Raw genomic sequence first — 56,927 nt, 5'->3', positions numbered from 1 at the left:
TTCGGATTGGCGAACTTGCGAAGGCTGCCGGAATCAGTGAAAGAACCATCGATTATTATACGAAGCTCGGTCTGATTGCACCGGAGAAGCGAACCATGAAGAACTACCGGCTGTATAGCACTGAAACGTTAGATACGCTCAAACGTATTAATCAATTGAAGCAGGAGAAATATACATTAGATGAGATCAAGGAGAGGCTAGAGCAGTGGCGATCACTCGGCGGAGATCAGGATATGACCGACAAGCTCACTCAACTTGAAATTCATCTAAAGCAGCTCGAACGCGAAGTGAAGGAGCTAAGCCCGATCCTGCGTGAAATGAAGCCTAGTCAGAAGCGTCAGGCACTGGCCAGCATTCTTCCCAAAGGGGCTGCTTGCATCCAATCTTTGCAGATCCTGATCAATCAGTTCACGTCCATGTCATGAAATGCCAGTCTCACAATATACTGAATATGGGGGTATGATAAATGTACTTTGACGGCATGTTCGTTTTGATTATTATCGCTTTTATCTTCTCGATGTGGGCTCAATTCCGCGTCAAGGGCACCTTTAAGAAATGGGCTGAAGTCGGAACAAGCACCGGGATGACAGGCTACGACGCCGCCAGACGTTTGCTGGACGCCAACGGCCTGCATGATGTTCCTGTCGAGCCGGTTCCAGGCACGTTGTCTGACCACTATGATCCGATCAACCGGGTTGTCCGCCTGTCTGAACCGGTATACTACGAGCGCTCCATCTCCGCCGTAGCGGTTGCCTGTCACGAGGTTGGCCATGCCATCCAGCACCAGGAACATTACCCGATGCTGGTTGCCCGCCACAAAATGTTCCCGGTCGTGAACATTGCCTCTGGTATTGCACCGTTCCTGCTCATTGCTGGCTTCCTGTTTGGCGCCATGAATCTCATCGGCCTCGGGATCATCTTCTTCTCCGCTGCCGTGGCTTTCCAGCTCGTGACACTGCCGGTCGAATTTAACGCCAGCAACCGTGCTCGCCAGTTGATGATCCAAGAAGGATACATCGCCAATGACGAAGAGCGCGGCGTAGCGAAAGTGCTGAACGCAGCTGCCCTGACGTATGTGGCTGCAGCGCTGATCTCCTTGCTTGAGCTGATTCGTTACATTATGATCTTCACCAGCAATCGCGAATAAGGATCTAACTGCAACAATGATTCCGGTCATTGCATATACGAAAGAGGGAAGCGATTCTCGCAGCGCAAGCTGCAGGATCGCTTCCCTTCTTTTTTCATGCATCTATGATGGACTTTTCGGTTTTTTCTGAGTCTCCTTGGAAGTCGCATCCAGGCCAAAGTATTGAAGCAGAAACTTCCGAAATGCCTGGGCTACGGGAGGGAGCTTTTCATCAGCCCGGTGAATAAGACCGATTGAGCGCGTCACCTTCGGCTCTGAGATGCGAACCCTCGCAGGCTGGAGCGGGTTCGTCTGAAAGAGCGCCATCTCCGGCAGCAGGCTTACACCCATGCCCGCCGCAACCAGGCCGCGTATCGTATCGGTTTCCTCGCCTTCAAAGGCGATTTTCGGCGTGAATCCCGCTTCAAGGCAGGCATGCCATACAATCGGCCGCAACGAATAGCCCTTGCTGAAGAGCACAAAGCGCTCTTCCTTCAATTGCTCCAGCTTGATCGACTCCTCACCCGCAAGCGGATGGTTGGGCGGCAGAATCGCGAACAGCTCCTCTGTCAGCACCACATCCCCATCCACCTGATCATGGCGGTCCGGAAATGGCGATACGAAAGCAAGATCCACCTCAGCCGAGATGACATCGCGTATCAATGTTGGAAACATCCCCTGCTTGAACCGAAATTTCACATTCGGGTACTTCTTCCGAAATTCGGCTACGATGGACGGTATAAGATGAATGCCCAGACTGTGGGGAAATCCAATCCGAACCTCCCCTTGTTCAGGGTCCAGAAACTCATGAATTTCCATCACAGCCCGGTCCAGATCCTTCATGATGCCTTCCACCCGTTTGCAAAATAGCTGGCCTACCGGAGTTAACTGCAAGTTCCGTCCCTTCTGCATGAACAGATTCACACCCAGCTCTTCTTCCAGCTGATGAATCTGCCTGCTGACTGCCGACTGGGCCACATGCAGCTCCTCTGCCGCTTGGGTAACGTGTTCCTTTTGCGCAACCTTTACAAAGTATTGCAACTGTCTTAATTCCACGATCTTGATCGCTCCATTCTCATTTCCCTAGAAAACTTAGTATATCCTGCAACTTTTCCAACCAATTGCGGCACTACGGCATATCTGAAGTTCGCGTCTTGAACAGACGAATCATCAGCCCGTATATAAAGAATCCGCCGATCAATCCACCGATATGACCTGCCATGCTGATTCCCGGGGCAAAAGAGAAAACAACCCCGATAATAAGCAGCGTGTACAGCATTTTGCGCGACGCCTCATCCATCACATGACGCTGGAACAGCGCGATATACAGATAGGCGCCATATACGCCATAGATCGCGCCTGAGGCCCCGACGAGGAAGGTGTACCGGTCCAACTGCTGGGTGTAGTAAGCAAGCCCGATCGCATTGCCCAGCACGCCGCTCGCCAGGTAAAGCAATACGTATTTCCAGCTGCCCATGATCCGCTCCAGAGGCGGTGCGAATACAAGCAGTGCAAAACTGTTGAACAGCAGATGGTCAAATCCGTTATGGAGGAACATCGCGGTGAATAAGCGCCACAGCTCCCCGCTAACCTGCGGCAAATCCGATGCGGCGCCATACTTCAGCAGCGTTACATAATTTCTTGATCCGCCATCAAAAGACGTAATGATGAACATGACGAGATTGGCAATTAACAGAAGAGTGGTTACCGGATAGTAACGCAGATAACTCTTCCAATTTTCATAACGAATAAATATCATAGCATCCTCCCATCCAAGCCGGCCTTGGATCATCCTTGTGGACATTCCCTTTTTAAAAAGATTATAATGTACCATGAACCCAATTACCAAATTTCAAAGAAACAAGGAGGAGATATTCATGGCTCAAGAACGTTCGGGAGCTGCCACATTCAAAGGTAATCCCATCACACTGATCGGCCCGGAGCTTAAGGTCGGTGATACAGCACCTGATTTTACGGTGAGCAAAAATCTGCTGGAGGACGCATCCCTGAAAGATTTTGCCGGAAAAATCAAACTGATCAGCGTTGTGCCTTCTCTGGATACCGGCGTTTGTGATGCGCAAACACGCCGATTCAACGAAGAAGCTGCCGGACTTGGAGATGATGTCGTTGTCATTACCATCAGCGTCGATCTTCCATTCGCCCAAGCCCGCTGGTGCGGTGCGGCCGGCATTGATCGTGTCGTAACGCTGTCCGATTACAAAACGCGTTCCTTCGGAGAAGCATACGGCGTCCTGATCAAGGAATTCCAGCTCGACATGCGCTCGATCTTTGTTCTGGATCAGAACGACAAAATCGCTTATGTGGAATACCTGAGCGAAATGACCGAGCATCCGAATTATGAAGCTGCAGTGGAAGCCGTGAAGGCGCTTCGTTAAGCCGCTGGCGGTTTACATAAATACGTGCACTTGATTAAAAAGCGGGAGAAGCTCTCCCGCTTTTTAATCTTTATACCGAAAGCAGCCTGTTGCCCGATTGATGTATATATACTCAGCTACGCTTCCACTTTATACTTGCTCAGCTTTTTATCCAGAACGGAGAACAGATTTAAAATTACACGGTAGTTCGCTCCGAGATCCCCCAGGGAACCGCGGGAAGCCGAATACATATCCACCGCACTGCGCACCGGATTGATCCCAAGCACAGAGACCGTGATATCCAGCGTACGGCCAAACGACGTTTTTTTCTCTAGTGTAATTTCTCCGACCGACTTGACTTCATGGAGCACTTTGTAGCCTGGAATTTTTTTAAGGGTCGAGGAAACCTCTTCAAAACACTTTTCTTTTGAAAGATTGTAATACCGCGTTTTCAGCTTTGGATCTTTAGCACGGTCGCTTGTGCCGTCATAGCTGCGCACGATACCGATTAGAACTCGTTTTAATGACAAAGACCGTTCCTCCTTTATAAATGACCGTTCCTTTCCATACTCTAGTTTAACATTGTTTATGCTTTCAGCAAACCTTTATATACAGCAAAAAGGCACCTCTTTATTTCGAAATTCCGAAATAAGAGATGCCCATTCATTCGTTGTACGAAACCCGCCTATGCCGTCCGGTATCATTGTCTTCGAACCTGCTATAGCAGGTGGGTGACCGCAGAAACGCTTATGAATTCCCCTTGTCTTGAGTGACAGGGCTGTTCAGCCACGATTCAATATGAGTCTCCCTAGACATCGTCATTGGTTCAAAACAACGGAAAACCGAAACGAACATCGCAGGATGTAGTCTTATTATAGGGGGTTTTTTAGAAAAAGTAAACTAAGTGTTCTAGGATTTCGACTCTTTCCGGTCTTTCTTGACGGAATCTGCGCTGTCCAGCAGCTCCTGCTCCGTCTCAGTGTTCTCTTCTTCTGCGAGTCTCATCTTCTCCTGCTGCTCCTGCATTTTCATAAATGTGGCATAGAAGTTAAAGAAGGCGAGCAGTGCGATCAGACAGAACAGGAAGAACATAAAGAGCACCGGCATCTGAAAACCTATATAGATCAGAACCGCACTTCCCGCCAGCGTCGAGAACACCCGAAACGGACGAATCAGTGTCAGCAAAATCGAATTTTTCAGAATCTGTGTAATCTTCATCTCATAATGAACCGTCATCGAGAAGAAATTAAACAGCGATACAAACACCACCAGAAGCAGCACGAGCATCACGATGCCGACAAGCTGGAAGCCTTCCAGCTGAGTCATGTAGACGGTATAGTCAACATACATAATAACGAATAGAAGCGTATACACAATACCGCCAATCATACTGTGCTTGTAGTTCTCTTTGTACCCTTTAAAGAACGTTTTGAATACGGATACATCCGGATTGCCCATAACCCACTTGCGGACAACCGTAAACAGGGCCGCGGTGGCAGGAAACAGTACAAAAGGCGACAAAATGGCCAAAATCCAGTTCGATAGAAGCTGCTCATTATGGGCTTCCGGCGTCTGAACCGCCATCAAGTACTTGGTCAATAGAATAAACAGGAAAGGCGATGTGCAAAGAACCCACAGCACATTTGAAAAAGCGATACGGGTAATCCATTCGGTGAGCCTGTATAAGCCACCCATGGCTCCTTTCATTTCCAAGTCTTTTTCCTCCTCACTAAACATGCATGTATCTATAAATATACCTTATTTGCCCTGCCCGTGACCAGTGCCTAATTTATAGCGTCTGGGTACACGTCCAAACCGGATTCCGCAGCTTCTCATAATATGAACCATAACCAAGCAGCAATCCTTAAAGATGAAGGAGGAGTTTCAATGTCTTGTGTTGGTGGATATGGAGCAGGAGCTGGACTGTATGGAACGACTGGCATCGTTCTTGTTCTCTTCATTCTTCTGGTTATCATTCTGCGTGCTTTCTGGGTATAACGAATCCTATCAATTATAAACGTTACTAGGGTTTGGATATATGATTTCAAGGGCAAGCATGTGGCGAAGACGGTCTTGACGGACCGGGCTTCGTCTTTTTTCTGTGTTCGTACCATTGGCGGCTGACGAACAAGCCTTGCAGCAACCGGTTAGACTATAACTATGTAAAAAAAAAGGCGCCGAAGCCATCGCTCTGTTGCAGAGCCTGACTTCGGCGCCTCTCGTGTTCATGCGCCTTCTACTGATTCGTTCAGCGCGGCTTATTCGTCTCCGCTGCGGTTGCTGCTGCGGCGATCTCCACCGCTATAGCTGCGCTCTCTGCGGTCGCTGCTGTTGCGGTTGCCGTCGCGGCTGCCGTAGCTGCGGTTGCCATCACGGTTGTAACCGCCCTTGGAGTATCCTCCGCGGTTGCCGCCGCCTTCGCGGTTCTGGCGATATCCGCCGCTGTTGCTGCGTCCGCCATAGCCGCCGCTCGGCTTGCGTCCGCTGCGAATGTCCGGCTTGCGGCGCTTCGCGCGAATCGGATCTTCCGGTGTCAGATGGATATCCACCGATTCCTTCTTGTCACCGGTGAGCAGTTTCATCGCAGCTGCCAGCAGCTGTACGGAATCATACTGCTCAAGCAGTTGAATCGCAAGACCTTTGTATTCGGTCAATTCTCCCTGCTCGATAATTTCAAGCACACGCTCGGCGATGACGCGCTGCTTGCCTTCAATCGCTTCAGCCATCGTAGGCAGCGGCTTGCGCGGAATGCGCTGACGCGTCACGCGCTCGATGAAATACAGATGATCCATCTCGCGTGGTGTAACAAACGACCAGGCCGTTCCTTCCTTGCCCGCGCGCCCTGTACGGCCGATACGGTGTACATAGCTTTCCGGATCCTGCGGAAGGTCGAAGTTCACAACATGGGTTACGCCGGATACATCAAGTCCGCGCGCAGCTACGTCGGTTGCAACCAGAACGTCAATGCTGCCGTCACGGAACTTGCGCATTACGGTATCCCGCTGATGCTGGGACAGGTCACCGTGAAGTCCGTCTGCAGAATAACCGCGCTTCTGGAGCGCTTCTGCCAGCTCATCCACCCGGCGCTTGGTACGGCCAAATACGATCGCGAGCTCCGGAGACTCCATATCCAGCAGCCGGCTCAGCGCCTCGAATTTCTGGCGTTCAGGAACCTCGATATAAGCCTGATCAATCAGCGGCGCGCTAACATGCTTCGGAATCACCGATACATGCTCCGGATCCTTCAGAAACTGGGAAGCGAGCTTCTGAATGTTCGCCGGCATCGTGGCCGAGAAGAGCAGCGTTTGACGTTCCTCCGGCACGAGCTTGAGGATCGACTGGATGTCGTCCATGAAGCCCATATCCAGCATTTCATCCGCTTCATCCAGAACAACCGTCTGCACGTCGTCAAGACGAATCGTTTTTCTGTTGATATGGTCAAGTAAACGACCCGGCGTGCCGATAATAATTTGAGGCTTCTTTTTCAAAGCCCGGATCTGACGGCCGATATCCTGACCGCCATAAATTGCTAATGAACGAATGCCTTTGAAACGGGACAGTTTGCCGATTTCTTCCGCAACCTGAATGGCAAGCTCACGGGTTGGGGTCATAACGAGAGCGACGATCCGCTCTTCTTCCTTGGCAATCTTGTGGATTAGCGGCAGGCCGAATGCGGCCGTTTTACCGGTCCCCGTCTGTGCTTGTCCAATCATGTCCTTCCCTGTCAGGGCAATAGGAATCGATTGCGCCTGAATCGGCGTGGCTTCTTCAAAGCCAAGCTCGGTAATCGCTTGGAGCACGCGTGGCTCCAAACCAAAATCTGCGAAGTTTTTCAATAGGTTCATACTCCTTCTATCTGTGGGCATCCCACTTTCTTATCTGTATTCTCAAGTAGCGGTAACGTTTATAGGCTTTCCCGGCCAGCAGGATTTTCTGCATGGTGCAACCAAGTATATCTCTCATACGCCTGGTAAATGGCAGGCAATAATGTATAATCATCCTGATACCTTGCAAAGTTTTCATTGTAACGAACTACTCAAGAATATCCAATACATTATATCACAAAACGAAACCGGAATACCATCAAGCTTAAGAAAGTCATAATAACCGGGAGGTGATTCCTATGTTGAAGCGTCTATGGACCTATGCTGCAATCCTGTTTGGAGGGATTGTGATCGCGGCCGGATTCAATCTTTTTCTAATCCCCCACCACCTTCTCAGCGGGGGCGTATCCGGTATCGCGCTGCTCATTTCTTATTTTTCACCACTCAGCGTCAGCCTCATGTATTTTGTTCTGAACATCCCGATTCTGGTGACCGGCTGGTTTCAGCTCGGGAAACGATTTGTCGTGCTGAGTATCTTTTCTGTTATTGTCACCACCCTGTTCCTGGAGTTGATTCCGGTACAGGCCGTAGCTACGGACATGCTGCTCTCCTCCGTCTTCGGGGGCGTCCTGGTCGGATTTGGCACCGGGTTGTCATTCCGCGTGGGCGGCTCGACAGGCGGTTTTGATATTATCGGCTCGCTCGTGACCAAGTACCGGGATTTCCCGATCGGAAGCGTGCTTGTTACCTTGAATGCGATCGTCATCCTGGCTGTCGCTTACCTGGACCAGGATTGGAATCTGGCGCTGGCCTCGATGGTCTCCATCTATGTCAGCGGAAAAATGATTGATTTGCTGCATATCAGCCATATCAAAGTGACGGTATTTATCGTCACCAACCAGACCGAAGCACTGCTGAGCAAGCTGCTGCAGCGGCCAAGAGGCGTCACGAAGATTAAAACCGAGGGCGCGTTTACCCATCGGGAAAAAGATATGCTGATGACCGTTACGACCCGCTATGAGCTGGCTGAGCTGCGGCGAATCATTACTGAGACAGACCCCGAGGCGTTTGTAAATGTCGTCGAAACCGTTGCTGTGATGGGACAATTTAGGCGCAACTGATCCCCTCAGGGATGAGCAATTGTTAATTTTGTGGTATAATATTGGTGCGGTGTTCCTACAATAGTCTTAAGAAAGCTTGAGCCAGGCACCATCCCCAGGCCCATTTTTATCTGTTTTTCCGTTTTACTGAAGACGTCCTGCCTAACCTAACATTCAAGGAAGGAAAGGGTGATTTTGATGGAAATGGAAACGGTAAGATTGTCACAGATCGTTATGAAGTGGTTCCCGGAGATGATCCCATTCTTCAGACAAAACGAACTCAACTCCATGATTGTTCTGAGGGACGGGCTGAATATCCTCGAACAGGAGGATGCGCTGGAGATCATTCAGTACAGCCTTTGTGAGCACCAGAGCCAAGCTCCGCTTCACTAATTTTTACACGTACAATTGCATGATTGCATTACAAAATGCCGTTATTCGTCCGGATGTTCCCGGCGGTAGCGGCATTTTTTGTTGCCTCTATATTTCCCTGCCACGCGGGGGTTTTTTTCTTCCTCCAGATGGCTCACCCGCCCCGGCTGACGTTTGAACCACCATTTCCCCGTTTAAAGACAAAGTACATACGGCACAGTATACAGTACAATGTAACAATCCTGTTCTTTTTCGTTTCTTCCATTCCATTATAATTTGATTGAACGTACACAAGGGAGAGGGAATAATATGAACATCATCTTGGCCTTCATCATCCTGGCCTCATCGGGTTTTGGCGTAACGGGGACAGATCAGCGTGAGGACACGCTTTCCACCATCATGCAATCATCCATTACCTCCGCCGTCATCCAAAGCAAGCAGCAGGTTCCAGGAAAGCCAGGCGTCAAGCAGAACACGACCGAAATCGATCCGCAGGCAGATGCCCCCAAAGTGAAGGGCGTTTACGTAACCGCCTACAGCGCAGGCGGCTCCAGAATGGATCAGCTCATCAACCTGATCGACGACACCGAGCTGAATGCGATGGTGATCGACATCAAGGATGACGAGGGCTACATAACGTACAAAACCGACAATCCGAAGCTGCTTGAGCTTGGGGATTCACAGCCCTTCATCAAAGACATCCATCAGCTGATGGACCGGCTTGAGAAGCATGATATTTATCCGATCGCCAGAGTCGTTGTGTTCAAGGATACGATATTGGCAAAGAAAAATCCCGAGCTTTCCTTCCGGAAGAGCGACGGCACCGTATGGAAAAATGGCGGTGGTGACAGCTTTGTCAATCCATATGAGCGCGAAGTATGGGAATACAACCTCGAAATCGCCAAAGAAGCGGCCAAGCTGGGATTTAAAGAGATCCAGTTCGATTATGTCCGTTTCCCCGAGGGATTTGAGAAAAGAGCCGATTCCCTCAAGTACACCAAAACCGAACAGTCCCGGGTCGATGTCGTAGCGGATTTTGTGCAGTACGCGCGCGAGGAGCTGGCCCCGATGGGCATCCGGGTGTCTGTCGACATCTTCGGTTATGCTGCCTCGGTTCCGGCAGCGGAAGGCATCGGTCAGGATTTTGTCAAAATATCCAAAAATGTCGACGTCATCAGCCCGATGGTGTATCCAAGCCATTATTCAGCCGGCTGGTACGGATCACAAACGCCGGACAAGGCGCCGTATCAGGTCATCAAAGGCTCGATGGAGGATACCCACAAGAAGCTGGATGAGCTTGGCGAGAAAAAGCCGATCATCAGGCCCTGGATTCAGGATTTCACAGCCAGCTGGCTCGGCAGCGGGAATTATACGAAGTATGGGAAATTTGAAATTGAAGAGCAGATCCGGGCACTGAAGGATACGAATGTGGACGAATATCTGCTCTGGAACGCCTCCAACCGTTATACGGAAGGCGTTGACCACTAAGAAGCGATGACAGGTTCGGCTGCCTTGGGCGGCCGGGCTTTTTTTTCGTCGGCGTGCTCGCGCCTCTCCCTGTTCACGATTTTAACAATAATCAGGTAGATAGCTGACAATGAATGTGATATGATGATTGCTGGCTGCATACGAAACGATGAACACACCTTGCATGGATATATGGATATGATGTCCGTGAATAGAGGCTCGGCGATAGCCGGCATATACGTTCAGACCCAAGCGCTCCTTACAGCTCATCTCCCATGATGACTGCAGGGAGTGTGATTTTTTTGTGCAGCACATTTCGTTCATCATCATCCTACATCAAAGGCAGGCTATTTCTAATGTTGCAAACCACGACTATGCGCGGCAAGATGAAGCAGTTTGCGATTATCTTGATTCCGATCTTGATCACTCAGCTCGCTTTGTCAGCCATCAGTTTTTTTGATACCAACATGTCCGGACGATTCAGCTCGGTTGATTTGGCCGGCGTCGCCATCGCCACCAGCCTCTGGCTTCCGGTCCAGACCGGTCTCAGCGGCATTCTGATCGGCATCACCCCGATCGTGTCTCAGCTTATGGGCAGGCGCGAGGAAGCGGAAGTGCCCTATCAGGTGAATCAGGCGCTCTGGCTCTCGGCTGCGCTGGCTCTGATCGTCATTGGTGCAGGCTATGCGATTGTTCCTTCCATTCTGAACAGCATGCGTCTCGAGCCCGAGGTGCACCGCGTGGCAATCGAATATTTAACGGCCATTTCCTTCGGGATCATCCCGCTGTTTGCCTATACCGTACTGCGCAGCTTTATTGATGCGCTCGGGCAGACGCGCACATCCATGATCATTACGCTGATCTCGCTGCCGGTGAACGTGGTGCTGAACGCCATGTTCATTTACGGTTTGTGGTTCTTTCCGAGACTCGGCGGTGTAGGCGCGGGTGTCGCCTCGGCGATCACCTACTGGATCGTTCTGATGATTACCATTCTGATCGTCCATAGAGTTCATCCGTTCTCCGATTTCGGCATGTTCCGCAAGCTTAGCAAGGCATCGCTCAGCGCGTGGAAAGGCATTATGAAAATCGGGGTGCCCATCGGCTTCTCGATCTTCTTCGAGACCGCCGTATTCGCTGCGGTGACGCTGCTCATGAGCAGCTTTAACACGATGACGATCGCGGCACACCAAGCGGCGATGAACTTTGCCTCCACGCTCTATATGCTGCCGCTCAGCATCTGCATGAGCTTGACGATTGTGGTCGGGTTCGAAGCAGGCTCCGGGCGTATGAAGGATGCCCGGCAATATGCCAAGCTCGGCATCGGCCTTGCTGTCCTGCTCTCGCTGGCAACCGCGATCATTCTGCTCGTCGCCGGGCGTCAGGTTGCCGGGCTGTATTCGAGCGAGCCGGAGGTTATCGCGCTTATTCAGCAGTTCCTGCTGTTCGCGATTTTCTTCCAGATTTCAGATGCCATCGCAACCCCGACACAGGGTGCGCTCCGCGGCTACAAGGATGTAAATGTGGCCTTTGTGCTCGCGTTTCTGTCCTATTGGGTGATCGGACTGCCCGTTGGGTACGTGCTGGCGAACTTCACAGAACTAGAGGCCTTCGGCTACTGGATCGGACTCATTACCGGCCTTGCCGTCGGGGCCACGCTGATGCTGCTGCGGCTGGTGAAAGTTCAGCGAAAGTTCGAGCGCGAGGCCAGCGGCACGAACACAAGCCAAGGTTGATCTCATTCGCACAGTCCGCGCCGATCGTCGGTTGTCATCGGCGCTTCGCTGCACGGCGCGGCTAACAAGCCAACAAACAACAAGGTCGAGGATCGGGCTGATCAGCCCCTGTCCTCGACCTTGTTGTTTCGTTATTGGCGTATGTTTCAATTTCGAGCGTATAACCGCGCTTGCTGCTGTCCCTGATTATTGGGACAGACGCAGCGCCAGGTTGTACATCTCCATGTCAAACTGCTTCTTCGTGTTGACAACCTTGTCGATGTCGGTGAGCACCAGCTCTCCTTTAATAATACCGCAGCCTTTATCCGACTCGCCGTTAATCAAGCTGCGAACCGCGAAATCACCGAGACGGCTCGCCAGGTTCCGGTCAAACGGAGTCGGTGCGCCGCCGCGCTGGATATGTCCAAGCACCGTTACACGCGCATCGATGGACGCATGGCGTTCCTTCAATCCTTTGACGATATCTTCCCCGCGGCCTACACCTTCAGCAACGATGATAATGCTGTGGCGTTTGCCATTTGCGAAGTTCTCTCTCATCCGGTCAGCCACTTCATCCAGGTTGAACTCCACTTCAGGCACCAGAATCGTCTCCGCACCGGAGGCAAGACCGGAATGCAGGGCGATGTCACCGCAATGACGGCCCATAACCTCTACCACAGACGAACGGGCATGGGAAGACATCGTATCCCGAAGCTTGTTCACCGCATCCACCACAACGCTCACCGCTGTGTCAAACCCGATCGTATAGTCCGTATATGAAATATCGTTGTCGATCGTGCCAGGCAGTCCCATCGTCTTGATGCCGAGCTTGCTCAGCTTGTTGGCACCTTGATAAGAACCGTCGCCGCCGATAACAACAAGACCGTCAATTCCGTTCTGTCTCAAAATGTCCGCGCCCTTCTGCTGTCCCTCGGCCGTCTTGAACTCTTCACAGCGAGCCGACTGCAGAATGGTTCCGCCGCGCTGGATAATGTCTCCGACGCTGCGCAGATCCATTTTAAAAATATCATTATTCAAAAGTCCCTGATACCCACGCTGAACCCCATACACTTCCAGCCCATGGTACAAGCCGCTGCGAACGACAGCACGAACGGCTGCGTTCATCCCCTGGGAGTCGCCCCCACTGGTAAGAACTGCGATTTTTTTAATTTCTGACATGATTCTTATTCCTCCTTAAGTGACTCATACTTTATGCTTGCGAATCCATCGGCTGTTGACAAAGAAAAATAACCGGGTCATCGGGCTTCTCTTCATCAGGCGCCTGGATACGGAGCGTACCAGCTGCTGCTCGCTGACTTTGGGGTCGGATAAATATAGGGCAAGTAGCCCCTCTATAATCATGCGATGAAAAGGGGTCGAGGGGATCGCCGTGACATCCTTCCGTGCCCACTCAACGATAGAAGCAATACGGTTTAGCATCGTATCCGCATCTTCGTAGTAATTGCAAAAGTTCAAATCGCCGCCCAGCCTGTCTTCGTCCTGATCAATCAGGTAATCCAGCATAATATGGAGACTGCATACGTTAGGAAAATAAGACCCATGAATGGTCGACGCATCCTCGTCATCCAGAAAGGGGTCGGTGGCGGCCAGAAACAGCATGAACACGCCGAGCGTCGAGCCCGTTGCCGCTGCAAACTCATTCCAGCGCAAATGCGGCGTCCGGTGCGCATGGCGGGACCACCATTCCAGCAATGCGGATTCTCTCTCTTGCGGATGGATGTGCTTGTACACTTGCAGATCGGTGTACAGCTCAGCCAGATCCCTTATGTAGGGCTGTGCCGCCTCATATCCAGGAAGCTCTGCAATCCGGTTCCGGCAGGTCTCTACAAGACGGGTCAGATATCCCCCATCCTCCTTCTCTGTCCGGAGCGAATAATAATCAGCCAGCTCGCTTCCCGGGGTGACGGCATCCAGCATCGATTGATGAAGCTGCCTGAAATCCGCGGGATCCAAAGAAGTGCTGCGGTCGCATAAATTATCCAGATAATCACTGATCGTCTGGTATGCCACAATGAGCGGAATAAGGATATGTTTGTCCGGGAGACTTGCCGCAGCATAGACCGCTCCCCCTTGACAGTGGAAGCGCTTGGTGTCGATGCTGGCCAGCGCCTGCCTCCGCAGCTCCTCATCCGGTATTCGTTCGGCTTCCTGACGCCACTTATCCAGTTCAATCCGCACTTCCGGCAATATGAATTTGTATACCCGGTTCATCAGCCCAAACGGGCTGCGCGGTACCTTACGGCTCAGCTCCTGATCATTCAATGAACTCTGCCTCCACACGGTTGTCTTTTATACCTATCCAAACCACACTTAATTATAATATGATCGTACATTTTGCACAAATAACAACCTTCATTGACTTTGGAATTTCGCCGGCGATATCGTGAATACAGGCATATATTCATCTATCTCCATTACGCAATATGTTATATACTTAGCGGAGTTGTCATTTGAAATAAAGATATGGAGAAGCTTTCGTTTATGAACAAGAAAACGATGCCCGCCGCGTCAGACCAGAACTGGCTGCGCGCGTTTATGTTTACGATATTCGGCTCCACCGCCCTGGTCATCTCATACTTTCCTTTGTATTACAAAAGCATCGGGTTCAGCAGCGCCCAGATCGGCTATCTGTATGCTATCGGTCCGCTGATCTCGATGTTCTCGAACATGATCTGGAGCTACGCCAGCGACAAATACCGTACGATCAAGCGCATTCTGACATTGCTGCTGATCGGCCAGCTTGTGCTGCTGCTTCTGCTCTGGCAGGTGTCAGGCTTCGCGCTGGTGTTCACCGTGATCAGCCTGTTCTATTTCTTCTATTATCCGGTCTATCCGCTGGCGGACACGATGGCCATCCAGACCGCGCAGCGCTACGGGCGCAGCTTCACGGTGATTCGCGTGTTCGGATCGCTCGGCTACGCTTTTTTTGCACTCGCGATCGGGTATGTCATCGGCGCTCAAGGGGTGTCCTGGACGCTGGCCATCGGCATAGCGCTCAGCGTATTTACGCTGCTGTTCTCCCTTCAGCTGAAAGACGGGGTCATGAACAAGGTCGAAGGCATGAATGCGGCGAACCTGCTGAGACTTTTGCGCTCCAGGGAGCTCTTGTGGTTCTTCGGGTGCACGCTCTGCCTGGCGCTCGCCCACCGCATGAACGAGGCCTTCTTCACGGTAACCCTGTCCCAGCTCGGGGCGGGAGAAGGACTGATTGGCTGGGCGCTCATGATTGCGGCTGTGAGCGAAATTCCGATTTTCTTTCTGCTGAGCAAATACGGCGACAACATCAAGGAACTTCCGCTGCTCGCTTTTGCCAGCCTCATGTTTGGACTGCGCTTTCTGCTGATGGCGCTCGCGGCCGATCCAATCGTCGTGCTTGCCGTGCAGTGCCTGCACAGCATCACCTTCGGCGTCTTCTATGTAACGGCCGTCCGGTATATTACGCGGATGATGCCGCTCCAATTCAGGGCGACCGGCATGGCGTTGTTCACCATCTTCTGGTCCAGCGCTTCGGGGCTGATCAGCGGCGCCTTTGGCGGCATCCTGTTTGAACATGCCGGACGCCCCTTCTTCTACATGTTGGCGGCGATGTTGTCCGTGCTGGCTTTTGCCGGCTTCCTCGGCCGCCATCTGCTGGCGAAGCCTGGGCAGGTCTATCATGAAGGAATCGGGGGCTGACCGCCCCCGGTTATAGGCTTGCCCCAAGCTTGGACCCGCACCGGGCCCCTACACGCAAAAAAACACAGTTCCATGTAGGAACTGTGCTTCCATGCCTAGGTAATTCTATAAGATCTCCGCTTCGGAGTTGACTTACAGTTTTGTTACGTTGGCTGCTTGAGGACCGCGGTTGCCTTCTGTAATCTCGAACTCTACCGCTTGGCCTTCTTCCAAAGTTTTGAAGCCTTCTTCTTGGATTGCGGAGAAATGTACGAATACATCCTCGCCACCTTCAACGGAAATGAAGCCGTAACCTTTTTCTGCGTTAAACCATTTAACTGTACCTTTCAAATGAACAACCTCCTAAAAATACCGCCATCTATGGCGAATACCCATATTATATCCCATGTTTTCCTACATTGCAATCCGTCATTTTCCTATGCCGGGTTTTTTAGCATTTTTTAACGGAAGATCATTTGCTTTTCAACCCGCCATTGCGTTATCATTGACCCAAAAGCCTAAGTCGCAGACGGAGAAGGAATTGCCACATGATCAAAAAACATGAGATATACAAAAAAGACAAATGGAACATGATGACTGTTGAGGTCCAGGGACGCTACATTGTACTTCGGGAAATTTCCGATCAGTGGGGCGAGGATACACAAACCTTTATGAGCCGTCCGGCACTCATGCAGTGGGTGCAGCAACGCTTTCCTAAAGAGGAATTCGAAGGACGGGAAGAGGAATGGCAGCAAATCATGGACCGTTTCAAGCAGGTGTAAATGATGGATTACACAAATGCCGTTATTTTCATCATATTGGCCTTTAGCCTCGGGTTCATCATGATTATGAACAGGGATCGGATTCCGACCCAGTTAAGACGGGGAATGGCCCTCATTGCAGCTGTCATGGTCCTGTTTGCCTTTTACCTCATTGTATACAGTTTCCTAAGTTCGGGTTCCTCTTAAATAAGAATAAAGGATGAAACAGCGGATATCGCGGCATACTATGGCTCGATTGCTACTTTTTAGGAGGATGCCATATGAGATGTTTTAAGGTGCTGTGCGTTGCCGCAGCGCTGACGCTAATCCCTTGTACCGCTGTCTCATCCGCTGTTCCGAGAGCGGAAGCCGCCCGAACTTCATTTCATACCTATCATCTAAGGAGGATTCCTATGGAAAAATTATTGAAGCGCTCTGAAGTTCCCGCTGAGCATAAATGGAAGCTGGAGGATTTGTTTGCCGATCAGAAAGCATGGGATGAGAGCTACGCGAATGTCCGCGAACTGCTGAAGCGCACCCATGAATTTCACGGAAAACTGAACAGCGCCGAAGCGATCAAATCCTGCTTCGAGCTCGAAGACGAAATTTCCTACCATACCGAGCGGCTATACGTGTACGCCCATCTGCATCATGATGAGGATACGGCTAACCCTACATACCAAGCTCTTTCTTCGAAAGCCAAGAAACTCAATGTCGAAGTCGGCGAAGCGCTCTCCTTCATTACGCCGGAGATTCTTGCATTGTCCGACGCCGAGCTCGACAAGCTGATTGCCGATCCGAGCCTTCAGGATTACCGCTTCACCCTGACGGAGATGAAGCGTGAGAAAGCGCATGTCCTGTCCAAAACCGAGGAGGCGCTGCTGGCCCAGGTCGGCAACCTGTCTACTGCCCCGCAGACGATCTTCGGCATGATGAACAATGCGGACATGAAATTTCCGAAGATCATGAACGAAGAAGGCAAGGAAGTCGAGCTGACACACGGAAACTACATCCAGTTCCTCGAGAATCCGAATCGTGAAGTGCGCGAGCGTGCATTCAAAGCGGTGTACGAAACATATGGCAAGCAGAAGAACACGCTTGCGGCGACCTTGAATGCTAATGTGAACAAGAACATGTTCTACTCCCGGGTTCGCAAATACCCTTCCGTGCTGGAAATGTCCCTGTATGGCGACAACATTCCGAAGGAAGTGTACACGAATCTGATCGACACCATCCATGAGAGCCTTCCGCTGCTTCACCGTTACATGGAGCTGCGCAAGAAGCTGCTCGGCGTGGATGAACTGCATATGTATGACCTGTTCGCACCGCTGGTGGAAGAATACAAATGGGATATTACCTACGACGAGGCCAAGCAGATGACCATCGAGGGTCTGGCTCCGCTCGGCGAAGATTATTTGAACAACCTGAAGGCCGGTTATGACAATGGCTGGATCGACGTGTACGAGAACGAGAACAAACGGACCGGCGCATACAGCTGGGGCGCATACGGTACCCACCCATATGTGCTTCTGAACCACAAGGACAATCTGAACAGCATGTTCACCCTTGCCCATGAAATGGGTCACGCGCTCCACTCGTTCTACTCGGATACGAACCTGAAATACCGGGACGCGCAGTACACGATCTTCCTCGCGGAAGTGGCCTCGACAACCAATGAGGCGCTGCTTATGGATTACCTGCTGAAAAACGCAACCGATCCGAAGCAAAAAATGTACCTGCTCACCTACTATGCCGATCAGTTCCGTACAACCGTGTTCCGTCAAACGATGTTTGCCGAATTCGAGAAGCTTGTGCATGACCGGGCCGAAAGCGGCGAATCGCTGACAGCTCAGGATCTGTCTGACATTTACTATGATCTGAACGTGAAGTACCACGGCAAAGGCATGGCGGTCGATAAGGAAATCGCGATGGAATGGGCGCGTATCCCGCATTTCTACACCAGCTTCTACGTGTACAAATATGCTACCGGATTCTCGGCAGCGACCAGCTTCTCCAAGCAAATTCTTGAAGAAGGCCAGCCTGCTGTGGACCGCTACCTTGGCTTCCTGAAGAGCGGGGGCAGCGATTATTCCATCAACATTCTGAAAAAAGCCGGTGTTGACATGTCTTCGCCGGAACCGATTCGCGAAGCGATGAGCGTGTTCGAAGACATTATCCGTCAGATGGAAGAGCTGACCCGATAATTCGTATCTGCCAGGCGGCCGGTACGACATGCTCCATAAAATCCCTTGCCCCATGGCGGCAAGGGATTTTATACTGTTGTGGAAGGAGGTGTCCATATGAAAATGCAATGGTCACTGATCGCAGGGCTAATATTCGCACTGCTGACGGCCATTTTTGCCGTGATCAATGTGGATCCGGTGCAAGTCAATCTGCTGTTCGCCAAGGTTTCGATCCCGCTGATTCTGCTCATTATCGGCTGCACATTGATCGGGGGGATCATCGTCGGCTCTTACGGGATATACCGCCAATATCAGATGCAGAAGGAGATCAAATCCCTGGCCGGACAGCTCATACATATTCAGGAGGTCACAGGATATACACCTGAAATTCCGCAAAGGGAGACCGAGGCCGAGTCACAGGACAGCGAATCAGACCGCGCACCGGAAGAAAGCAAGTAGCAGACCTAAACAAAAACACGAATTGAATTAAAGGAGTTTTCTCTATGTCTATCCAGCCGAATGAAGATTATATTTTGAGTTTGCTGACAGAGCTTCTGGACACCCCGAGCCCGACCGGTTATACCGCCCATATTATGAAACGCATGGAGCAAGAGGCAGCAAAGCTCGGCATCGATTTTCAATATAACGAGAAAGGCGGTGCTATTCTAAGCGTCCCTGGCACCGACGGCAGCCGAACCATTGGTCTCAGCGGCCATGTGGACACGCTAGGCGCGATGGTTCGCTCGATCAACACCGACGGCACGCTCCGCCTGACCCGCGTCGGCGGCTTCATGATGAACAGCATCGAGAACGAATATTGCCAAATCCACACCCGCGCCGGCAAGGTATACACCGGAACGATTATGACAACGAAGCCGTCTGTCCACGTCTTCAACGATGCCCGCACATTTGAACGTGAGGAAAGCCATATGCAGGTCCGAATAGACGAGCAGGTTGAGAACGCTGATGATGTGAAGAAGCTTGGCATCGGCGTCGGTGACTTTATCTCCTTCGATGCCCGGCCGGTCATCACGCCAAGCGGCTACATCAAATCCCGGCATCTGGATGACAAGGCAAGCGTAGCTGCCCTCTTCGGTCTGCTGGAATCGATGAAGCGGGACAACTGGAGCCCGCGCCATCACGTGAAAATTCTCATTTCCAACTACGAGGAAGTTGGGCACGGCGCGGCCTATATTCCATCCGATATCAGCGAGATGATTGCGGTGGATATGGGATGCATCGGCGATGATCTCAGCTGCAAGGAGACCGATGTATCGATCTGTGCCAAGGATTCCTCAGGCCCTTATGATTATGAAATGACTTCTCGCCTGATCCGTCTGGCAGAGCAAGAAGGCATACCGTACGCGGTCGACATCTACCCGAACTACGGCTCCGATGCCTCAGCAGCCCTCTCCGCCGGAAGCAATATCCGGGCCGCGCTGATCGGTCCGGGCGTGCACGCATCGCACGCGATGGAGCGAACGCACAAGCAGGCTGTGCTGAACACGACCCGCTTGCTCGCCGCGTATGTAGCTGAATAGCAGGCCGCATCCCTGAGCCCTGAGCTCGATACTATGAAAGTACCCGATGGACCGAGATATGAATGAAATCTTCTGACAACCTATAGACCAGAGATTGACATGGGCTCGGACGTTGGAGACGCTGTCCAGCAATTGGACAAAAAGGCGGTTCTCGAAATTATTCTCGAGAACCGCCTTTTTCTTATTCTATAACAGGAATGGTCATTTCCAATTCCTTGATGTACGTTTTGTCGCCATAGCTATCTTTACCTTGGCCGACAACGCTCCAATCCTTTTTGTTTACTGTAAGTGTAAACGGCTTAATGGTAAGTTGCTTCGGCGTCCCTTTAACCGGACTGTACAGCTGATCAACATGGTATTCCGTTTTTGGCTCACTGTTGAAATATCCGAACTTATCGTGGGTTAACAGATTGCCTTCCTCATCTACAATATCGTAATACATCATGCTGGCGATCAAATCGCCGGTTTGTTCCGCGGATCTTGGCACCATCCCAGTGCTGTCGATGACCAGCTGGGTCGTTACCGGCGTGAGGGAAATCTGTTTGACTGTGTAACTGAAACCATCATAACTTTGGGTAGCGTTCGGCTTGAGCAACACGGCATCGTTCTCGATTTTCACCGGAACCTTGAATTCGAAGGCTTCATCAACGCCCGTCACTTCGACCCGAATCGTCAGCTCAAATTCATTGCCCCAAGCTGCTTTGTCGTTTAACTGCCACTCTGCGCGGAAAGCATTATCTCGAAGAGGGTAATCTCCAAAGCTGCCTGTACTGGCTCCCCCTTCACTGAACTTGAATTCTTTGCCGTCGATAAGTATCGTCGTTCCTGCCGATTTAATATACCCTTTTGGCATTTCGTCTTCAGGCTTTTCCCTTTCGCTTAAAGGTGCGACCGTTCCCTCAAGGTCCACCCCTTCCCGGTCCAGCACAAAGGACAATCTCGTTCCGTCATACAGCAGATCGCTCAATTTCAGCGTTACGCCATCCTGCGTTACACTCATATTCGGATCACTGACGATTCCTTGATCCAAAGCGGCTTTCACGCTTTCCTCTGAGGTGCCTTTAAAGAGCGTACCGAACACCGGAACCTGCTTTAGAGCATCTGCCATCACCGGGGACACGAAGCCGGAACCGATAATCCCTCCTCCGAGAACTGCGGCTGCCGAAGCGGCCACGATTGTGCGTTTCCACATTTTCCCTTGTCTTGAAGCCTTGTTACTTGTTCTGCTCATTTCCATCTCTCCTATTCGATTCATAATTTTTGTACTCATGCTTTCTCTTGGCATCGACGAATGGCGGATCATCCGCTCGATGTCCTCCATTTCAGCGGATTCCATGCGATTCGGCAAATGTACCATGGGCCAACACTCCTTTTTCTTTTGCTTTTGCCATCAACTTTTTGCGTATTCGCTCATACTTCTTGCGCAAGGTCGCGGGCTTGATCCCCATCACTTCTGCAATCTCCTCAAAATGATATTCCTCTACCGATTTGAGCAGTAGAATGTGACGCTCCTCTGCTGTGAGATACGTTAATAGTTCCTCAACTGCCGACTGATGCGGGGAAATATCCTGTACCGTATGCTGTTCTTGGCAGCGCTCAATCAGTTTTACAATTCGGCCCTGTTTCTTCTTTATATTGATCAGATGATGGTAGGCTACCTTGTATAACCAGGCAGAAAAGGATACTTGATTGCTGTACTGATGAAGATTAGTATAGGCCCTGATAAAAATTTCCTGAACCGCATCCTCCGTCTCTTCGTGATTTCGCAGAATATAATAACAATACGTGTACATCTGCCGTTCAAACTGGCGAATAATTGGAGCATAGGCCTCCTTGTCTCCAGCCTTAACCCGCTCTATAAGCCATTCGATTTTTTGGTTCTTGTCCATAGCTTCCCCGGGGATTACAGGATGCAAGAAGCTCACCTCCTTTGCTGTTTACATTTATATAACAACTTGAATTCGCTGTTTTGTGACAAGCCCATCAAATTTGCATGGTCATTGATCCGGTCATAAGTCACCCAAGAAAAAGAGAATGGCGCTATTTCCTCGCCAGACATGAATCAAATCTGCCGGAAATAGCGCCAAAATTCCTTATTATATTTCGGGAGTCCTTAGACTCCGGAATTGTCCATGGTGGGTGCTTTACTGGTAGAGATAAAGCTTCCAGATTTACGTATTTCGCTGGGCTTCAATTTTCTCTGCCAGTTCATTCAGGTACGTCCAGCGCTCCATCAGATGTTCCAGCTCGGCCTCCGTCTCCTGCTGCGCCTGCATCAGCTCCTGAAGGCGGGCTGCGTCGCTGACTGCCTGTTCCATCTCCTGCAGGATGTCCTGCAGCTTGCGCTCGGTCTGCTCTATTCTGTCGTCGATCTGTTCATATTCACGCTGCTCATTGTAACTGAATTTCAATCGCTCCCTGGCTCCTTGCCCGGATGGACCCGGCCGGTCATGCTGTCCCGGCTCCGAGGCTTCCGATTCGCGGGCCGAACCGGCTGCGCCCGCAACGTGACGGGTCCCCTTCGCCTGATCTTCCGCCGAGCCGCCAAACTTTGCGATCCATTCCGCATATTCGGTGTAAGCTCCGACATGGACCCTAACCTTCCCGTCGCCTTCGAAGGCCCAGATTTTGTCCGCGGTACGATCCAGGAAGAAGCGGTCATGGGAAACGACGATGACCACGCCCGGGAACTCGTCCAGATACTGCTCCAGCACCGACAGCGTCTGGATATCCAGATCGTTGGTCGGCTCATCGAGCAGCAGCACGTTCGGTGCGCTCATCAGCACGCGCAGCAAGTATAGCCTGCGCTTCTCTCCTCCCGACAGCTTGGCAATCGGCGTCCACTGCATCGTCGGGGAGAACAGGAAGCGCTCAAGCATCTGCGCAGCCGTAATCGGCGTTCCGTCCGCCGTCCGGACCACCTCCGCCTCGTCCTTGATATACTCAATAACGCGCTGGGTGTCGTCCATCTCCTGATGCTCCTGTGTAAAATAGCCCAGCTTCACCGTTGGCCCCAGCGTAACCGTGCCGCTATCTGGCTGCAGCTTCCCGGCAATCATGTTCAGAAGCGTCGATTTTCCGCTTCCGTTCGGGCCGACGATGCCAATCCGGTCCCCCGGAACGGCGATATAGGAAAAGTCCTGAATCAGCACCTTCTCATCCGCCTGCTTATGCAGATGCTCCAGCTCCACAATTTTGCGTCCCAAGCGCGAGGATGCCACGGACACATCCAGTTCCCCGGACTGGTGAACCAGCTCCTGATCCTTGAGCTTCTCGAAGCGTTCGATTCTGGCCTTTTGCTTCGTCGTGCGGGCTTTGGCCCCTCGCCGTATCCAGGCCAGCTCGCTACGGAGCAGATTTTGCCGCTTCTGCTCAGCCGCTGCCTCGCGCTCCTCCCGCTCGGCCTTCAGCTCAAGGAATCGGCTGTAGTTCGCTTCATATCGAAACAGCCGTCCGTGATCCAGCTCCAGCATGACGTTGGCCACCCGATCCAGGAAATAGCGGTCATGCGTAATCATAAGCAGCGCTCCCCGCCGCTTCTGCAAATACTGCTCCAGCCAAGCCACCGATTCGTTGTCGATATGGTTGGTTGGCTCATCAAGAATAAGCAGATCGGATGGCTGAATGAGTGCGGCAGCCAGTGCAACCCGCTTGCGTTGTCCACCGGAGAGCGCTCCCATTTTGGCATCATAAGACCGGATTCCCAGCTTGGACAGGATGCTCTTGGCATCACTTTCAAACTGCCATGTCTGCAGCTCGTCCATCTTCGCATTAAGCGCAAGCAGCTTCTCTTGAAGCTCGGCATTGCCGGGATTCAGCTCCAGCAGTTCCATCGTCTCCGTATAATCGCGGACAAGCTTCATCTCCGGAAGATCACCGTCGAATACTTGCTGAAGCACCGTTTTGTCCGGGTCGAAGTCCGGATTCTGCGCTAGATATTGCACGCGAATCCGGTTTCCGATCGTAATCTTGCCGGCATCGGCCGGCTCCAGGCCGGCAATCACCTTGAGAAAGGTTGATTTGCCCGTTCCGTTCACCCCGATAACTCCAATTTTATCCTGATCCTCCATGCCAAAGGAGGCGTCCTGAAACAGAATTTTGTCTCCATAGCTTTTGCTTAACTGCTGAACGGTCATAATATTCATGTAACTGATCCCTACTTACGTATTAGTTTTCCGAGCATCGATCACAGCACACAGATTGGCCTGCCTGGTGGGTATCGCGCCGCACTAGTCCACTTGATATTGCACCATACATACCACCATGGCCGGTGAGTACCCACCGTGCACGCCTCCACAGCCCAGTGACCTAGTGAATACGCACCGCAACCCACTTACCCCGCGATCAGCAAGCCGACTGCCCAAGCGGCAGCACCGCCAAGCAGCGAGCTGATCATATTGACGGCATCGTTATTCATCGCTGACCATCCTCTTGCACGCACCGTCGCCGCGCCGCAGTGATTCGGCACCTCCACTTCCTTCCTGCAGACCTGACAGCGGTACATGAGCTGCACCGTCGCGCCCAGGTACGAGTCGGTGAAAGCCCCGACAAGCCCGCCCGCCAGTCCGGCCAGACTGTACGCGGCCAGATGCGGGGCCATCCCGGCGACTGCCGCAAATGCATAGGCGCCGAGGCCGATAATGAGACCGCCGAGCGCCGCAGCTGCTGATCCGAGCCAGGATACGCCGCCTGACGTCCCCGCCGGCAGCACCTTGCCGCTGAGAATCGAGCGCGGCGGCTTTCGGCTGAGACTGCCAACTTCCGTTGCCCAGGTATCCGCCGTCACCGCTGCCATCACGCCGATGAACAGCCATATCCATACCTCGCCCGGGCTCCAGTAATGGATGAGACACAGCAGCATGCCGATACCGCCGTTCGCCAGCACCTGGCCGGCATCCCTGCGGCCCGTCTTCGCGTATGATTTCTCAAGGTCGGCCTTTCGGGCCGAGCGAAACCGCGACAGCAGCGTCGAGGTAATGAAAAAAAGAAGCAGGATCCCAAACCACAGCATGTTCCCTGCTCCGTAATAGATGGTTCCCATCACCAGCGCTGCGATCGCTCCGGATTTCGACAGCGATTCTTTCCAATAAGCGGCTCCAGCGACTGCCGCGGCACCTGCGGCCCCGATCAACCAGTCCACGGCTCATCCTCCCATCTGATTCCTCTTCTCGATATGCGGTGTCTATCCGATCTGGCAGCGTCCCAGCCTGTGCTCTCCCCAGAACAGCTCAAACACATCGTTGCTCTCTACAGGACCGACACCGGCAGGCGTACCGGTAAAGATCAGATCCCCTTCGCCAATGCCATAGAATGCCCCGATATGATCAATGATCGTCTGCAGCGAGAAAATCATATCCTTCGCATTGCCTCTCTGTACCTCTTGCCCGTTCTTCATAACGGTAAAATCCGTTTCATTCAGCTTATCCACACCCGGGAACGGCACGAAATCCGTCAGAGGCGCAGACGATTTGAACGCCTTCGCCGCCGTCCATGGATGCCCCTTCTTCTTCAGCACATCCTGGACGTCGCGCAGCGTAAAGTCAATGCCAAGCGCCATGCTCTCCACCAGTTCCTCAACCTTCATTCCCGGCTTATACTCGCGTTCGGCACGAATGACCAATTCGCCTTCAAAATGCAGGCTGCCCCGGTTTAGCGGCAGATCCAGCACCGCTCCATCCAGCGGAACCACCGCATGCGTCGGCTTCATAAAGATCATCGGCGACTCCGGTACGGCATTGCCTAGCTCTTCGGCATGGAGACGATAATTTCGCCCCACACAATACACGTTTCTGATGAATGTACTCATTCTTTACGCCCATCCTCTCCATATTCTTCGCCAGAACGAAATCTTCTGCCCAAGTTTGCTCATAAATATTTGGCCCCACGTATCGGGGCGGTTCGTACAGATCATAATTTCCGGGTTCATGCGGGCCAAGGATCTCATCACTTTCGGATCATCCACCGTCCAGGCCATCGGCGTAATGCCGTTCTTCACCAGATCGGCTGCAAAGGCAGCGTCCAGATGCGAGTAACCGATGGACAGAAACGTGCATTTCATCCGCTTGAGCCGCGACAACAGATTGCGCGGGTGGCTGTCGATAATGAGGCCGGTCCGCACCTTCGGCTCTAGCTCCTTCGCCGTGACCAAAGCCTTCGGCTCAAACGAGGTCAGCACAATGTCAGACAGCATGTCATGCGTTTCAACACACGCGAGCACCTTCTCCTCCAGCCCGGGATACATATTCCCGCTCGTCTTCAGCTCAATGTTCACCTTCAGACGCCCTTTGACCAGCTGCAGCACCTCATCCAGGGAGGGGATCTGCTCTCCAGCGAATTGCCGCCCCTTCCAAATCCCGGCGTCCATCTTCCGTATTTCCTGCCAGGTCAGATCCTTCACTTTCCCCCGCCCGGTCGTGGTGCGGTCTACACTGAAATCATGAATGACAACAGGCACACCGTCTCGGGTCATCTGCACATCAATCTCCAGCCATTCCACAAACGGCTCATCCATCGCCATTTGAATCGCCGCCCGCGTATTCTCAGGCGCTTTGCCCGAGAAACCCCGGTGAGCCACACATAAATTATTCATGGGGGACCTCCCTGCATACTTCGAAATATGTTTACGGGCCTGGAACAGCCTCACCACTTGGCTTGATCTGAATCCCGCCGATCGAGCGTTCCTGAACCTCTTGCAGCAGCGCAAGCGCCTCATCGCCCTCAAGCGGAATCACTTGCCCCACCTCTGTCCGGTACGGGATCAGCTTCATGTCGCAATCGCCCTTGTCCGTGCAGGTAGCCTGGAACACCGCGGTCTTCCAAGTATCCGGGTTCGTTGATTTCGTAAAAATAAAATTACCAGTGCTGTAAGCAATCCATTTCCCGTTATAGCGTTCCAGCCCCTGCAGCACATGCGGATGCCCGCCGATACACAGATCGGCTCCCGCATCAATGAAGGCGCGCGCCAGCATCAGCTGGTTATCGTTCGGACGGAATTTCAGCTCCTCGCCCCAATGCGCCATCACCACCACCAGATCGGCACGCTCCCGCGCTTCCCCAATGGCTTCAACCACTTGAGGCAGCACATGATCATAGGCCCCGGCTACGCCGGGCCTGTCATCCAGAGCGTACCAGCTCGTTTCCGGGAGCACCCTGCTGAATCCAAGCAGCGCCACGGTCATCCCGTTCAATTCGAAATAACGGGCACTGTAAGCTTCCTGTGCATTCTTCCCGGCGCCGACATAATCAATGCCATACTCCTGCAAATGCTGCAGCGTATCCAGCAAGCCGTCCACGCCCTGGTCCAGAATATGATTGTTGGCCAGGTTAACCGCATCAACGCCTGCCTCCCGCATAGGGCCCAGCGCTTCCGGGGAGGACTTGAACACATAGCGCTTGTTGGCCGGAACACCTCTTACCGTCACCGGTGTCTCCAAATTCAGAACCGTCAGATCATCATCAAGAAATGTCGTTCCCAGATAGCGATAAGGATAATCATAACCGTGCTCCTGGAGCATCCCTTCCACCTTGCCGGAAAATAGGGTGTCTCCAGCAAAACTCATGACCACCGATCTCGGCGAATCCGGCTCTTCTATGTTCTCATTTCCTTCAGAAGAAGCGTCCGGTTCATCCGTCAGCGGCGGATTTCCTTCACCTTCCGGCGGCAGCTCCGGCGGAGGCTCCTCGTCACTTGACGCTTCATGGCTGCTCGCTCCGTGGTCGTCGGCTCCGTCCTCCGTCATGCCGGTTGCCGGATACGCAGGTCCCTCTTCCGCCTGCGGCTCCTGCAGCACAAAATAATATACAAGCAAGGCAGCGATCAGTATGATCAACAATAAGTTCAAAAACATCCATACCCTGCCGCCTCGCTCACGATGGGCCTTCTTCTCGGCCTTGCTCTTCTCCGTACGCGACAGTTGCATCGTTCACTCCTTGAAAATATTCATTTTTTTCACATCATTTTCGTAACGCCTTTTCCATTATACCAGCTTCTCTTCAAAGAGTAGAACCCCCCGTCATCGCCGGGGAGTTCTTTATTGGCAAACCTATTTAAATATTGGGCTTATCAAATATTACTGCTCCTGCGTCTCAGCCAGCAGCGTAATGACCGAATCGCTTAACGCCTCCATATACAGCGGATCGCTGTTCAGCGAGTCAATGCGCATAAGCCGCATGTCCATCTCTTTAGCCACGCTCTTCGCTTCAATGTCCAGGTCATACAGCACTTCGAGATGGTCTGACACGAATCCGACCGGTGCGACGAGCACATCCTCCACCTGCTCCTTGTTGAGATTTTGCAGCGTGTCCAGAATATCCGGACCGAGCCACGGCTCGGCGGTGCGGCCTGCGCTCTGCCATGTGAACTGCCACTGCTTGACTCCCGCTTGGTCGGCAACGGCTTTGGACGTTTCGAGCAGCTGATCCTGGTATGGGTCGCCCATCGACAAGATCCGCTCCGGCAAACTGTGGGCGCTGAACAGCACTCTGACACTGTCACGGTCTGCGCCCGCCTCCTCGAACTGGTTCAGCTTGGCCGATACCCGGTCGGCGAACGCCTCGATCAGCTTCGGATGCAGATGATAGCTCTCCACAAACGAAATCTCAAGTCCAAGTTCATCCGCTTTCGCCTGCGCTCGTTTTATATAAGATCCGATGCTCATGATCGAGTAATGAGGGGCCAGCACAATGCCAACCGCCTTCGTGATCCCGTCTCGCACCATGCTTTCCACGCCGTCCTCGATGTACGGGGACGCATGCTTCAAGCCTTGATAGCATACAAACTCCGTATCAACCGCCCGCGGATCAACGTTCAGCGTCTCCTGCAGCGTTTGAACCTGACGGTCGGTATTTTCCCGAAGCGGGAATACCCCTCCGACAATGGCCTCATAACGCTCGGTCAGCTCCTTTAGCTGCTCCTCCGAAGGCTTGTTTCCTCTGCGAATATGGGTGTAGTAGCTTTCGATTCCTTCCATGCTTTCCGGTGTACCGTATGACATGACCAATACGCCGATTCTGGATTTCATATTCCATTCACCTCTTCTGCTGATTTAGATGATGCTCGCGTCAAGAACCGATTAGGAACGCAGCTCGTGTGCGCCAGCCTTCAGCGCCGTTTCCGAATATTCATGAATAAAGCCCGTCAGCTCACGCAGCTTGTCCAGCGAGGCTTCCGGAAACAATCCATGTCCCAGATTAAACACAAATCCAGGCTCCAGGATTCCCTGATCGATGATGTCCTTGGCATACTGCTGGATCACCGGCATCGGGGCGGTCAGCACCGTCGGATCGAGATTGCCCTGAACCGCGTACTGATGATTCAAGCGACGGCGGCCCTCCGTGATGGACACCCTCCAGTCCAGACCGATTACATCGGCTTGAAGCTGGGTAAGTGTAGGCAGAAGCTCGCCAGAACTTACACCCGGAAAATAAATCTTCGGCACATTCAATTCCTGAAGTTCGGCAAAAATACGTTCTATCGTAGGCAATACGTACGTTTGGAAATCCTGCGGAGAGAGCGCTCCCACCCAGCTGTCAAACAGTTGGAACGCTTTGCCTCCGTTTGCGATATGCGCCTTCAAATAAGTAATAACCATATCGCCGAGCTTCTCCATCAAGGAAAACCATACTTTCGGCTCGCTGTACATCATCTCTTTGGTGCGGAGATAGTTTCTCGACGGTCGGCCTTCGATCAGATAACTCGCGATCGTAAACGGTGCACCGGCAAACGTAATTAGTGGCACCTCAAGCTCCTTGTCGAGGATGCGGATCGTTTCCAGCACATGGCCCAGGTCGCCTTCCACATCAATCGGCCGCAGCTTCTCGACATCGGCCGCCGTGCGGATCGGATTGTCGATGACAGGGCCGATATTCTTGACGATATCAAAATCGAGCCCGATGGAAGCCACCGGATTCATAATGTCGGAATACAGTATCGCAGCGTCGACACCCAGCTTCCGAACCGGCATCATGGTCACTTCTGCCGCTAGCTCGGGTTGGCTGCAAATTTCAAGCAAGGAGTATTTCTCTTTGATTTTTCGATATTCCGGGTCATAGCGGCCGGCTTGCCGCATGTACCAAACGGGAATACGGTCCACCTGCTGCTTGCGGCAGGCTCGAATAAACTGGTCGTTATAGGTCATCATTAGGCCCCCATCATTGTGTATAAAAGTTCCTTTCATCATTATGCCCTTTTTAAAAGTAGGTAACAACCGTCTAACATGGATATCCTATGAAAATCGCATGACAATCTTATGACATTGTCATCATATGTATTTGTTGAAATATGTTATACTGGAGGAACGGCGTTTTTCGTGTTCTCTCGAAATGTCTATCGCTTGGTGTTCGGAGAAGACATCTGAGAAAGGAGTGTGAGGAGAACATTGAGCAGTTGGAAAGTAAATCTTATCGTGCTGTGGTTCGGACAGTTCCTGGTCAATTCCGGCATGACGATGATTACTCCGTTCCTAACCTTGTATCTGGCACAGGACCTGAATGTGACCGGCGATCGGACCATCGGGGTATGGGCGGGGTTAATCTTTGCGGCCAACTTTTTAACATCGTTCATTTTCCAGCCGATATGGGGCAAGGTCGCCGATAAGTATGGACGTAAAATCATGCTGCTGCGCTCCGGGTTCGGAATGGCCATTGTCATTGGCTGTATGGGATTTGCCACACACCCGTGGCATCTGCTGGCACTGCGGCTGCTGAACGGAACGATCTCGGGCTTCAATCCGGCAGCGATCTCGCTCGTATCGGGCACCACCCCGAAAAACCGCATGGGCTTCGCCATGGGCATCATGCAGTCGGGTCAAGTAGCCGGAACGATTCTCGGCCCGCTCATCGGCGGTCTGATGGCAGGCTGGGTCGGATATCGGCCTATTTTTTTCATTACGGGAGGACTGATCTTCCTTGCTTCCCTGCTTGCCCTGTTCATGGTTAGAGAAAATTTCGACCGGGAAGAGGCTGCCCACACACCGCAAACCTCGGTGCTTGCCGGGCTTAGAGAACTCAGTCATATTCCGCAGCTTCCGGCCTTGTTCGCCGTTACGTTTCTGCTGCAGTTTGCCATGATCAGCCCGATGTCGCTCCTGCCGCTGTATGTCCAGAAGCTGCACGGCACCGCAGAGGGCATCGCATTATGGGCCGGCTTCGTTGTGGCCGTCACGGGTTTGTCCAATATGATCGCTTCACCGATCCTGGGCCGATTGAGCGACAAGCTCGGTGCGCATCGCATTCTCACCTATTCCTTGATCGGTGCCGGACTGACACTCATCCCGCAGGCGTTCGTGCAGGAGGTATGGCAGCTGATCGTTGTCCGGTTTATGATGGGGGTATTCATGGGCGGATTGCTGCCGAGCGTAAACGCGCTGATTCGTTCCTACACGCCCGATGGCATGGAAAGCCGCTCCTTCGGGTTCAACACAAGCGCGCTGGCGCTGGGCAATATGCTTGGGGCGGTCATCGGCGGATTCCTATCCGGATTCATCGGCATTGAGGGCCTGTTCCTCATCTCGGGCAGTCTGCTCATTCTGAATATGATCTGGGTGAAAATCAAGCTGTTCGCGCATAAGCCGGCACCGAAGTTCCGGTAATCCGCGAACTATAATGAAATGGCAAAAAAGCGATGCATCCTGAACCGAGGGTGCATCGCTTTTTCAATTATAGGACCATCAGCCGTGCATTCCACCCGGGCTGTTCACTTCACGCGCGCAAGAATGAGCCCGTCGTAGGCGGGAAGCAGCGTGCTCACCAGCCTCGGATCTGTCGCGATCCGCTCGTTGAAGTGGCGTACTGCCTGCACTGAGGGACCATTCTTATCCGGATTGAGGGTTCTGCCGCGCAGGAAGCAGTTATCTCCTGCAATCAGCGCTCCCGGATTCGCCAGCTCAATCGCATAATCCAGGTATAGCGGGTAGTTCTCCTTATCCGCATCGATGAAGAAAAAATCAAAGGTCCGTCCCTCGCGCTTCAGTCCGGCTAAAGATTCCGCAGCAGGGCCAATCCGATATTCCACCCGGTCTTTGAAGCCAGCCTTCTCCAGATGGCTGCCAGCCAGGGCGGCGTACTCCTCCTTCAGCTCAAGCGAAGTCAGCCTTCCTCCTTCGGGAAGACCCCGGCACAGACAGATGCCGCTGTAACCGCCCAGCGCCCCGATCTCCAGCACGCTTCGTGCCCCCGCCAGCTGGACAAGCAGGGTGAGCAGCCTCCCGTAGGCAGGCGCTACAGACACCTCCGGCATGCCGTGTTCTTTGATGGCCTCCAGAACCTGCAGCAATTCCTCATCTTCCGGGTATAATTGGTTAACATAATCATGGGCTTCGATCAACAAAGGGAAACCCTCCTTCTAATCTAATATTACCGCGCCGAATGCGTCGTCCAAGCCGTTCACTCGTGGTCTATCATATGACAATTGTCTTGAATAATGCAATCGCCTATACTATAGAGATTGAACCGGCGACCTTACCGCCGTAATTATGTTAATGGAGTTGACTTCATCAATGCCACAATTACAATTAATCGCCACAGCCCCAATGGGATTGGAAGCTGTCGTAGCGCGCGAGCTGAAAGAGCTCGGATACACCGATATGGAAGTGGAGAACGGGAGAGTCACCTTTTCCGGAGATCTGATCGATATTTGCCGCTGCAACCTGTGGCTTCGCACCTCGGACCGCATCCTGGTCAAGATGGGAGAATTCAACGCCGTCACCTTTGATGAGCTGTTCGAGGGAACGAAGGCGCTCCCGTGGGAGCAGTGGATCCCGGCAGACGGGGAGTTTCCCGTGGAAGGCAGATCGCATAAGTCCCAGCTCAGCAGCGTTCCTGCATGTCAGGGCATCGTCAAAAAAGCAATCGTAGAGAAACTGAAGCAGTCCTATCACACGGAATGGTTTCCCGAGGACGGTCCCCGCTACCTGATCGAAATTTCGCTGCTCAAGGATCGCGCATTGCTGACGCTGGATACGACGGGCCCCGCTCTGCATAAGCGCGGATACCGGAAGCTGGTGACCGAAGCGCCGCTGAAAGAGACGATGGCTTCGGCCATGCTTCAGCTGAGCCGCTGGGGCCCGCATCGTCCGCTGTATGATCCGTGCTGCGGATCAGGCACGATTCTGATCGAGGCGGCTCTGATGGCATGGAACATTGCGCCTGGACTTCGCCGCTCCTTCCCCTCCGAGCACTGGGGTATGATCGGGGACAAGCTGTGGGAGGAGGCCCGCGAAGAGGCGTTCGATGCGGTAAAGGACGACATTCCGCTGCTCATCGCCGGAAGCGACATCGATCCGAAGGCGATTGAAGTCGCCAAGGCCGCTGCCAAAAGCGCCGGTCTGGCCGGCGAGATCGATTTCAAGGTTCTCCCGGCGTCCAAAGCGGTGCCGGAAGGCGAATATGGCTGCCTGATTACCAATCCTCCGTATGGAGAGCGGCTGAGCGAGAAAACCGAGGTCGAACGCCTGATCCGGCAGCTCGGCATGACGCTGCAGCAGCTGCCGACCTGGTCCTTTTTTGCCCTGAGCCCAACGAAGCAGTTCGAGCATTATTTCGGACGCAAGGCCGACAAGCGGCGGAAGCTGTTCAACGGCCGGATTGAATGCCAATACTATCAATATCTTGGACCGCTCCCTCCTCGATAAGTCGAATGCACATAACGCTGGGAACCGATAGTTGCATAAGGGAGGTTTGATCGCAATGCCAGTGCGAATATCAAGCGGAGGCCCAGCTCGCTCCGTGGGCTGGCTGCATTACCGGTATACCTGGTATATCCTGTTTCTTGTGCTGATGCTGTACAAGCTGGTGTGGATGCATACCAATCTGCAGCTCGCTAATATGAACATGGACAGGGCCGACTATATCATCGCTGTCGGCTCGCTGCTGCTCGTCTCATTCTGGACACTATGGCTGCCGCCAAAAGGAAGGCTTGCTGCACTGACCCTGCTGAATCTGGCTCTGACCGGGCTGATCTACGCCGACCTTGTGTTTTACCGGTATTTCGATGATTTCATTACCGTACCGGTGCTGATGCAGGCAGGACAAGTCAGCTCGCTTGGCGGGAGCATCGGGACGCTGCTGGAACCGGGGGATATCCTCTTCTTCCTGGACTGGATTCTCGTGATCCCTGTCGCGATCATGATTCTGTTCCGCAGGAAGAAGAATCCCCAACTCAGTGTGGGCTACGATTCCCCTGTCGACCGCCGCCGCAGAAGAAACCGCAGACTTGCTCGCGCCGCAGCAGGAACCGCCGTGCTGATTCTGGGCGGATGCATGACCTTCTTCCCGATCCAAAAAGCCTCCGACACCTGGGCCAAAGGGCTGTTCGCCGGCAATTGGTGGAACGTCACCTTGTACAATGTTACCGGACTCATCGCCTTTCATGGCTATGACATGTACCGCTACAGCCGGGATCATCTGGTAGGCCAACCGGGCTTGTCGGAAGAACAGATCGCAGAGGTGAAGCAGTGGCTGGATGGCCGCCGTTCGAACCGGGCACAGCTGAACGACCTGTTCGGCAAATATAGGGGCAGCAACGTCATGATGATACAGACCGAGGCCTTGATGAATGCGGTCATCGGGCAAAGCGTGAACGGACAGGAAATTACGCCAAATCTGAACAAGCTGATGGAAGAAAGTCTGTACTACAGCCAGTTCTATCACCAGACGGCGCTCGGGCGCACATCGGATGCGGATTTTGTGACCCAGAGCTCGCTGCTGCCGTTGTCCGCCGGCTCTGTATTTACACGGTATCCGGATCGAGGCTACGATGTTCTGCCGAAAATTCTGAAGGAACACGGCTACGCCGCCAATGTGTTTCATGCCTATGAGAGCAGCTTCTGGAATCGGCAGACCGTGTATGCCGCCATGGATTATGATCGCTTTTTCAGCAAGAAGGATTACGAGTTAACCGAAACGTTGGGCTGGTCGCTGAGTGACAAAGCTTTTTTCTCCCAATCCCTTGAGATGATGTCGGGGATTCAGCAGCCCTTTTACTCTTTTCTCATTACATTGACCAGCCATCACCCATACAGGCTTCCCGAGCCTCATCGCAAGCTGGATACCGGGGAACTTGAAGGCACGATGCTTGGCGATTATTTGAACTCGATTCATTATGTCGATGAAGCCTTCGGCGAACTGATCGAGCAGATGAAGCAGCAGGGATTGTGGGATAACACCATTCTCATCATCTATGGCGACCATGACAACTCCATTAAAGATCAGAGCGCTTATGAGCAGTGGTTAGGACGCGAGCTGTCCGAGCTGGATATGGAGCAGATGATGAACCAGGTTCCGCTTCTCATTCGTCTGCCTGACGGGGCACATGGCGGCACGATCGACCCCGAGGCGGCCGGAATGATGAATGTTGCACCTTCCATTCTGCATCTGCTCGGTATCTCTTCCGAGCCTTATTACTGGATCGGCACCAGCCTGTTCGATGAGCGTGATCGGCTGATCCCGCTCCGCAGCGGCGCTTTTTCCTCGAAGGATGTATATTATCTTCCATCAGAGAGCCGCGCATTCGAGGAAGGAACCTGCTACAGCCTGGAATCGCGTCAACCAACAGCGGTCGCGGCCTGCCGTGAAGGATACGATGAGGCGCAGACGATGCTGGAGGTTTCCGACAACGTCATTCTGTATCATCTGCTGCCGCAATTCCGATCTAACGGTCAGCCAAGCGATCAAGGTCATGCAGCGAAATAAACATAAAACCTCCAAGCGGCTTTTCTGCTCGCTTGGAGGTTTTTTAGTGCATCATCCCGCTGGCGGCCTAGGAAGAAGGCTGGTTCACCCGCATTAGATTTTGCAAATCATGCCCGGTCGGGTTCTGGAACAACCGTAATCCGAACTCCGGTGCAATCGCAAAAATATGATCGAAGATATCCGACTGAACACCCTCGTAATTCACCCAGTTCGTATCGTTGGAAAAAGCGTAGATCTCCAGCGGCAGCCCATGCTCTCCGGGCTCGAGCTGTCTGACCATCAAGCTCATCCCTTTATGAATTTTAGGATGCTGCTTTAAATAGTTCTCAATGTAGATCCGAAACACGCCGATATTCGTCATCGCCCTGCCGTTGACCCGGTTCGATGTATCGATCTGTCGTTCCTCATTGTAAGCCCGGATCTCCTCTTCCTTCGCGGAAATGTAATCGGCCAGGTAATGAATCGACTTGAACTTCTCAATCATCTCGTCGGTGCAGAACTTGATGCTGCTTGTATCAATGTAGACCGGACGCTTGATTCTCCGCCCGCCGGAAGCCTGCATCCCGCGCCAGTTTCTGAATGAATCCGAGATGAGAGCATAGCTTGGAATGGTCGTAATTGTCTTGTCAAAATTCATCACCTTGACCGTATTCAAGGAAATGTCGATGACATCACCATCCGCGCCGTATTTCGGCATCTCGATCCAGTCACCTACACGCACCATATCATTGGTTGTCAACTGGACGCCTGCCACCAACCCCAGCAGTGAATCCCGGAACACAAGCATCAGCACCGCGGACAGCGCACCGATTCCGCTGAGAAGAATGAGCGGACTTTGGCCGATCAGGTTGGCGATGATCAGAATGCCGCCGATAATAAAGATGAAAATTTTGACAACCTGCAAATATCCTTTAATCGGCTTGATCTTGGACACTTCAAATGTCTGGTAGATGGCATTGACCGCATTCAAGAATGAATCCAGAACCAGAATCATGACCACCATAATGTATACAACGGCGGCTTTCTCAATCCAGATTTGATAGCTTGGAAAAACCGAGGCAAAATAATAAATGATCAGGGCGGGCACGATGTGCGAGAGCTTCTGAAATACCTTTTTCTCCAATATGATATTGTCCCATGTGTATCGGTTATTGTTAATGTAGTGGGTAATGATCCTTAGTACGATTTTTTTCGTAATAAAGTTAGCCACCATGCTGAGTCCGGTAATGAGCAGAATCATGATGACATTGGCAAGATAACCCGCCGTGCGGGTCTCCAGGCCGTAATCGACCAGCAGCTTCGTGATGTACTCCATAGTTCCTCCTGAATTCGCAACATTTTTGCAGGCAAGATAACCTGGCTTAGTCTACTATTATAGCAAAAGAAGTGCGAACTTCGCACATATTCGGCCTATCCATGTTATACAGCCAGGGTGTTGGATATACTTACGTTAAACTTGGAAGTATGCGTAGCCGTATCTCGTTTAGCAGTCACATCTCAGCCTTGTTCCGAAACAATAATCGATAGATGAAGGGATGGAGGGGCGTATATGTCCGATAATCAGTGGAATTTAAAAATGATAAACCACATCAAAGAAACGGACCGCAAGGAGCTGCAAGCCATATTGGACGAGCTTCATCCTTATGATATCGCCAGGATCTACAAGGAACTGTCCCGCAAAAAACGCTTTAAATTTCTGCTCCTTCTTACGGTTGAACAACTAGCCAGTCTGATTGCAGAGCTGGACACGACCGATCAGATCGAAGTATTGAACCAGCTTGGCGTGGAGAAAACATTGCAAGCCATGAACCTGATGGACCATGACGATTTGGCTCAACTCCTGGACGTGCTGGATGCGGATAATCTTGAGCATTTTCTATCTGAAATGAAGGAAGAGGAATCGCAGGCGCTAGTAAGCCTGATGCACTACCCGCAGGAAACAGCGGGAAGAATGATGACCAACCGTTATGTGTGGGTTCCTGTTTATTATACGGTACAGGATGTCGTGCAAAAATTACGCACATTCGCCGAAATTTCCGAGACTATCAATTACGTGTATGTTGTGGACGAAGACAAACGCATCCTCGGCGTGGTCTCTTATCGGGATCTTCTACTCGCACATGCCGAGGACCCGGTGGCGGATTTTATGAATGCACGGGTGATCTCCGTCCCGGTCACGATGGACCAAGAGGAAGTGGCCCGGGTGATCGAGCGGTATGACCTTCTGGCTGTGCCCGTCGTTGAAGCAAGCAACGTCCTGGTAGGCATTATTACCGTCGATGACATCGTGGACGTTGTCATCTCTGAGGCTAATGAAGACATTGAGAAGTTGTCTGCCGGGGGCAAAGCGATCAATTTCGATACCCAAGCCTGGACGGCAGCTCTTCGCCGCTTGCCGTGGCTGATCCTGCTGCTGTTGATTGGCCTTCTATCGGGCAGCATCATCAGCGGGTTTGAAGAGACGCTGGCCCAGGTCGTTGCTCTGGCATTCTTCATGCCGATGATCGCCGGAATGACCGGGAATACTGGCACCCAGTCGCTCGCTGTTGTCGTGCGAGGATTGATCACGCGTGAGCTTGATAAGCGGACGGTCTTTCGTCTGATCAGCAGAGAGCTTGGGGTTGGAGTGATCATAGGGGTGACATGCGGAGCTCTTATCGCCATCATTGCGTTCGTCTGGCAAGGCAATGCTGTCCTTGGGCTTGTAGTGGGCAGCTCCCTGTTGGTCACATTAATCATTGGCACATTGGCCGGGACCATTATCCCTCTGATCTTGTATAAATTTAATGTCGACCCGGCCATCGCTTCGGGCCCGTTAATTACAACGATTAATGATATTCTATCCCTCTCGATTTATTTTGGAATTGCCTCGATTTTTATCGCTTATCTGGTGTGACTTGCTTGATTATCCCTTTCGTTCAGGAAGCTTGGAGGCAAAGGGCTGGTCGCTAAGGTAAGGAGGCTGGATAAGAAGAGGGAGTTGTATGGCACCAGGCCCAAACCCGTAACTTGACGATGGATGATGTGGCCAGCGCGTACAGCTATGGGAGGCCAGGTCGCACGGTCATTCATACAGGAAACGGTCTTTAGTCCTTTCGGTATTTCGGTATTTCGGTATTTCGGTCCTTCAGTCTTTAGCAGCCCTAAGACGAGCTTGTTTGCCTCTAAGCTTACCTGACCAAAAGGGATGATGGAGCAAGCGCTCGGAAAACGAGTGCGTGAATCTGAGCCCAAAAAAATCCCGCGAGAGCATCACACTCTCGCGGGATTTCTACCAGCTAACAGGAATAAGCTGTACGCTTACCTTTTGGAATGAAGCTCGGACAGACGCTCCTTCTCTTCCCCAAGCAATTCTTCCGCCAGCTCGACAGAGTTCGGATTGCCTTCATCCGTTAGCTGGGCGACGGCACGCTCTGCGTGAGACAGGGAGTTCTCCGCCTGCTGGATCAGCTGCTCTGTCGGATGGGACATGGCCGAGGATACCGCCCGATGCAGTTTCTCTACCGAATCCAGCGCACTGTTGGCCGGATTGTTGCGTTGAAGACTGGAATCGTGACTGTTCATATCGCTGCTCCCTTCAAAAGTCATAGTTCCTGCTGCCCTCTTAGCATGGATGGTTCAGACAGGAACTATACCTCTTGGGAAGCGGTCTAAAGTGCTGCTGTAGTGATGTTCGCACTAGGATGGCTGTTTGACAAAAGCCTGAGCCTTCTCCAGCACTTCATCTTCGGTAGGGGCGCTGACATAACGGCCGTTAATATAGATGAACGCACGTTTGCCACACGGTCCGCAATACGATTTGCAGCCGACCTTGATTTCAGCATCCGGAGCCATCTTTTTGATTTTCGGAATGATCGTCTTCAGGCGCGTATGCTTGCATTTTTCGCAGACACGAATATCATTTGCCATAACCATTACCTCTTTTGCTCCCGGCAACCTTAGTGGTCGCCATGATTCCCTTGGGATGGATTCGTAATGACAAAGCCTTCCTGCGGAAAGTACAGATAGTCGATTTTGACACCGTCCAGGAAAGGTTGTCCAGTCTCCAGAATGACATCAATATCTTTGTCTGTCGACACGACGATATCATTCTCTTTCGGCGTGTCCAGATCCAAACCATAGTGGGCATGATCGCCATGAGCATGGGTTACGACAACACGGAGTTTTTTATCCTTGTTCTCTTCCTTTTCCAGCTCTCTCTTTATGACTTTTGCCGCGTTGCGGGTAATTTTACATTTCACTTTTGTTCATCTCCTCATGGACGATTCCTTCAGTATGTTATTGTAGCCCCAGGCGACGTTTTTCGCAAGGCCAATAGCGGGACACCCGCGGTTAGATGAAGCGCCGTTACCTCGCGGCAAGGATTCAGACGTCGATTACACGCCTATTTCTGTTCAATGCCAGGGTACTTGCGCTCGATTCGGGATACGAACCAGTTCATCATCAGCATGGTCACCCCGATATCATCGATCGGCACCAGGGGCATCACATCCGGCAGCACCCAGTATAAGGCCACCGGGATAAAGAACAGCAGCTTGTCCACTATCGTAATCTGAGGCGATGCCAAATATCGGAATATCCGCTGAAAGACATGCGCCCAGCGCCGCAATGAGAACAGTCTTCTCCATTTCATCTACCGTTCCTCCGTTCCAAGTCCATTCTTTGCGTTATCTTTACCCATTCGACGTTCCCTCAATCAATAGCACTCTTGACCGAGCTAAAGGAAGACCGCTCGTGCGTCGTCAAGACACGAACCATCTTCCCCTCATCAGCTCCTGTCGGAATCGGCAGTACGAAATGCGAATGCCGGAATGCTCATTCCAGCGCCATAAACGCCGCCAGGATGGCCCCTGTCTCGACACATAAGTCTTCAAAATCCTCCAGCGGCAGCGGATTCACCCCGTATCCGATCTCAATCGTAAATCCCGGCCGTCTGAAGTGCTGGATGAACCAGTCCTTGTAGCCGGCATCGCTCCCCGTCAGCTTCACCGGACGGTAACCGCCCGCCTGCCCCAAGCGGGTAGCCCAGGCTTCGCTCTCCGGCGGCTCGGCATCCCGGTAGTTCCAGTAAATCTCCCTTCCCTGGCTGTGCAGGGAAATGGCCCGGACAGGGGAAATGGCCAGCGTGTGCTGGTAGAGCGCCTGCGCCTCCGGCTCGGACAGCGGGGAAGGGCCGCCATAATCTTGCGGAGCCGGTTCCTGTCGGCCGCGACGCTTCACTTCCTCCTCCCAATACGCCGGGAATTGATCTCCAAGATCGACACCGTTCACATTCGCCTTCCAGCGGCGAAAATCTTGGCGTCCCCCGTTCCAGACAAGCAGCTGCTCATGCAGCGGATGCTCAGGCCCGGCCCCCTCCTGCACCAGCTCAACCCCGTCGGGATTCGCCATCGGCACGAGCCACAGCGTATATTCGCTGTACCACGCTCCTGTGTTATGGCCATAGAGGCCTGATCCCTCGTGAAGCGATCTTGCGTAATCCTCGGCAAAGCGAAGCAGGCACGGAGCCGTTATCCATTCATTGGCATGCAGAGCCGCATTGATATGCAAATGCCGGTCTCCCTTTCCGATTTTCGCAGCATAGATCGCTTTGCCTAAGACGCTCGTGCCAATCTCGCTCCATTCGATAAACGGATACAGCGTTGACAAGCGTTCCATGTCTTGCACCAGCTGGGCTGGTCCGTATTCACCGGCTAGTGTAATGGTATGAGAAACATCCGATGACGGCAGGACGATCACCTTCCCTTCCCGCAGTCCCTGATCGGACAATCCCGGATTTAATTCCTTGAGCGCTTCTTTGCTGAATCGAAACGTCTCCGCAATGCTCTCAAGGCTGTCCCCCTGCTGGATGACATATCTGCGGCGAAGGGATGCCGGGAGATACAGCATTTGCCCCCGGTGCAAATAAGGCTGGCGCGCTGCCCAAGGGTTGGCGATGAGCAGTTGTTCCTCTGCCAGTCCGAAGCGTGCGGCTATTCGTGTAAGCGTATCGCCTTTCTGTACGATATACTGCTGCATGACTACGTCCTTTCTGCGGATGAACCGCGATCGTAATGCCAGTATTCAAAAAAAGGGTACGCCAAATTATATGTAGGGCAAGTCGTCCGACATGAATGTGAAAGGCAAGTTTATGCCGCCGCTGCAAAAGACGTCCAGCCTCGGGCATCTTCTTCTGGGAGCGCCACATGCAAATGGCGGCCAAAAAGGAGATTCCCCTTCGCCGCCACTGCTTGTGAATCATAGAAAGACCATCCCTCCGGAGAGCCAACCGATCTCTGCTGCTAGATTCGGCAATGCCATGTCTGTTAATGCCGAACAACACAAAAAAGCTGGACTCCATAGCACAGTCTGCTGTCATAAAATCATCCTATCCGAATGCGGGTCTTCCTTGGCTACAGCTTCGTGATCTGCCACACGACCGGGGTGCGGGTAATGTGGTCACCCAGCCATTCGGTCGCAATCCGCTGGAACATGATCGGGTCCCCTGTGCAGAAGAACTGGTGTACCGGGCTCTCATCATTGCTGGCCAGCTGCTCTTTGTCATACAATATCGTGCTGACTTCCCGCGCCGTCTCATCGGCAGAGCTGATCAGCTTCACGCCAGGACCCATCACCTGTTGAATTGGCTCCATCAGAAACGGGTAATGCGTGCAACCGAGAATCAGGCAGTCGATGGGCGAGTCTTTAATTCCGTTCAACGATTCCTCAACGACCTTGAGCGACTGGCTGGAACGATACAGGCCGTGTTCTACCAGCTGAACAAGCTGAGGACAAGCCTGGCTCCGCACTTCCACATAAGGCGATAGCTGCTTCAGAGCCGCCGTATAGGCCCCGCTGCTTATGGTGCCAACCGTTCCGATGACACCTACATGGCCGGATTTCGTTGCGCTGATGGCTGCCCGGGCTCCGGGATGAATGACGCCGATCACCGGTACCGACACTTTGGAGGAAATATAATCAAGTGCTGCCGCCGTCGCGGTGTTACAGGCGATAACTACCATTTTCGGATCATACTGAATCAAATAGTCTACAATTTGCTCCGTAAAAACACGGACTTCTTCCGGGGTACGGGGTCCGTAGGGTGCGCGTGCCGTATCGCCAAAGTAAATAATCTTCTCCCTAGGGAGCTGTCTCATCACTTCCTTGGCTACCGTTAATCCGCCTACACCCGAGTCTAGTATTGCGATTGCTTGCTGCACGAACCCACCGCTTCCTTCTCATCAAATTCATGGCTTACGTGATACCATATGTCGTTTCAGAATGAAACGTACCTAAATCTTACTGCAATTCCCCCCGTTCTTCAACACAGGACCATTCGCGGAGGACCATCAGTCGACTTTGTTCAACAAATTGTAGGACTCATGCTCCATATCCGCCACGCTTACCAGGTATACTAGTTGTACCGCATACAGGAAGCAACCACATTCATAGACCGCCTGAGGCTCTGCGGACGAGCGAAGCAAAGGAGCGTTGGAACGTGAAAGGAACTGATCCATCTATTCATCAGCGCATGGAGCTGACAGAAGCAGCCGCTCATTTCATCCATGCCTGTTACCATGAACTCGGCCTGGGCGAGCAAGAAGCCGATAGACGCGTCAAGGAGATTGAACGCGAGATTGAGCGTACCGGCACCTATGAGCATACTCGGGAAGAGCTGGTTCATGGAGCCAAAATGGCCTGGCGAAACAGCAACCGCTGCATCGGCCGCTTGTTCTGGGACAAGCTCCGGGTGCAGGACGCCAGAGATGCAACGAATCCTGACGATATATTAGCCCGGCTCATCGCGCATATCGATACGGCCACGAACGGCGGCAAAATTATTCCGACAATCACCGTGTTCAAGGCAGCTGCGCCAAATGAAGCCCCGCTGATGATCCGCAATCATCAGCTGATCCGGTATGCCGGCTACGACACCCCGGCCGGCATTATCGGCGATCCGGCTTCCATCGCCTTCACCCGGGAATGCCTTGCCCTCGGCTGGGAAGGGAACGGCACCGATTATGATCTGCTGCCCCTCGTCATCCAGCAAGGCGAGGAACCTCCGCACTGGTGTCCGGTCCCCGAAGCCTCCGTGCTGGAGGTTCCCATCGAGCATCCGGATATCCCGGCCATCAGCGAGCTCGGGCTGCGCTGGTATTCCACGCCGATCATCGCCGACATGATGCTGGAGATTGGCGGTATTATCTATACGGCCGCCCCCTTTAACGGCTGGTATATGGGGACGGAGATCGGGGCGCGCAATCTGGCGGACGAGCAGCGATACAACAAGCTGCCGGCGGTCGCCCAAGCGATGGGCCTCGATACCCGGAGTGAAGCTACGCTGTGGCGGGACCGCGTGCTGGTCGAGCTGAATTATGCCGTGCTTCACTCCTTCAAGAAGGCGGGGGTCAGCATTGTCGATCATCATACCGCCGCCCATCAGTTCCATCTGTTCGAGCAGCGCGAAGCACAGGCCGGAAGGGACGTTACCGGGGATTGGACTTGGCTGATTCCGCCGATGTCGCCCGCTACAACTCACATTTTCCATAAGAAGTACAGCAACCAAATCAAATCGCCAAACTTTCTTTACCGCAACAAAAAACAGTGAGCGAATATCCGCTTCCACCGTCAACAAGGACGGCTGGCCCTTCGGGACCAGCCGTCCTTCACTTCTGATGTATTGGGAGGTCTTGCTTACTTGATTCGTAGAATCAACAGGCGCCAAGCAGATCGTTATTAAATATGCTCACCGAGCTGAACGGAAGATACTTGAACCACTTTTTCCTTGTCCGCAACCTGGTCCTCTTCCGCGTCATTCCACAGCTCCTTGCCGCTTCTCCAGGATTGGATGTCCGAGATGACATGCTCTGCCCGGTCGGTCATCAGACCGATCAGCTGCACCCCTTGCTCGCCCACTTTCCCGGCAACTTCCTGCACTTTGCTGCCCAAGTTCCGGGTTCCTTCAGCGATATCGCCGCGCAGCTCCTTGCCTGATTTCGGAGCAAACAGAAGCGCAGCCGCGGAGCCGGCAACACTGCCGATCAGAACTCCCCATAACAGACCTTTCGTTTTGTCCTTCATAAGACCCATCTCCTTCTATTTGGCCTGCCCTTCGTCGGACTTGGAGGCATGGCGGTTCCATGAGTGCCATACGGTCACTCCGGCATCGATCCACCGGAAAATCTCACCGATGTGCCGTTCGTTGTCCAGGCGCGCACGCTCAATATGCTCGATGGCCGATACCGATGCTCTTTTTCCGATGGCACGAATGTTTTCAGCCGTTTCAGCTACCGCTGCAGCGGCCTCGGACATGGACGAGGCAAAAGCTTCACCGGCTGCCAGTTGATGCTGCACACTCGTTAAAGCCGCATTCGCCTGCTCCAATACCTGTGATGCTTCCTCCGACAAATGTGCGCTGTCCGCTTCAAGCCTGCTCAGCACCGCTTCGGTCCGCTGTAACACTTTTCGGAACGAGACAGCCATGACCACTGCTGCAGCTGCCATCAGCATAATGCCGATCCCCGCCGCAAGAGCACTCCACTCCGCCATAGGAACCCCTCCTTTCAATCCGACCGGGCGAATGCCTAGTCGCTTGATGCATTATAAGCAGGTTGGGCTTGTTTTGACACAGCTTTCTGCTTTTTTTCGCTGAATCTATAATCCGTGGCGCCTTGCGGCGTCCCCTTACTCATCAGATCCATTCAGGCCGCATCATAAAAAGGCCGAAGACCCGGGCTCTTGTGCAAGCCCTCGGTCTTCGGCCTTGATTGGCGGCCTCATGCCGCCGCACTATAATTCTTTTGCCAAATAGTCGCGCACAGACACAGCGAACTGCTCCAGCGTCTCCGGCAGAACCCGGGATAGCGGGTGAAGCGCATGTCTGTCCCATTCATAATATTCCTGTACTAGCGGCTTGCGAAGCTTGACCAGTTCCATCAGCACTTCGTGGATCTCTTTCGAGAAGACGTTCTCCTGATGCACGATGTCGATGATATCCTCGTAACTGCTCGCATCCCGCATAATAAATCCGTCAATCAAATAGCTGCCGACATCAGTCACAATTTCAATGGCCAGATGAAGGGCACGCTCCTGAACCATACCGGCTATCAGGCCTTTATCCCAGGAAGCCTGCACCGTTCTTAATCCTTCTGCCACTTCCGGAATCGCATTCAATCTGCGTTCTATCTGTTCTTGGTTTACATAATACATCGCATGTCCCTCCAAGGGATATTCTTATCGTTCATCATTCGTTCTTCATTCGTTCATAACAGTCTTCACATATCATTTAAACCGGTTTCAAAACCTCCGGCCGCTTATATTTCAAAATCAACGGCGAGCGTATGATCCTTCACGGTATTAATATAACGGATCACTTCCTGATGAACAGGATGTACGGCATAAGCCTCCAGATCCTCCAGCGAATCCACTTCAATAATTAAAGCCAGGTCATAAGAACGCTCGGAACGGACGATATCCGCACCAACCTGCAGGGAACGCAGCTGTGGAATTTTTCCATCCATATCCCGAAGCACCTTCACGGTCTGTTCAATGTTCTCGGCAGTAGGCTCTTTTAATTTGAAAAATACGATATGCTTAATCATTGCCCTTCCCCCATCTTCTAGAATGTATGTACCTCTCTTTATCATACCCCGTCCAGAACGAAAAAGAAATCGTGCACACCCTGTGGGTCGGCCGATTAATTGATCAGATTCTGCTCGATTTCGCGGGTTCATGACCTATAAGAAGCCGTTGGAAACAAATGTATCGTTGTTACCTGTTGAAATGAATATGTCGAATAATGTAGAATTATGTTAAAAAAATCGGAGGAATTATGCCTACACAACTTCAACAAGAAAAACACTCCATTGAGGCGTGGTCCCTGATCAATCGTAAATATTTGGGGAAGGGCGTGCGAGTGAAGCGATTTCGCAGACCTACTCGCTGCCAGATTCGAAACCGCGTCCTGCTAGCCGTCCTGATGGCCAAAGATATTAAGTTGTCTCAGCTGGCCGAAGAACTTGGCGTGTCCTCACGCAGTGTCAGCGCTTGGGTATACGAGGGACGAATCCCAGGAAAAAACAACCTGGAGAAAGCTTGCAGCTACCTCGGTTACCCCCGTCATATTCTGTTCCGCGAAGAACTGCTTGAGCAGTCGCCGCTGATTTGCCAGCCGGCTCCATCGCGATTTATGAAGCGCACGCTTACGCGTTCACCGGTCAGCAACCAGATCCTCACCGGCTTGTGCATGGTTCATGACTTGTCCGTGAGCGATGTCAGTCACTGGATCGGCATTCATCCGGGAACGTTCCGGAAGTGGCTGCATCAAGGCACGCTGCCGTCTGCAGCATTTCAAGAGAAAGCGGAACAATTCTTCCGCATCCCGAAGACGGTTCTGTTCGCAGATTGTGTATTGAGTCAACATGATGCGTCCCGCTAATCGGCCTCGCTTGCAGATCGTACCGACAACTTAGCTCAACCGCCCGCATGGCTCGGGGACGGTTGAGCGTTTTTATTGAACCCCACACGGCCAGCAGGGATATTTCCCCCCGGTCGTGGACATACATAGAGCAGAAAGTTATGGATCTCCCCTGGAGGTGATGTTCGTGAAATCGCAAAAAGAGCTGGGGGCGTCGCTCGGGCTTCTCGCAGGAACGACGCTTGGCAGCGGCATCGGCTTTCTGTTCGGCTGGCATTCCGTCAACTTGATCGTCCTGGTAAGCACGTTCGGGTTGCTGGGCGTCGCCATAGGCTGCTGGCTCGGTTCACGCCGATTGTTCAAGGAAATTCCGTGAACGATTGAAAGGGCGGACGCTCAAAATCCCAATGGATTTTAGGAGTCCGCCCTTTCTGTGCATCCCTACCGAGTGCCCTGCCCGGCATTATGCTGTATTCGCATCATGACGGCCGCCGCTTCCGCCCGGGTAGCGAGCGCACCCGGGACAAAGCCGCCCTCCCCTCGGCCAAGAAGGATTCCGTGTTTGGGGTGAAGCAAATATTCTACGGAAGAAGAAGCTCATAGGTTAGCTCGACATGATCCACACCCCAAGCGCGATTGTGATGTTCGGCGACTTGGCGGAAGCCTTCCTTCTCGTACATGGCAATCGCCGTCTTCTGATCTTCCGTCGTTTCCAGAAATACACGCCGGTAGCCTTTCTCTTTACAGTACTGCACAGACTGCCGAAGCAAGGTTTTTCCCAGCCCGATGCCTCTATATTCCGGGTGCAGAATGAACCATCTCAGCTGCCCGGTATGCTCGGAATGACCGACAATCGCAATTGCGCCAACGATCTGCTCCCCGTCCTCCGCGATCCAAAAGCGGTCCTTCTCCGGGTTATAACCGTTGAAGAAATCAGCAAACGTCTGGCATACATAACCTTCAAATACATGATTGTACCCGCATTCCTGGGCGTAAATCCATCCGTGAAGATGAATCAGGCTCCCTACATCCCCGGGCCTCAAGTCTGTACGAATGCGAACCTCCGGTGCTGCTGTGTCATTAAGTGATAGAACACGCTCAATGGATGCCATATGATGTGCAATCCTGCTGCGCTCGTTTTCCGGCAGCGGGTTGATCAAACGGCGGATTTGTTCATCGGACAGCGCGTTCAGTCTGGACAATATCTCCCTGCCCCGATCCGTCAAACTGAGATGATACAATCTTCCGTCCTCCTCCGAGCGTACTCGACAGATCAGTTCCTGCTTCTCAAACCGTTTCAATATCCGGCTTAAATAGCCGGCATCCAGGCGCAGCTTGTCAATAAGCATGGTTGCTGTACAATTCTCGTCATGTCCGATTTCGAACAAAACCCGGGCCTCCGACAAGGAATAATCGCTTTGCAGCAAATGCTGATCAAGCAGTCCGAGAATGTTGGTATAGAACCGATTGAATTTTCGAATTGCATGTACGACCGAGTTCATATTATCCTCCTTGCAAAATTTCAAATAGTCAACGCAATGTTTTAATTGACTATGTCAACTATATATTCAGTTATATCCTCCATTAGTTGATTAAGTCAACTAATAATTTAGGCACCCTTACTTCCGCTTCGGAAAAGCACCGTTATATGCACGCAACAAGGCGGCAAGTTAGCTCTTAAACGGCCAGCCCCAGTCAACCAGTTGCAGGATATTCAACTATATATCAATAGGGATTCCTTTAATTTCCATTAGTGTTGTATAATTAAACATACACAGAATCGGTATGGACGCTGAATTGGACATCGATAATGGATCCGGAGGAATCTATGGAACAATGGTTTTATCTCCTGCAAAGTCCGCTTGATGAGCTGGACACCAAGATTCAGGAGCTGGTGTTTCGCTCCTTCTATCAGTTTGTATATCGGGACATCTTGTTTATGGTGCGTGACCATTCGCTTGCCGAGGATATTATTCAGGAGGCCTTCATCAAAGCGATTACCAAGGGACCGCAGATGAGATCATGCGCGAACATCCCGGCGTGGATCAAGCAGGTGACCCGCAATACCGCCCTGGATCATCTAAGGAAATTGAAACGGGACCGTCAGATCCTTGTCGAATCTTTCGTTCATAGAGGTGATACGGCATTCGAGGAGATCAGTGTGACCAGCGAGGTGGAGGTCCGTGAAAGGGACAAGCTGCTGTATCAAGCAATGGCCGAACTGAAATCGGATTATCGGCAGGTGCTGCTCCTGTTCTACATCGAGGGAAGGCCGTATCGCGACATTTGCAAGGAGCTGGGCATGTCCGAGCCTGTACTGACACAGCGTTTGGCCAGGGCACGCAAGAAATTGCTTCAACATTTTTTGAGAAAATGGGCGGATAACCATGAATGAACAAAACGAACAGGATCGCGTGATCCGAAAATGGCTGCAGGATGAGTATAATAGCATCGAAATTCCAGACCCCTCGCCCGCATGGGATAAGGTTCGCATTCAATTGGAGCGGCGGCGCCGGCATAAGAAACTGCGTTCACGAATGGCGATTCTTGCTGCCGTTGTTGCAGCTGCACTCATGATCAACGCTGCCGCCACCATCAGCATTTCGAAAACCTATGCGCAGATGTCCTCCCTGCTCCAGGAGGTAAGGGATTATCTCGTCGAAATTTTCTTTACGAAGGAGGCGTTTGATCATTCGGCAGCCGTCACCGCGCCTCCAGCCCCTGACGAAGCTGAGCATGCTGCCCTTCCGGAAGAGGTATCGCTTGAAGCCGCTCAGGCGAAACTGGGCTTTTCACTCCTCGTGCCAGCCGCTATGCCGGATCGCTATTCCCTGGACAGGGTGCGTATTTTCCAGGAGGAGGATGGCGAATATCGCAATGCCTATTTGGAGTATGCCAGCAGTGACCAGCATATTGTGAAAATCAGCCAGCATGTCATATCGCCTGGGTCGACACGAGTGAAAAGCGATATTTCGGCTAGTGCCGGAGATATACAGCAGGTTTGGATCGGCGGCAGTCAGGGCGTCCTGATTATTGTGCCTGAAGGTTATGCAACACTCGAGTGGCTGACAGAGGATGGGATCAAAATATCGATCTCCGGCAAGCTGAACGTGCAAGAATTGATGCGTGTAGCTGAATCTTTGCACTAAAGCAATAGAGAAGCCTTCAAACCCACTTTAGCAGTGGTTTCGAAGGCTTTCTTATTCCACATATAGGACTGAATGATTCCCAGGTTCCTTAGGGGTTAACCCGCCGTGGGATCTTTCCCTGTGTGCCTCAATTAAACTTGTCTTTGATCTCCAGCAATGCTTCAACGCTGAGTGTTAAATCATTGTCCGGACTGGCGCTTTTCAGCACAGCCTGCTCCATCAGTTTCGGATCCGCCTCATCCTTGTCCACCGGATCATAGATGTACAGGCTTTGGACCGGATTCAATAGACTGGCAGGCGAATCAGCATACGTCGCTAGGAAAAATACGTACTGATGATCGCTCGAAATAGAGACAGCATCCTCGGACACAAACGTGATGTCTCCGATCTGCCCGCCCAGCTCTTTGAACTCTAGTTTGTCCCCTGGCTTGTAATTGCCTTTGAACGATTCCTCAACGGCAATCGTATAAATGGTGTAGATGTTCTTCTCTACATATAACTCCCCGCCGGGATTCAGCTCTTCATCCGCCGAATCGGTATGGATCATATCGTCAATCTCCTCTACTCGAGTATCAACGATCTTGCCGCTAATAACGGTATCCGCCTTGTCGGACAAACCGTTAATGCTGGTGTAGTGCGGGAAGTCCTCGCTAACGACCACGGTCACCGGTTCCTCATGGCTCGCCTGATTTCCGGCAGCACAAGCCGTCAACATCAGCAGCGCCGCTGCGCTTATGATAAAGAAACGAAGTTTTCTCATCCCATGCCCTCCTCGAATATTGATTATTGATGGATTTCGATTAATATTTAGCCTTTACGTTATTGATATCGTAAGTCTGAGGTTTCGTCATCGTGTTGCGGTTGCGGGTGTATTTCATAATGGAGGAACTGCTTGTGTTCGGATTGTCAGACAGCCAAATGGAGTGGCCCAGTTCGTGGACAAAGACGCTCTGTACAAAATTGCTGAACTTTCCGTCCTGCCGGTCTCTCGAGATCGTTCTCGCATTCATCTCGATCCGGAACTTGGTGAGCTTGCTGCCCGAATAGGTCGCATAGTTTCTGCCATAGGCTTCCCAGCTGTATTGTGCTGCCGAGATGGTGTTCGAGGAGGAGCTGTTCTTGGAGAATTTCACTTTCGCACCGGCATTGTTCCAATTGGACAGGGACTGATCCATCGGCGCTTGCCATGTGCTGTTGAAGCTGTACGATTTGACCGGAATGGTGGAGCTTGGCCATCCGTAATTCAGATACTTGGCATACACCGCCGTGCTGCTCAGCAGAATCAATCCGCTCAGCAGGACGACACTTACATAAAATTTCTTTTTCATTTCACAGCCTCCTAATATTTATTCAAAACTCTTTTATTGCTAGAAATGTTATTTGGTTCCACCTCCTTCTATAGATATAACGAAGCTGCCGGTTCATTTCTAACGATGATAGATAAAAAAAAAAAGCGAATGGGCTTCCCCACTCGCACTTCATGCTCATTACGGGATCAGATGCGATGGCGAATAGCGGTAACCCGATTCCACCGTTGACCCCTTTTTGATCCAATGATAGGATTTCGTCCGGTAATAATAACCGCTTAACACTGAGATATTGCTGATGGACGAGTACACATAGGCTGCGTTCTGTTCTTTGCTATTGGGACCGAGGTAGACGTCGATCCAGGCCGACCCGGTCCATCGCTGCAGGGTGAGCTGAACGCCGATTTCATCCACCCTTACGGTGCCATAGCTTTCACCCCAAATATTGACTCTTTGTTTCCCCTGATTGGTTAGATAACCCTGCCCTTTCTCCAAATAATCGAACTTCGGATCAAATACCGTGTTCGGAGCTAGGTCCTCGCGCGGTGGCAAAGTATGGGCCTCGGCGCTTGCCGCCGGCTCGTAAGCCGATGCCGGAAGGGGCAGCAGAAGCAGCAGCGACACGCCCAGAACTAACTGTACATATCGGATGATCCGGATGTTCCTCTTGGTTACGATCAATGGGTTCGCCTCCTTAACTTCATGTTAACTTCTATGTATATAACGCAGGGCGCGGGCTTTTCCTGACGCTCGTCTCATCAAAAAGCGGCGCAAGGGCTTCTCCCCCTGCACCGCAGTCGGCTTGCATAGCGAGGTTTCCCGCCTCGCTTCGCTTATTTCTTGCTTATTTAATCCACTTTACAACATCCTCATACGGTCTGCGTTTCTTCGGTCTCGGCTCTTCCTTCCGATAGCCGAAGGCAACCATCACGGAAGCCGTAAAGCGTCCGCCCTCCAGCAGCCCTTCCTCCTCCAGCAGCTGATCCATCGTCTCCATATTAAAACCTTCAATCGGACAGGAATCGATGCCGATTTGAGCCGCAGCTGTCATCATGTTGGCTAGCGCGATATACGTCTGCTTCATTGCCCAATCGTTAAGGAAGCGCTCGTTATCGAGCAGCTTAAAATCCTGTCTCTGAAACTCCTCAACCATCCCCAAGAACTTGGCCAAATGTTCTTCCGGAATGTCTTTGAACTGCTCCTTTAAATAGGCAGAGTCATATCTTGTATCCTGATGCGTCCGCGCGAGGATGATGACAAAGTGGCTTGCCTCCGGCAGCTTGCCGGCCGCTCCCCACGAGGCGTTTTTAATCTTGGTTCGAAGCTCTTCATTCTGAATGACGAGAAAACGCCATGGCTCTGTGCCAAACGAGCTCGGCGACAAGCGGCCGGTCTCCAAAATAAATTCAAAATCGTCATCGGAGATCGTTTTGCTCGGGTCGAATGCTTTTGTTGCATGCCGGAAATGGTACGCAGCCAAAATTTCTTCTTTCGTTATGGTCATATTCACTCTCTCCTTCGGTATCAAGTAGGGCGCCGTGACACGCAGCGGCCGGTGAACCGTTCATGATTCCTAGAGAACTGCATCGCCTATCCTGCCCTTTTTCCAAGTACAACAATAACAAAAATAACCTCAAAAGAAAACTTCACGCCACAGATTCAAGACAACCGATGCATGCCTTTCATCCATGTTGCTTTCACTTCCCCGGATCTTCTTTCAGCCTGCGTATCGTGCCAGCACCCGGTCGACAGCGGGGCCATAGGATTCGCCAAAATGATTCAGGTGAACGAGCAGGTAGTATAACTGATAGAGCGGCCGCCGCTCGGCATAGCGCTGCTGATCGAAGGGCCGGACTTCCCGGTAGGCTTCATAGAAGCGTTCCGGGAAGCCGCTGAACAGTTCAGTGAAGGCCAGTTCCATCTCGGCATCTCCGTAATAAACGGCCGGATCAATCAAATACGGCTGACCGCCCGGGCCAACAATCCAGTTGCCGCGCCACAAATCGCCGTGCAGCAAAGATGGCGACGGATGGGTCGGTATCCACTGGTCGAGCCGGTCAAGCAGCCGCTCCATGCGCTCCCGCCGCTCACCCGTCATATGGCCTCCCGCGATAGCAAGCTCTAGCTGATGCCCGAGCCGATGCGTGCGCAGGAACGCTACCCAATTGTCTGTCCAAGCATTCGGCTGGGACAGGCGGCCAATATAATTGTCGGCGCCATAGCCAAATCGTCCAGTCGTCCGGGCATGCAGCCCCGCTACACCGCGTCCCAGTCTCTCTGCCGTATTCGGCGCCTCGCTTCCTTGCACGTACGACATCACGATATACGCTAGCGATTCCGCCTTCTCCTCGCCGATCGTCCCACTACCGTAAATATGCGGAACCGGAATCGCCTCCGCTGAAGCAATGGCTTGCAAACCCTCTGCTTCCTTCTCCAGCATGGCCGGAACCTCGCCGATTTTCACAAGATAATCTCCCTCTGTTGTACCTGCCTTCCACACCGGGCTGATGCTTCCGCCGGACAACGGGGTCAGCGTGACCTCCTTGGCATCGATGCCATGCCTCGTTAATATTTGCATCAGTGGTGTGTTCCACTGCTCTGTACTCATTGATCGCTTCACTCCTCTTGATTCCCTTCAAACCGTATCTTATTGCTGCAATAACAAGAGGCGATCCATTCTTCACGATTCGATCACCAATTTACCATAGTCCATATCTTAGGGGAACTTGGCTGCATATGCAATGTCAGTTTGATTTGATGGAAATGCGCTAAAAAGGACTTGTCACGATATTTCTTAACTGCACCAATAGAAAATCAATGATTTTGGCCGGAGAGGTCATTGTAGGGAACATAATGTACATGGTGGCGATCCCCCACCCCATGACTGTCAGGGCTGCAAAGGCGGCTTTTTCTCTCCTCTCGCCTGATTGTATTCTCGGCCATTGATAGATGAACATCAACAGGACGAGGAATGTAATACCGACGATATACACCACTTTCATGCTTTCACCTCTTTGCTTGAGAAACGTCCACTTTCAACTCTTTTTGCACGACTTCAAGTGTAGCTGATAAGCGCTCTTCGATCTTGCGAGCCAAGGCATCCTCCAGCTTTCGGATGCTATCCACTTCCTTTAGATCCCACTCTGTTTGGTTCTGAATGACATCGTCTACAGTCTCGATCCTTAACGTCATTTTTAATTGCTGTCCGTTTATTTCCGGAATTAAATCAGCCTCTCCCTTAATTAAGTTCATCGATACATACCCTTAAAATATACCATTACAGGGAATAATCATTAGCCGAATACAAAAAGGCGCTTGGATCTCCATTGAGGAGCGCAAGCGCCTTCATTATTACGGCATGCTGGTTATAAATCACTATGATCTATCCACTTTAATTTATCCTAAAGCGACGGAATGCAATTCAATTCTGCCGCCATCCACTCTAACTTCAATCGAGGAAGCGTCCGCAGGTGCAAGTGTAGCACTAACGCGGCATAGGTCGCTGCCCGGAGACAATGACGTGACCGTCTTCTCGGCTCCGTCCTGCCGGACGGTAACAGTGGCCGCCTCCCTGCAAACCAGCTCAAGCGTTACCGAATTTCCCGCCTCGATGCCGCGGAAGGAGTAGGCAGCAAATTCGCCCTCTGTCAGCTCCAGGGCGAGATTCATCCAGCCGCTGTCGAACACAAACGCCTTCGTCTGGGGCTCATCAGAAATCGGAACGAATTTCATGCCCGTTTTGTCTCGATACTTATAAATATTTCCTTCCGTGCGAAGTCCGCTAAAGGATACGCCCTTTCCCGGAAACTCGTCAAAATCAGTTCCCCGCACCCGGCAGCCCGGCGTTCGGAATACAGATGCCGTCACCTCCGGATGAGCGGTGCAATTCTCTACTTTAATATTATTCAGATACTCGTCCAATATCTGCTTTGTACGATCATAACTCGGCCGCGCCCCGCCTTCGGTGTAGGCCAGAAACTCATCCCAGCCCTCAGGCTTATTCACGGTATAAGGTGAATTTGCACGCCCCATCTTTTTCCACGGCCATAAGTTGTAGCCAATCCCCAGCGACACCGCCAGCGGATACATCGCGGCAAACCACTCCAGTTCGTTCTCCCCTGTCTCGCCCAGCCATAACGGCTGATCCAATGCCTTGGAGAGCGCCAAATATTCATCGTATACCTCTTTGCCAGGCTTGCAGGCATACCGGTGGAAATGAATGACCATGTTCGGGTCGTACCGTTTATAGAATACCGCTGTGTTCGTTGCCCAGTGATGGCCTTCCACCGACAGCAGATGCCGATCATCAATTTCCCGGATCGCGGCGATGGCCTCCTCGTAGAACTTCACCAGGCGGCGCACAAGATAATCTTCATGCTTCCCTTCCATCAGTCCCGGCCGAACCGGCTCATTCAGCAAGTCGTAACCGCCTACAATCCAGCGGTCGCGGTACCGGCGGGCCAATTCCCGCCATAGCTCGATCCCCTTGTTCCAGCTGTCTTCATCCGTGAACAGACGCGGAAAGTCATCCACCGAATCATCGATGTTGGCCCCCGTCTGCCCGCCGGGCGCCCCATGCAAATCCAGGAAGGCGTAGAGGCCGAACTCTTCGCACCAGTCCAGACAGCGGTCGATCAGCGCAAAACCGTCTTCCTTCCAGCGGATCCCCGGCTCGTCCTCCATCAGCACTCTCCATCCGAATGGAATGCGAACCGAGTTGTAGCCCTGTTCGGCCATAAACCGGATATCTTCACGAGTCACATAATTATCACGGAAACGCTTCCAGAATTGTTCGGCATACGGCTTGCCCGCCACTTCCTCAATCACCGCTTCGATCCGCCGTGGACGGTCGAACCGCGTGTTGTGGGACAGCCACATGTACCCTTCACAGAGCAGCCAATTCCCGAGGCCCCATCCTGTCAGAATGATTTCCTCGCCATCGCCGTTGACTATGCTTGTCCCTCTGGCCTGCAGAAAGCCCTTCACGCGCGAACGATCTGTTTTCTCATGCATCGTTTCATCCTCCCGGTGCTATTCTTCGATTTAACGCAATCATTATAGCACCCTGTCCTGGCCCATCATAGCCGTCCCGATATTTGCGACCCTAACCCGAAAATTATGGCCTTGGCTCCTGTTTAGATGATCGGCCGGTATGACCGTCCCACGATTCGGGATAGAGATTTCGACGGATATACAAAAAAGCCCCGGAATCTTCATGAAAGAAGACTCCGGAGCTTTCTCGTTCTTACCGGA

General features: G+C 52.3%; 61 protein-coding genes and 1 other RNA gene (1 of these 62 running past the window's edge). 23 read left to right on the top strand and 39 right to left on the bottom strand.

What is annotated here, in order from left to right:
* Positions 1-425, top strand: the 3' portion of a protein-coding gene (locus tag CHH67_RS05580) for a MerR family transcriptional regulator (protein ID WP_230875621.1). It extends 31 nt beyond the left edge of the window; the window shows 425 of its 456 coding nt (coding positions 32-456); its start codon lies beyond the left edge, outside the window; the stop codon is at positions 423-425.
* Between the two features lie 41 nt (positions 426-466).
* The gene (locus CHH67_RS05575) at positions 467-1,147 is read left to right on the top strand and encodes a zinc metallopeptidase (RefSeq protein ID WP_095264000.1); all 681 of its coding nucleotides are present in this window, start codon (positions 467-469) and stop codon (positions 1,145-1,147) included.
* Positions 1,148-1,249: 102 nt separating this feature from the next.
* Here the strand turns inward: CHH67_RS05575 and gltC are convergent, their stop codons facing one another.
* The gene (gene gltC, locus CHH67_RS05570; protein WP_095263998.1) at positions 1,250-2,182 is read right to left on the bottom strand and encodes a glutamate biosynthesis transcriptional regulator GltC; all 933 of its coding nucleotides are present in this window, start codon (positions 2,180-2,182) and stop codon (positions 1,250-1,252) included.
* A 73-nt stretch (positions 2,183-2,255) separates the two neighbouring features.
* On the bottom strand, positions 2,256-2,885 hold the full coding sequence (locus tag CHH67_RS05565; RefSeq protein WP_095264048.1) for a rhomboid family intramembrane serine protease: 630 nt from the start codon (positions 2,883-2,885) through the stop codon (positions 2,256-2,258).
* Positions 2,886-3,003: 118 nt separating this feature from the next.
* On the opposite strand from CHH67_RS05565, the gene tpx reads away from it, so the two are divergent.
* Positions 3,004-3,522 carry a thiol peroxidase gene (gene tpx / locus CHH67_RS05560; RefSeq protein WP_095263996.1) on the top strand — a complete coding sequence of 173 codons (519 nt, stop codon included), beginning with the start codon at positions 3,004-3,006 and terminating at the stop codon, positions 3,520-3,522.
* Between the two features lie 116 nt (positions 3,523-3,638).
* On the opposite strand, the gene CHH67_RS05555 is transcribed toward tpx, so the two are convergent.
* The 3 genes from CHH67_RS05555 to CHH67_RS05545 form a co-directional block, all read right to left on the bottom strand.
* The gene (locus CHH67_RS05555; RefSeq protein WP_095263995.1) at positions 3,639-4,031 is read right to left on the bottom strand and encodes a DUF1499 domain-containing protein; all 393 of its coding nucleotides are present in this window, start codon (positions 4,029-4,031) and stop codon (positions 3,639-3,641) included.
* 144 nt (positions 4,032-4,175) lie between these two features.
* Positions 4,176-4,367, bottom strand: a non-coding RNA gene (ssrS, locus tag CHH67_RS05550) — 6S RNA.
* Positions 4,368-4,410: 43 nt separating this feature from the next.
* The gene (locus CHH67_RS05545; protein WP_095263994.1) at positions 4,411-5,214 is read right to left on the bottom strand and encodes a YesL family protein; all 804 of its coding nucleotides are present in this window, start codon (positions 5,212-5,214) and stop codon (positions 4,411-4,413) included.
* A gap of 174 nt (positions 5,215-5,388) precedes the next feature.
* On the opposite strand from CHH67_RS05545, the gene CHH67_RS26470 reads away from it, so the two are divergent.
* Positions 5,389-5,499 (top strand): sporulation protein YjcZ, encoded by a 111-nt coding sequence (locus CHH67_RS26470; RefSeq protein WP_196426406.1) that lies wholly within the window; start codon positions 5,389-5,391, stop codon positions 5,497-5,499.
* 260 nt (positions 5,500-5,759) lie between these two features.
* On the opposite strand, the gene cshA is transcribed toward CHH67_RS26470, so the two are convergent.
* A complete protein-coding gene (gene cshA, locus CHH67_RS05540) occupies positions 5,760-7,337 on the bottom strand; it encodes a degradosome RNA helicase CshA (protein ID WP_095263993.1) in 1,578 nt (525 codons plus the stop codon).
* A gap of 287 nt (positions 7,338-7,624) precedes the next feature.
* On the opposite strand from cshA, the gene CHH67_RS05535 reads away from it, so the two are divergent.
* The 4 genes from CHH67_RS05535 (at position 7,625) to CHH67_RS05515 (ending at position 11,997) form a co-directional block, all read left to right on the top strand.
* Entirely contained in the window at positions 7,625-8,446 is an 822-nt protein-coding gene (locus CHH67_RS05535) for a YitT family protein (RefSeq protein ID WP_095263992.1), read from the top strand.
* Positions 8,447-8,623: 177 nt separating this feature from the next.
* Positions 8,624-8,818: a hypothetical protein gene (locus CHH67_RS05530; RefSeq protein ID WP_095264046.1), complete on the top strand. Its 195-nt coding sequence runs from the start codon at positions 8,624-8,626 to the stop codon at positions 8,816-8,818.
* 288 nt (positions 8,819-9,106) lie between these two features.
* A complete protein-coding gene (locus CHH67_RS05525) occupies positions 9,107-10,285 on the top strand; it encodes a putative glycoside hydrolase (protein ID WP_095263991.1) in 1,179 nt (392 codons plus the stop codon).
* A gap of 335 nt (positions 10,286-10,620) precedes the next feature.
* Positions 10,621-11,997 carry an MATE family efflux transporter gene (locus tag CHH67_RS05515; protein ID WP_095263989.1) on the top strand — a complete coding sequence of 459 codons (1,377 nt, stop codon included), beginning with the start codon at positions 10,621-10,623 and terminating at the stop codon, positions 11,995-11,997.
* 186 nt (positions 11,998-12,183) lie between these two features.
* Here CHH67_RS05515 and pfkA read toward each other — a convergent pair whose 3' ends face one another.
* Both pfkA and CHH67_RS05505 read right to left on the bottom strand, forming a co-directional pair.
* Entirely contained in the window at positions 12,184-13,155 is a 972-nt protein-coding gene (gene pfkA / locus CHH67_RS05510) for a 6-phosphofructokinase (protein ID WP_095263988.1), read from the bottom strand.
* A gap of 24 nt (positions 13,156-13,179) precedes the next feature.
* The gene (locus tag CHH67_RS05505) at positions 13,180-14,259 is read right to left on the bottom strand and encodes a tetraprenyl-beta-curcumene synthase family protein (protein ID WP_095263987.1); all 1,080 of its coding nucleotides are present in this window, start codon (positions 14,257-14,259) and stop codon (positions 13,180-13,182) included.
* Between the two features lie 219 nt (positions 14,260-14,478).
* Here CHH67_RS05505 and CHH67_RS05500 point away from each other — a divergent pair, with 219 nt between their 5' ends.
* Positions 14,479-15,672 carry an MFS transporter gene (locus tag CHH67_RS05500; protein WP_244908093.1) on the top strand — a complete coding sequence of 398 codons (1,194 nt, stop codon included), beginning with the start codon at positions 14,479-14,481 and terminating at the stop codon, positions 15,670-15,672.
* Positions 15,673-15,804: 132 nt separating this feature from the next.
* On the opposite strand, the gene CHH67_RS05495 is transcribed toward CHH67_RS05500, so the two are convergent.
* Positions 15,805-16,002, bottom strand: coding sequence for a cold-shock protein (locus tag CHH67_RS05495; protein ID WP_028405178.1), 198 nt, complete (start codon positions 16,000-16,002; stop codon positions 15,805-15,807).
* Positions 16,003-16,199: 197 nt separating this feature from the next.
* On the opposite strand from CHH67_RS05495, the gene CHH67_RS05490 reads away from it, so the two are divergent.
* From CHH67_RS05490 to CHH67_RS05470, 5 genes are all read left to right on the top strand, one after another.
* A complete protein-coding gene (locus CHH67_RS05490) occupies positions 16,200-16,433 on the top strand; it encodes a hypothetical protein (protein WP_095263986.1) in 234 nt (77 codons plus the stop codon).
* 3 nt (positions 16,434-16,436) lie between these two features.
* Positions 16,437-16,619, top strand: coding sequence for a hypothetical protein (locus tag CHH67_RS26690; protein WP_095264044.1), 183 nt, complete (start codon positions 16,437-16,439; stop codon positions 16,617-16,619).
* Positions 16,620-16,825: 206 nt separating this feature from the next.
* Positions 16,826-18,616 (top strand): oligoendopeptidase F, encoded by a 1,791-nt coding sequence (gene pepF, locus CHH67_RS05480; RefSeq protein WP_095263985.1) that lies wholly within the window; start codon positions 16,826-16,828, stop codon positions 18,614-18,616.
* Between the two features lie 96 nt (positions 18,617-18,712).
* A complete protein-coding gene (locus CHH67_RS05475) occupies positions 18,713-19,054 on the top strand; it encodes a LapA family protein (RefSeq protein ID WP_095263984.1) in 342 nt (113 codons plus the stop codon).
* Between the two features lie 44 nt (positions 19,055-19,098).
* Entirely contained in the window at positions 19,099-20,136 is a 1,038-nt protein-coding gene (locus CHH67_RS05470; protein ID WP_095263983.1) for a M42 family metallopeptidase, read from the top strand.
* Positions 20,137-20,317: 181 nt separating this feature from the next.
* Here the strand turns inward: CHH67_RS05470 and CHH67_RS05465 are convergent, their stop codons facing one another.
* The 9 genes from CHH67_RS05465 to hemE form a co-directional block, all read right to left on the bottom strand.
* Complete coding sequence (locus CHH67_RS05465) at positions 20,318-21,367, bottom strand: DUF4179 domain-containing protein (RefSeq protein WP_341036867.1); 1,050 nt, start codon at positions 21,365-21,367, stop codon at positions 20,318-20,320.
* 91 nt (positions 21,368-21,458) lie between these two features.
* Positions 21,459-22,052 carry an RNA polymerase sigma factor gene (locus tag CHH67_RS05460; protein ID WP_095263981.1) on the bottom strand — a complete coding sequence of 198 codons (594 nt, stop codon included), beginning with the start codon at positions 22,050-22,052 and terminating at the stop codon, positions 21,459-21,461.
* A 255-nt stretch (positions 22,053-22,307) separates the two neighbouring features.
* Positions 22,308-24,281, bottom strand: coding sequence for an ABC-F family ATP-binding cassette domain-containing protein (locus CHH67_RS05455; RefSeq protein ID WP_095263980.1), 1,974 nt, complete (start codon positions 24,279-24,281; stop codon positions 22,308-22,310).
* 188 nt (positions 24,282-24,469) lie between these two features.
* Complete coding sequence (locus CHH67_RS05450) at positions 24,470-25,276, bottom strand: DUF92 domain-containing protein (RefSeq protein ID WP_095263979.1); 807 nt, start codon at positions 25,274-25,276, stop codon at positions 24,470-24,472.
* A 42-nt stretch (positions 25,277-25,318) separates the two neighbouring features.
* Positions 25,319-25,942 carry a fumarylacetoacetate hydrolase family protein gene (locus tag CHH67_RS05445; RefSeq protein WP_095263978.1) on the bottom strand — a complete coding sequence of 208 codons (624 nt, stop codon included), beginning with the start codon at positions 25,940-25,942 and terminating at the stop codon, positions 25,319-25,321.
* Positions 25,943-25,945: 3 nt separating this feature from the next.
* The gene (locus CHH67_RS05440; protein ID WP_095263977.1) at positions 25,946-26,725 is read right to left on the bottom strand and encodes a glycerophosphodiester phosphodiesterase; all 780 of its coding nucleotides are present in this window, start codon (positions 26,723-26,725) and stop codon (positions 25,946-25,948) included.
* A gap of 31 nt (positions 26,726-26,756) precedes the next feature.
* Positions 26,757-28,055, bottom strand: coding sequence for a CapA family protein (locus tag CHH67_RS05435; protein ID WP_095263976.1), 1,299 nt, complete (start codon positions 28,053-28,055; stop codon positions 26,757-26,759).
* A 150-nt stretch (positions 28,056-28,205) separates the two neighbouring features.
* Positions 28,206-29,156 (bottom strand): ferrochelatase, encoded by a 951-nt coding sequence (hemH, locus tag CHH67_RS05430; protein ID WP_095263975.1) that lies wholly within the window; start codon positions 29,154-29,156, stop codon positions 28,206-28,208.
* A gap of 51 nt (positions 29,157-29,207) precedes the next feature.
* Complete coding sequence (gene hemE / locus CHH67_RS05425) at positions 29,208-30,272, bottom strand: uroporphyrinogen decarboxylase (RefSeq protein WP_095263974.1); 1,065 nt, start codon at positions 30,270-30,272, stop codon at positions 29,208-29,210.
* Positions 30,273-30,512: 240 nt separating this feature from the next.
* Here hemE and CHH67_RS05420 point away from each other — a divergent pair, with 240 nt between their 5' ends.
* Positions 30,513-31,724 (top strand): MFS transporter, encoded by a 1,212-nt coding sequence (locus CHH67_RS05420; RefSeq protein WP_095263973.1) that lies wholly within the window; start codon positions 30,513-30,515, stop codon positions 31,722-31,724.
* 104 nt (positions 31,725-31,828) lie between these two features.
* Here CHH67_RS05420 and CHH67_RS05415 read toward each other — a convergent pair whose 3' ends face one another.
* Positions 31,829-32,461, bottom strand: coding sequence for an O-methyltransferase (locus CHH67_RS05415; RefSeq protein WP_095263972.1), 633 nt, complete (start codon positions 32,459-32,461; stop codon positions 31,829-31,831).
* 169 nt (positions 32,462-32,630) lie between these two features.
* Between CHH67_RS05415 and CHH67_RS05410 the strand changes: the two genes are divergently transcribed.
* Together CHH67_RS05410 and CHH67_RS05405 are read left to right on the top strand one after the other, a co-directional pair.
* Positions 32,631-33,764: a THUMP domain-containing class I SAM-dependent RNA methyltransferase gene (locus CHH67_RS05410; protein ID WP_095263971.1), complete on the top strand. Its 1,134-nt coding sequence runs from the start codon at positions 32,631-32,633 to the stop codon at positions 33,762-33,764.
* Positions 33,765-33,819: 55 nt separating this feature from the next.
* Entirely contained in the window at positions 33,820-35,823 is a 2,004-nt protein-coding gene (locus CHH67_RS05405) for an LTA synthase family protein (protein WP_095263970.1), read from the top strand.
* A 67-nt stretch (positions 35,824-35,890) separates the two neighbouring features.
* Here the strand turns inward: CHH67_RS05405 and CHH67_RS05400 are convergent, their stop codons facing one another.
* Positions 35,891-37,138, bottom strand: a complete 1,248-nt coding sequence (locus CHH67_RS05400) for a mechanosensitive ion channel family protein (RefSeq protein ID WP_095263969.1) — start codon at positions 37,136-37,138, stop codon at positions 35,891-35,893.
* 234 nt (positions 37,139-37,372) lie between these two features.
* On the opposite strand from CHH67_RS05400, the gene mgtE reads away from it, so the two are divergent.
* Complete coding sequence (gene mgtE / locus CHH67_RS05395; RefSeq protein WP_095263968.1) at positions 37,373-38,719, top strand: magnesium transporter; 1,347 nt, start codon at positions 37,373-37,375, stop codon at positions 38,717-38,719.
* A 404-nt stretch (positions 38,720-39,123) separates the two neighbouring features.
* Here mgtE and CHH67_RS05390 read toward each other — a convergent pair whose 3' ends face one another.
* From CHH67_RS05390 to racE, 6 genes are all read right to left on the bottom strand, one after another.
* The gene (locus CHH67_RS05390) at positions 39,124-39,387 is read right to left on the bottom strand and encodes a hypothetical protein (RefSeq protein WP_095264043.1); all 264 of its coding nucleotides are present in this window, start codon (positions 39,385-39,387) and stop codon (positions 39,124-39,126) included.
* 114 nt (positions 39,388-39,501) lie between these two features.
* Positions 39,502-39,732 (bottom strand): YuzB family protein, encoded by a 231-nt coding sequence (locus tag CHH67_RS05385; protein WP_095263967.1) that lies wholly within the window; start codon positions 39,730-39,732, stop codon positions 39,502-39,504.
* A 29-nt stretch (positions 39,733-39,761) separates the two neighbouring features.
* Positions 39,762-40,064 (bottom strand): HesB/IscA family protein, encoded by a 303-nt coding sequence (locus CHH67_RS05380; protein WP_095263966.1) that lies wholly within the window; start codon positions 40,062-40,064, stop codon positions 39,762-39,764.
* A 143-nt stretch (positions 40,065-40,207) separates the two neighbouring features.
* Complete coding sequence (locus CHH67_RS05375; RefSeq protein WP_095263965.1) at positions 40,208-40,456, bottom strand: hypothetical protein; 249 nt, start codon at positions 40,454-40,456, stop codon at positions 40,208-40,210.
* A 182-nt stretch (positions 40,457-40,638) separates the two neighbouring features.
* Positions 40,639-41,841 (bottom strand): M14 family metallopeptidase, encoded by a 1,203-nt coding sequence (locus CHH67_RS05370; protein ID WP_095263964.1) that lies wholly within the window; start codon positions 41,839-41,841, stop codon positions 40,639-40,641.
* Positions 41,842-42,215: 374 nt separating this feature from the next.
* Complete coding sequence (gene racE / locus CHH67_RS05365; RefSeq protein WP_095263963.1) at positions 42,216-43,022, bottom strand: glutamate racemase; 807 nt, start codon at positions 43,020-43,022, stop codon at positions 42,216-42,218.
* Positions 43,023-43,321: 299 nt separating this feature from the next.
* On the opposite strand from racE, the gene CHH67_RS05360 reads away from it, so the two are divergent.
* Positions 43,322-44,410, top strand: coding sequence for a nitric oxide synthase oxygenase (locus tag CHH67_RS05360; RefSeq protein WP_425320431.1), 1,089 nt, complete (start codon positions 43,322-43,324; stop codon positions 44,408-44,410).
* Positions 44,411-44,538: 128 nt separating this feature from the next.
* Here the strand turns inward: CHH67_RS05360 and CHH67_RS05355 are convergent, their stop codons facing one another.
* The 4 genes from CHH67_RS05355 to CHH67_RS05340 form a co-directional block, all read right to left on the bottom strand.
* Positions 44,539-44,883 (bottom strand): YtxH domain-containing protein, encoded by a 345-nt coding sequence (locus CHH67_RS05355; RefSeq protein ID WP_095263962.1) that lies wholly within the window; start codon positions 44,881-44,883, stop codon positions 44,539-44,541.
* Between the two features lie 15 nt (positions 44,884-44,898).
* A complete protein-coding gene (locus CHH67_RS05350) occupies positions 44,899-45,351 on the bottom strand; it encodes a hypothetical protein (protein WP_095263961.1) in 453 nt (150 codons plus the stop codon).
* 240 nt (positions 45,352-45,591) lie between these two features.
* Positions 45,592-46,011, bottom strand: coding sequence for a DUF86 domain-containing protein (locus tag CHH67_RS05345; RefSeq protein ID WP_095263960.1), 420 nt, complete (start codon positions 46,009-46,011; stop codon positions 45,592-45,594).
* Between the two features lie 104 nt (positions 46,012-46,115).
* Entirely contained in the window at positions 46,116-46,403 is a 288-nt protein-coding gene (locus tag CHH67_RS05340; RefSeq protein ID WP_095263959.1) for a Dabb family protein, read from the bottom strand.
* A gap of 230 nt (positions 46,404-46,633) precedes the next feature.
* Here CHH67_RS05340 and CHH67_RS05335 point away from each other — a divergent pair, with 230 nt between their 5' ends.
* Entirely contained in the window at positions 46,634-47,239 is a 606-nt protein-coding gene (locus CHH67_RS05335; protein WP_095263958.1) for a helix-turn-helix domain-containing protein, read from the top strand.
* A 166-nt stretch (positions 47,240-47,405) separates the two neighbouring features.
* Positions 47,406-47,594 carry a hypothetical protein gene (locus tag CHH67_RS05330; protein ID WP_095263957.1) on the top strand — a complete coding sequence of 63 codons (189 nt, stop codon included), beginning with the start codon at positions 47,406-47,408 and terminating at the stop codon, positions 47,592-47,594.
* Between the two features lie 205 nt (positions 47,595-47,799).
* On the opposite strand, the gene CHH67_RS05325 is transcribed toward CHH67_RS05330, so the two are convergent.
* On the bottom strand, positions 47,800-48,720 hold the full coding sequence (locus CHH67_RS05325) for a bifunctional helix-turn-helix transcriptional regulator/GNAT family N-acetyltransferase (protein WP_095263956.1): 921 nt from the start codon (positions 48,718-48,720) through the stop codon (positions 47,800-47,802).
* A gap of 326 nt (positions 48,721-49,046) precedes the next feature.
* Here CHH67_RS05325 and CHH67_RS05320 point away from each other — a divergent pair, with 326 nt between their 5' ends.
* Together CHH67_RS05320 and CHH67_RS05315 are read left to right on the top strand one after the other, a co-directional pair.
* Positions 49,047-49,613 (top strand): RNA polymerase sigma factor, encoded by a 567-nt coding sequence (locus tag CHH67_RS05320; RefSeq protein ID WP_095263955.1) that lies wholly within the window; start codon positions 49,047-49,049, stop codon positions 49,611-49,613.
* A complete protein-coding gene (locus CHH67_RS05315; protein WP_095263954.1) occupies positions 49,606-50,367 on the top strand; it encodes a DUF4367 domain-containing protein in 762 nt (253 codons plus the stop codon). Before CHH67_RS05320 ends, CHH67_RS05315 begins: the two co-directional genes overlap by 8 nt.
* Before the next feature lie 127 nt (positions 50,368-50,494).
* Here CHH67_RS05315 and CHH67_RS05310 read toward each other — a convergent pair whose 3' ends face one another.
* From CHH67_RS05310 to CHH67_RS05275, 8 genes are all read right to left on the bottom strand, one after another.
* Positions 50,495-51,127, bottom strand: a complete 633-nt coding sequence (locus tag CHH67_RS05310) for a hypothetical protein (RefSeq protein ID WP_095263953.1) — start codon at positions 51,125-51,127, stop codon at positions 50,495-50,497.
* A 40-nt stretch (positions 51,128-51,167) separates the two neighbouring features.
* Entirely contained in the window at positions 51,168-51,695 is a 528-nt protein-coding gene (locus CHH67_RS05305) for a zinc metalloprotease (RefSeq protein WP_095263952.1), read from the bottom strand.
* A 159-nt stretch (positions 51,696-51,854) separates the two neighbouring features.
* On the bottom strand, positions 51,855-52,355 hold the full coding sequence (locus tag CHH67_RS05300; protein WP_095263951.1) for a hypothetical protein: 501 nt from the start codon (positions 52,353-52,355) through the stop codon (positions 51,855-51,857).
* A 163-nt stretch (positions 52,356-52,518) separates the two neighbouring features.
* The gene (locus CHH67_RS05295) at positions 52,519-53,178 is read right to left on the bottom strand and encodes an NAD(P)H-dependent oxidoreductase (protein ID WP_095263950.1); all 660 of its coding nucleotides are present in this window, start codon (positions 53,176-53,178) and stop codon (positions 52,519-52,521) included.
* Positions 53,179-53,391: 213 nt separating this feature from the next.
* Positions 53,392-54,282: a fructosamine kinase family protein gene (locus CHH67_RS05290; RefSeq protein ID WP_244908092.1), complete on the bottom strand. Its 891-nt coding sequence runs from the start codon at positions 54,280-54,282 to the stop codon at positions 53,392-53,394.
* A gap of 160 nt (positions 54,283-54,442) precedes the next feature.
* Positions 54,443-54,676 (bottom strand): hypothetical protein, encoded by a 234-nt coding sequence (locus CHH67_RS05285; protein WP_095263949.1) that lies wholly within the window; start codon positions 54,674-54,676, stop codon positions 54,443-54,445.
* A gap of 4 nt (positions 54,677-54,680) precedes the next feature.
* Positions 54,681-54,926, bottom strand: coding sequence for a Ger(x)C family spore germination C-terminal domain-containing protein (locus tag CHH67_RS05280; RefSeq protein ID WP_095263948.1), 246 nt, complete (start codon positions 54,924-54,926; stop codon positions 54,681-54,683).
* Between the two features lie 144 nt (positions 54,927-55,070).
* The gene (locus tag CHH67_RS05275; protein ID WP_095263947.1) at positions 55,071-56,687 is read right to left on the bottom strand and encodes a glycoside hydrolase family 5 protein; all 1,617 of its coding nucleotides are present in this window, start codon (positions 56,685-56,687) and stop codon (positions 55,071-55,073) included.
* Between the last annotated feature and the right edge of the window lie 240 nt (positions 56,688-56,927).

Origin of the sequence: Paenibacillus campinasensis, from assembly GCF_002272015.1 — a bacterium.
GTDB classification, from domain to species: Bacteria; Bacillota; Bacilli; order Paenibacillales; family Paenibacillaceae; genus Paenibacillus_AQ; species Paenibacillus_AQ campinasensis.
Note: the sequence above shows the minus strand (reverse complement) of the source record. Positions and strands in the feature narration are given on the sequence as shown.

Bases quoted from the DNA above. Each gene is read 5' to 3' on its own strand.
- CHH67_RS05320 (WP_095263955.1), top strand. From the start codon at position 49,047: ATGGAACAATGGTTTTATCTCCTGCAAAGTCCGCTTGATGAGCTGGAC.
- CHH67_RS05315 (WP_095263954.1), top strand. From the start codon at position 49,606: ATGAATGAACAAAACGAACAGGATCGCGTGATCCGAAAATGGCTGCAG.
- CHH67_RS05280 (WP_095263948.1), bottom strand. From the start codon at position 54,926: ATGAACTTAATTAAGGGAGAGGCTGATTTAATTCCGGAAATAAACGGA.
- CHH67_RS05530 (WP_095264046.1), top strand. From the start codon at position 8,624: ATGGAAATGGAAACGGTAAGATTGTCACAGATCGTTATGAAGTGGTTC.
- CHH67_RS05400 (WP_095263969.1), bottom strand. From the start codon at position 37,138: ATGGAGTACATCACGAAGCTGCTGGTCGATTACGGCCTGGAGACCCGC.
- CHH67_RS05465 (WP_341036867.1), bottom strand. From the start codon at position 21,367: ATGAGCAGAACAAGTAACAAGGCTTCAAGACAAGGGAAAATGTGGAAA.
- CHH67_RS05305 (WP_095263952.1), bottom strand. From the start codon at position 51,695: ATGAAAAAGAAATTTTATGTAAGTGTCGTCCTGCTGAGCGGATTGATT.
- tpx (WP_095263996.1), top strand. From the start codon at position 3,004: ATGGCTCAAGAACGTTCGGGAGCTGCCACATTCAAAGGTAATCCCATC.
- CHH67_RS05290 (WP_244908092.1), bottom strand. From the start codon at position 54,282: ATGAGTACAGAGCAGTGGAACACACCACTGATGCAAATATTAACGAGG.
- CHH67_RS26690 (WP_095264044.1), top strand. From the start codon at position 16,437: ATGGATTACACAAATGCCGTTATTTTCATCATATTGGCCTTTAGCCTC.
- CHH67_RS05575 (WP_095264000.1), top strand. From the start codon at position 467: ATGTACTTTGACGGCATGTTCGTTTTGATTATTATCGCTTTTATCTTC.
- CHH67_RS26470 (WP_196426406.1), top strand. From the start codon at position 5,389: ATGTCTTGTGTTGGTGGATATGGAGCAGGAGCTGGACTGTATGGAACG.
- CHH67_RS05410 (WP_095263971.1), top strand. From the start codon at position 32,631: ATGCCACAATTACAATTAATCGCCACAGCCCCAATGGGATTGGAAGCT.
- CHH67_RS05345 (WP_095263960.1), bottom strand. From the start codon at position 46,011: ATGTATTATGTAAACCAAGAACAGATAGAACGCAGATTGAATGCGATT.
- CHH67_RS05275 (WP_095263947.1), bottom strand. From the start codon at position 56,687: ATGCATGAGAAAACAGATCGTTCGCGCGTGAAGGGCTTTCTGCAGGCC.
- CHH67_RS05370 (WP_095263964.1), bottom strand. From the start codon at position 41,841: ATGCAGCAGTATATCGTACAGAAAGGCGATACGCTTACACGAATAGCC.
- pepF (WP_095263985.1), top strand. From the start codon at position 16,826: ATGGAAAAATTATTGAAGCGCTCTGAAGTTCCCGCTGAGCATAAATGG.
- CHH67_RS05500 (WP_244908093.1), top strand. From the start codon at position 14,479: ATGAACAAGAAAACGATGCCCGCCGCGTCAGACCAGAACTGGCTGCGC.
- CHH67_RS05435 (WP_095263976.1), bottom strand. From the start codon at position 28,055: ATGCAACTGTCGCGTACGGAGAAGAGCAAGGCCGAGAAGAAGGCCCAT.
- CHH67_RS05405 (WP_095263970.1), top strand. From the start codon at position 33,820: ATGCCAGTGCGAATATCAAGCGGAGGCCCAGCTCGCTCCGTGGGCTGG.
- CHH67_RS05445 (WP_095263978.1), bottom strand. From the start codon at position 25,942: ATGAGTACATTCATCAGAAACGTGTATTGTGTGGGGCGAAATTATCGT.
- hemH (WP_095263975.1), bottom strand. From the start codon at position 29,156: ATGAAATCCAGAATCGGCGTATTGGTCATGTCATACGGTACACCGGAA.
- CHH67_RS05475 (WP_095263984.1), top strand. From the start codon at position 18,713: ATGAAAATGCAATGGTCACTGATCGCAGGGCTAATATTCGCACTGCTG.
- CHH67_RS05355 (WP_095263962.1), bottom strand. From the start codon at position 44,883: ATGAAGGACAAAACGAAAGGTCTGTTATGGGGAGTTCTGATCGGCAGT.
- CHH67_RS05440 (WP_095263977.1), bottom strand. From the start codon at position 26,725: ATGAATAATTTATGTGTGGCTCACCGGGGTTTCTCGGGCAAAGCGCCT.
- hemE (WP_095263974.1), bottom strand. From the start codon at position 30,272: ATGACCTATAACGACCAGTTTATTCGAGCCTGCCGCAAGCAGCAGGTG.
- CHH67_RS05470 (WP_095263983.1), top strand. From the start codon at position 19,099: ATGTCTATCCAGCCGAATGAAGATTATATTTTGAGTTTGCTGACAGAG.
- CHH67_RS05310 (WP_095263953.1), bottom strand. From the start codon at position 51,127: ATGAGAAAACTTCGTTTCTTTATCATAAGCGCAGCGGCGCTGCTGATG.
- CHH67_RS05535 (WP_095263992.1), top strand. From the start codon at position 7,625: ATGTTGAAGCGTCTATGGACCTATGCTGCAATCCTGTTTGGAGGGATT.
- mgtE (WP_095263968.1), top strand. From the start codon at position 37,373: ATGTCCGATAATCAGTGGAATTTAAAAATGATAAACCACATCAAAGAA.
- CHH67_RS05515 (WP_095263989.1), top strand. From the start codon at position 10,621: ATGTTGCAAACCACGACTATGCGCGGCAAGATGAAGCAGTTTGCGATT.
- CHH67_RS05490 (WP_095263986.1), top strand. From the start codon at position 16,200: ATGATCAAAAAACATGAGATATACAAAAAAGACAAATGGAACATGATG.
- CHH67_RS05565 (WP_095264048.1), bottom strand. From the start codon at position 2,885: ATGATATTTATTCGTTATGAAAATTGGAAGAGTTATCTGCGTTACTAT.
- CHH67_RS05525 (WP_095263991.1), top strand. From the start codon at position 9,107: ATGAACATCATCTTGGCCTTCATCATCCTGGCCTCATCGGGTTTTGGC.
- CHH67_RS05340 (WP_095263959.1), bottom strand. From the start codon at position 46,403: ATGATTAAGCATATCGTATTTTTCAAATTAAAAGAGCCTACTGCCGAG.
- CHH67_RS05375 (WP_095263965.1), bottom strand. From the start codon at position 40,456: ATGAAATGGAGAAGACTGTTCTCATTGCGGCGCTGGGCGCATGTCTTT.
- CHH67_RS05385 (WP_095263967.1), bottom strand. From the start codon at position 39,732: ATGGCAAATGATATTCGTGTCTGCGAAAAATGCAAGCATACGCGCCTG.
- CHH67_RS05455 (WP_095263980.1), bottom strand. From the start codon at position 24,281: ATGAATATTATGACCGTTCAGCAGTTAAGCAAAAGCTATGGAGACAAA.
- CHH67_RS05335 (WP_095263958.1), top strand. From the start codon at position 46,634: ATGCCTACACAACTTCAACAAGAAAAACACTCCATTGAGGCGTGGTCC.
- CHH67_RS05390 (WP_095264043.1), bottom strand. From the start codon at position 39,387: ATGAACAGTCACGATTCCAGTCTTCAACGCAACAATCCGGCCAACAGT.
- CHH67_RS05350 (WP_095263961.1), bottom strand. From the start codon at position 45,351: ATGGCGGAGTGGAGTGCTCTTGCGGCGGGGATCGGCATTATGCTGATG.
- CHH67_RS05295 (WP_095263950.1), bottom strand. From the start codon at position 53,178: ATGACCATAACGAAAGAAGAAATTTTGGCTGCGTACCATTTCCGGCAT.
- CHH67_RS05325 (WP_095263956.1), bottom strand. From the start codon at position 48,720: ATGAACTCGGTCGTACATGCAATTCGAAAATTCAATCGGTTCTATACC.
- CHH67_RS05285 (WP_095263949.1), bottom strand. From the start codon at position 54,676: ATGAAAGTGGTGTATATCGTCGGTATTACATTCCTCGTCCTGTTGATG.
- pfkA (WP_095263988.1), bottom strand. From the start codon at position 13,155: ATGTCAGAAATTAAAAAAATCGCAGTTCTTACCAGTGGGGGCGACTCC.